Source organism: Brevibacterium moorei (assembly GCF_024580735.1).
Lineage (GTDB): Bacteria > Actinomycetota > Actinomycetes > Actinomycetales > Brevibacteriaceae > Brevibacterium > Brevibacterium moorei.
In genome coordinates, this window is sequence record NZ_JANIJX010000001.1 from 1 (window position 1) to 56,839 (window position 56,839).

General features: G+C 66.7%; 56 protein-coding genes (1 of these 56 cut by a window edge). 34 read left to right on the top strand and 22 right to left on the bottom strand.

Annotated elements, in window-relative coordinates; genetic code table 11:
- The first annotated feature begins 179 nt into the window (after window positions 1-179).
- The gene (locus NQ034_RS00005) at window positions 180-866 is read left to right on the top strand and encodes a hypothetical protein (RefSeq protein WP_257046341.1); all 687 of its coding nucleotides are present in this window, start codon (window positions 180-182) and stop codon (window positions 864-866) included.
- Window positions 867-959: 93 nt separating this feature from the next.
- Window positions 960-2,291 carry a M20/M25/M40 family metallo-hydrolase gene (locus NQ034_RS00010; RefSeq protein ID WP_257046342.1) on the top strand — a complete coding sequence of 444 codons (1,332 nt, stop codon included), beginning with the start codon at window positions 960-962 and terminating at the stop codon, window positions 2,289-2,291.
- Between the two features lie 21 nt (window positions 2,292-2,312).
- Here the strand turns inward: NQ034_RS00010 and NQ034_RS00015 are convergent, their stop codons facing one another.
- Window positions 2,313-3,305, bottom strand: coding sequence for a DMT family transporter (locus NQ034_RS00015; protein ID WP_257046343.1), 993 nt, complete (start codon window positions 3,303-3,305; stop codon window positions 2,313-2,315).
- Window positions 3,302-3,505 carry a DUF5703 family protein gene (locus NQ034_RS00020; RefSeq protein ID WP_257046344.1) on the bottom strand — a complete coding sequence of 68 codons (204 nt, stop codon included), beginning with the start codon at window positions 3,503-3,505 and terminating at the stop codon, window positions 3,302-3,304. Before NQ034_RS00020 ends, NQ034_RS00015 begins: the two co-directional genes overlap by 4 nt.
- Before the next feature lie 88 nt (window positions 3,506-3,593).
- On the opposite strand from NQ034_RS00020, the gene NQ034_RS00025 reads away from it, so the two are divergent.
- Window positions 3,594-4,226: a histidine phosphatase family protein gene (locus tag NQ034_RS00025; RefSeq protein WP_257046345.1), complete on the top strand. Its 633-nt coding sequence runs from the start codon at window positions 3,594-3,596 to the stop codon at window positions 4,224-4,226.
- A 19-nt stretch (window positions 4,227-4,245) separates the two neighbouring features.
- On the opposite strand, the gene NQ034_RS00030 is transcribed toward NQ034_RS00025, so the two are convergent.
- Window positions 4,246-5,070 carry an undecaprenyl-diphosphate phosphatase gene (locus NQ034_RS00030; RefSeq protein WP_257046639.1) on the bottom strand — a complete coding sequence of 275 codons (825 nt, stop codon included), beginning with the start codon at window positions 5,068-5,070 and terminating at the stop codon, window positions 4,246-4,248.
- 91 nt (window positions 5,071-5,161) lie between these two features.
- Here NQ034_RS00030 and NQ034_RS00035 point away from each other — a divergent pair, with 91 nt between their 5' ends.
- Complete coding sequence (locus tag NQ034_RS00035; protein WP_257046346.1) at window positions 5,162-6,094, top strand: aldo/keto reductase; 933 nt, start codon at window positions 5,162-5,164, stop codon at window positions 6,092-6,094.
- Here the strand turns inward: NQ034_RS00035 and NQ034_RS00040 are convergent.
- Window positions 6,064-6,366 (bottom strand): hypothetical protein, encoded by a 303-nt coding sequence (locus NQ034_RS00040; RefSeq protein ID WP_257046347.1) that lies wholly within the window; start codon window positions 6,364-6,366, stop codon window positions 6,064-6,066. The genes NQ034_RS00035 and NQ034_RS00040 overlap by 31 nt on opposite strands.
- A gap of 47 nt (window positions 6,367-6,413) precedes the next feature.
- Here NQ034_RS00040 and NQ034_RS00045 point away from each other — a divergent pair, with 47 nt between their 5' ends.
- From NQ034_RS00045 to mshC, 3 genes are all read left to right on the top strand, one after another.
- A complete protein-coding gene (locus tag NQ034_RS00045; RefSeq protein WP_257046348.1) occupies window positions 6,414-6,974 on the top strand; it encodes a DUF3090 family protein in 561 nt (186 codons plus the stop codon).
- Complete coding sequence (locus NQ034_RS00050) at window positions 6,974-7,759, top strand: SCO1664 family protein (RefSeq protein ID WP_257046349.1); 786 nt, start codon at window positions 6,974-6,976, stop codon at window positions 7,757-7,759. The genes NQ034_RS00045 and NQ034_RS00050 overlap by 1 nt, the downstream gene beginning before the upstream one ends.
- A gap of 65 nt (window positions 7,760-7,824) precedes the next feature.
- Window positions 7,825-9,069, top strand: coding sequence for a cysteine--1-D-myo-inosityl 2-amino-2-deoxy-alpha-D-glucopyranoside ligase (gene mshC, locus NQ034_RS00055; RefSeq protein ID WP_257046350.1), 1,245 nt, complete (start codon window positions 7,825-7,827; stop codon window positions 9,067-9,069).
- A 21-nt stretch (window positions 9,070-9,090) separates the two neighbouring features.
- Here mshC and NQ034_RS00060 read toward each other — a convergent pair whose 3' ends face one another.
- The gene (locus tag NQ034_RS00060) at window positions 9,091-9,906 is read right to left on the bottom strand and encodes a PAC2 family protein (RefSeq protein WP_257046351.1); all 816 of its coding nucleotides are present in this window, start codon (window positions 9,904-9,906) and stop codon (window positions 9,091-9,093) included.
- 34 nt (window positions 9,907-9,940) lie between these two features.
- On the opposite strand from NQ034_RS00060, the gene NQ034_RS00065 reads away from it, so the two are divergent.
- A complete protein-coding gene (locus NQ034_RS00065) occupies window positions 9,941-10,594 on the top strand; it encodes an HAD family hydrolase (RefSeq protein WP_257046352.1) in 654 nt (217 codons plus the stop codon).
- A 9-nt stretch (window positions 10,595-10,603) separates the two neighbouring features.
- Here the strand turns inward: NQ034_RS00065 and NQ034_RS00070 are convergent, their stop codons facing one another.
- On the bottom strand, window positions 10,604-11,413 hold the full coding sequence (locus NQ034_RS00070; RefSeq protein WP_257046353.1) for a RecB family exonuclease: 810 nt from the start codon (window positions 11,411-11,413) through the stop codon (window positions 10,604-10,606).
- Window positions 11,414-11,458: 45 nt separating this feature from the next.
- Between NQ034_RS00070 and NQ034_RS00075 the strand changes: the two genes are divergently transcribed.
- The 3 genes from NQ034_RS00075 (at window position 11,459) to arc (ending at window position 15,434) form a co-directional block, all read left to right on the top strand.
- Window positions 11,459-12,631: a site-2 protease family protein gene (locus tag NQ034_RS00075; RefSeq protein WP_257046354.1), complete on the top strand. Its 1,173-nt coding sequence runs from the start codon at window positions 11,459-11,461 to the stop codon at window positions 12,629-12,631.
- Between the two features lie 81 nt (window positions 12,632-12,712).
- The gene (locus NQ034_RS00080; protein ID WP_257046355.1) at window positions 12,713-13,750 is read left to right on the top strand and encodes a tRNA (adenine-N1)-methyltransferase; all 1,038 of its coding nucleotides are present in this window, start codon (window positions 12,713-12,715) and stop codon (window positions 13,748-13,750) included.
- A 1-nt stretch (window position 13,751) separates the two neighbouring features.
- Window positions 13,752-15,434, top strand: a complete 1,683-nt coding sequence (gene arc, locus NQ034_RS00085; protein WP_257046356.1) for a proteasome ATPase — start codon at window positions 13,752-13,754, stop codon at window positions 15,432-15,434.
- Window positions 15,435-15,455: 21 nt separating this feature from the next.
- On the opposite strand, the gene NQ034_RS00090 is transcribed toward arc, so the two are convergent.
- A complete protein-coding gene (locus NQ034_RS00090; protein ID WP_257046357.1) occupies window positions 15,456-15,827 on the bottom strand; it encodes a DUF3054 domain-containing protein in 372 nt (123 codons plus the stop codon).
- 29 nt (window positions 15,828-15,856) lie between these two features.
- Here NQ034_RS00090 and dop point away from each other — a divergent pair, with 29 nt between their 5' ends.
- The 12 genes from dop to NQ034_RS00150 are packed head-to-tail and all read left to right on the top strand — an operon-like array spanning window position 15,857 to window position 27,772.
- Entirely contained in the window at window positions 15,857-17,416 is a 1,560-nt protein-coding gene (gene dop, locus NQ034_RS00095; RefSeq protein ID WP_257046358.1) for a depupylase/deamidase Dop, read from the top strand.
- Window position 17,417: 1 nt separating this feature from the next.
- Window positions 17,418-17,606, top strand: a complete 189-nt coding sequence (locus NQ034_RS00100; RefSeq protein WP_257046359.1) for a ubiquitin-like protein Pup — start codon at window positions 17,418-17,420, stop codon at window positions 17,604-17,606.
- A complete protein-coding gene (gene prcB, locus NQ034_RS00105; RefSeq protein WP_257046360.1) occupies window positions 17,603-18,409 on the top strand; it encodes a proteasome subunit beta in 807 nt (268 codons plus the stop codon). The genes NQ034_RS00100 and prcB overlap by 4 nt, the downstream gene beginning before the upstream one ends.
- On the top strand, window positions 18,406-19,065 hold the full coding sequence (gene prcA / locus NQ034_RS00110; RefSeq protein WP_257046361.1) for a proteasome subunit alpha: 660 nt from the start codon (window positions 18,406-18,408) through the stop codon (window positions 19,063-19,065). Before prcB ends, prcA begins: the two co-directional genes overlap by 4 nt.
- Window position 19,066: 1 nt before the next feature.
- Complete coding sequence (gene pafA / locus NQ034_RS00115) at window positions 19,067-20,521, top strand: Pup--protein ligase (protein WP_257046362.1); 1,455 nt, start codon at window positions 19,067-19,069, stop codon at window positions 20,519-20,521.
- Window positions 20,522-20,550: 29 nt separating this feature from the next.
- Entirely contained in the window at window positions 20,551-21,552 is a 1,002-nt protein-coding gene (locus tag NQ034_RS00120) for an FKBP-type peptidyl-prolyl cis-trans isomerase (RefSeq protein ID WP_257046364.1), read from the top strand.
- 44 nt (window positions 21,553-21,596) lie between these two features.
- Window positions 21,597-21,971, top strand: a complete 375-nt coding sequence (locus tag NQ034_RS00125; protein WP_257046365.1) for an FKBP-type peptidyl-prolyl cis-trans isomerase — start codon at window positions 21,597-21,599, stop codon at window positions 21,969-21,971.
- An 8-nt stretch (window positions 21,972-21,979) separates the two neighbouring features.
- Entirely contained in the window at window positions 21,980-22,996 is a 1,017-nt protein-coding gene (locus tag NQ034_RS00130; protein WP_257046366.1) for a helix-turn-helix transcriptional regulator, read from the top strand.
- Window positions 22,983-23,951, top strand: a complete 969-nt coding sequence (locus NQ034_RS00135) for a WYL domain-containing transcriptional regulator (protein WP_257046367.1) — start codon at window positions 22,983-22,985, stop codon at window positions 23,949-23,951. Before NQ034_RS00130 ends, NQ034_RS00135 begins: the two co-directional genes overlap by 14 nt.
- Window positions 23,952-23,981: 30 nt before the next feature.
- Window positions 23,982-24,245 carry a Sec-independent protein translocase subunit TatA gene (tatA, locus tag NQ034_RS00140; protein WP_257046368.1) on the top strand — a complete coding sequence of 88 codons (264 nt, stop codon included), beginning with the start codon at window positions 23,982-23,984 and terminating at the stop codon, window positions 24,243-24,245.
- 54 nt (window positions 24,246-24,299) lie between these two features.
- On the top strand, window positions 24,300-25,061 hold the full coding sequence (gene tatC, locus NQ034_RS00145) for a twin-arginine translocase subunit TatC (RefSeq protein WP_257046369.1): 762 nt from the start codon (window positions 24,300-24,302) through the stop codon (window positions 25,059-25,061).
- A gap of 17 nt (window positions 25,062-25,078) precedes the next feature.
- Complete coding sequence (locus NQ034_RS00150; RefSeq protein WP_257046370.1) at window positions 25,079-27,772, top strand: DEAD/DEAH box helicase; 2,694 nt, start codon at window positions 25,079-25,081, stop codon at window positions 27,770-27,772.
- A 3-nt stretch (window positions 27,773-27,775) separates the two neighbouring features.
- Here the strand turns inward: NQ034_RS00150 and secA2 are convergent, their stop codons facing one another.
- Window positions 27,776-30,058: an accessory Sec system translocase SecA2 gene (gene secA2 / locus NQ034_RS00155; protein WP_257046371.1), complete on the bottom strand. Its 2,283-nt coding sequence runs from the start codon at window positions 30,056-30,058 to the stop codon at window positions 27,776-27,778.
- Window positions 30,059-30,129: 71 nt separating this feature from the next.
- The gene (locus tag NQ034_RS16325) at window positions 30,130-31,797 is read right to left on the bottom strand and encodes a 5'-3' exonuclease H3TH domain-containing protein (RefSeq protein WP_257046372.1); all 1,668 of its coding nucleotides are present in this window, start codon (window positions 31,795-31,797) and stop codon (window positions 30,130-30,132) included.
- A gap of 72 nt (window positions 31,798-31,869) precedes the next feature.
- Between NQ034_RS16325 and NQ034_RS00165 the strand changes: the two genes are divergently transcribed.
- Both NQ034_RS00165 and NQ034_RS00170 read left to right on the top strand, forming a co-directional pair.
- Window positions 31,870-32,841 carry a metal-dependent hydrolase gene (locus NQ034_RS00165; RefSeq protein WP_257046373.1) on the top strand — a complete coding sequence of 324 codons (972 nt, stop codon included), beginning with the start codon at window positions 31,870-31,872 and terminating at the stop codon, window positions 32,839-32,841.
- Between the two features lie 42 nt (window positions 32,842-32,883).
- Window positions 32,884-33,630, top strand: coding sequence for a polyprenol monophosphomannose synthase (locus NQ034_RS00170; RefSeq protein ID WP_257046374.1), 747 nt, complete (start codon window positions 32,884-32,886; stop codon window positions 33,628-33,630).
- Window positions 33,631-33,732: 102 nt separating this feature from the next.
- Here the strand turns inward: NQ034_RS00170 and NQ034_RS00175 are convergent, their stop codons facing one another.
- Window positions 33,733-34,074, bottom strand: coding sequence for an RNA polymerase-binding protein RbpA (locus tag NQ034_RS00175; protein WP_257046375.1), 342 nt, complete (start codon window positions 34,072-34,074; stop codon window positions 33,733-33,735).
- A 112-nt stretch (window positions 34,075-34,186) separates the two neighbouring features.
- Between NQ034_RS00175 and NQ034_RS00180 the strand changes: the two genes are divergently transcribed.
- The 4 genes from NQ034_RS00180 to NQ034_RS00195 all read left to right on the top strand — a co-directional run bounded on the left by NQ034_RS00180 (window position 34,187) and on the right by NQ034_RS00195 (window position 36,755).
- Window positions 34,187-34,465: a hypothetical protein gene (locus tag NQ034_RS00180; RefSeq protein ID WP_257046376.1), complete on the top strand. Its 279-nt coding sequence runs from the start codon at window positions 34,187-34,189 to the stop codon at window positions 34,463-34,465.
- Window positions 34,466-34,574: 109 nt separating this feature from the next.
- Window positions 34,575-35,291, top strand: coding sequence for a septal ring lytic transglycosylase RlpA family protein (locus NQ034_RS00185; protein ID WP_373456804.1), 717 nt, complete (start codon window positions 34,575-34,577; stop codon window positions 35,289-35,291).
- Between the two features lie 179 nt (window positions 35,292-35,470).
- Window positions 35,471-36,253, top strand: a complete 783-nt coding sequence (locus tag NQ034_RS16330; protein WP_373567192.1) for a septal ring lytic transglycosylase RlpA family protein — start codon at window positions 35,471-35,473, stop codon at window positions 36,251-36,253.
- A gap of 4 nt (window positions 36,254-36,257) precedes the next feature.
- A complete protein-coding gene (locus NQ034_RS00195; protein ID WP_257046377.1) occupies window positions 36,258-36,755 on the top strand; it encodes a septal ring lytic transglycosylase RlpA family protein in 498 nt (165 codons plus the stop codon).
- A gap of 125 nt (window positions 36,756-36,880) precedes the next feature.
- Here NQ034_RS00195 and NQ034_RS00200 read toward each other — a convergent pair whose 3' ends face one another.
- Together NQ034_RS00200 and NQ034_RS00205 are read right to left on the bottom strand one after the other, a co-directional pair.
- Window positions 36,881-37,654, bottom strand: coding sequence for a class I SAM-dependent methyltransferase (locus NQ034_RS00200; protein WP_257046378.1), 774 nt, complete (start codon window positions 37,652-37,654; stop codon window positions 36,881-36,883).
- A complete protein-coding gene (locus NQ034_RS00205; protein WP_257046379.1) occupies window positions 37,636-38,724 on the bottom strand; it encodes an endonuclease/exonuclease/phosphatase family protein in 1,089 nt (362 codons plus the stop codon). The genes NQ034_RS00200 and NQ034_RS00205 overlap by 19 nt, the downstream gene beginning before the upstream one ends.
- Window positions 38,725-38,785: 61 nt before the next feature.
- Here NQ034_RS00205 and NQ034_RS00210 point away from each other — a divergent pair, with 61 nt between their 5' ends.
- Window positions 38,786-40,051 carry an aspartate aminotransferase type Ic gene (locus tag NQ034_RS00210; protein ID WP_257046380.1) on the top strand — a complete coding sequence of 422 codons (1,266 nt, stop codon included), beginning with the start codon at window positions 38,786-38,788 and terminating at the stop codon, window positions 40,049-40,051.
- Window positions 40,052-40,143: 92 nt separating this feature from the next.
- Window positions 40,144-40,944 (top strand): L,D-transpeptidase family protein, encoded by an 801-nt coding sequence (locus tag NQ034_RS00215; RefSeq protein ID WP_257046381.1) that lies wholly within the window; start codon window positions 40,144-40,146, stop codon window positions 40,942-40,944.
- A 3-nt stretch (window positions 40,945-40,947) separates the two neighbouring features.
- On the opposite strand, the gene NQ034_RS00220 is transcribed toward NQ034_RS00215, so the two are convergent.
- Window positions 40,948-41,877, bottom strand: a complete 930-nt coding sequence (locus NQ034_RS00220) for a heme o synthase (RefSeq protein WP_257046642.1) — start codon at window positions 41,875-41,877, stop codon at window positions 40,948-40,950.
- A 260-nt stretch (window positions 41,878-42,137) separates the two neighbouring features.
- On the opposite strand from NQ034_RS00220, the gene tkt reads away from it, so the two are divergent.
- The 3 genes from tkt to NQ034_RS00235 are packed head-to-tail and all read left to right on the top strand — an operon-like array spanning window position 42,138 to window position 46,943.
- Window positions 42,138-44,219, top strand: coding sequence for a transketolase (gene tkt, locus NQ034_RS00225; protein WP_257046382.1), 2,082 nt, complete (start codon window positions 42,138-42,140; stop codon window positions 44,217-44,219).
- A complete protein-coding gene (gene tal / locus NQ034_RS00230; RefSeq protein ID WP_257046383.1) occupies window positions 44,216-45,313 on the top strand; it encodes a transaldolase in 1,098 nt (365 codons plus the stop codon). The genes tkt and tal overlap by 4 nt, the downstream gene beginning before the upstream one ends.
- Window positions 45,314-45,347: 34 nt before the next feature.
- Window positions 45,348-46,943 carry a phosphoglucose isomerase-related protein gene (locus NQ034_RS00235; protein WP_257046384.1) on the top strand — a complete coding sequence of 532 codons (1,596 nt, stop codon included), beginning with the start codon at window positions 45,348-45,350 and terminating at the stop codon, window positions 46,941-46,943.
- 106 nt (window positions 46,944-47,049) lie between these two features.
- On the opposite strand, the gene secG is transcribed toward NQ034_RS00235, so the two are convergent.
- From secG to uvrA, 9 genes are all read right to left on the bottom strand, one after another.
- Window positions 47,050-47,295: a preprotein translocase subunit SecG gene (gene secG, locus NQ034_RS00240; RefSeq protein ID WP_257046385.1), complete on the bottom strand. Its 246-nt coding sequence runs from the start codon at window positions 47,293-47,295 to the stop codon at window positions 47,050-47,052.
- Window positions 47,296-47,338: 43 nt separating this feature from the next.
- Complete coding sequence (tpiA, locus tag NQ034_RS00245) at window positions 47,339-48,139, bottom strand: triose-phosphate isomerase (protein WP_257046386.1); 801 nt, start codon at window positions 48,137-48,139, stop codon at window positions 47,339-47,341.
- Entirely contained in the window at window positions 48,139-49,359 is a 1,221-nt protein-coding gene (locus NQ034_RS00250) for a phosphoglycerate kinase (protein WP_257046387.1), read from the bottom strand. The genes tpiA and NQ034_RS00250 overlap by 1 nt, the downstream gene beginning before the upstream one ends.
- Window positions 49,360-49,382: 23 nt before the next feature.
- On the bottom strand, window positions 49,383-50,387 hold the full coding sequence (gene gap, locus NQ034_RS00255) for a type I glyceraldehyde-3-phosphate dehydrogenase (protein ID WP_257046388.1): 1,005 nt from the start codon (window positions 50,385-50,387) through the stop codon (window positions 49,383-49,385).
- Window positions 50,388-50,473: 86 nt separating this feature from the next.
- On the bottom strand, window positions 50,474-51,457 hold the full coding sequence (gene whiA, locus NQ034_RS00260; RefSeq protein WP_257046389.1) for a DNA-binding protein WhiA: 984 nt from the start codon (window positions 51,455-51,457) through the stop codon (window positions 50,474-50,476).
- Window positions 51,458-51,503: 46 nt separating this feature from the next.
- Entirely contained in the window at window positions 51,504-52,511 is a 1,008-nt protein-coding gene (locus NQ034_RS00265; protein WP_373456814.1) for a gluconeogenesis factor YvcK family protein, read from the bottom strand.
- A gap of 2 nt (window positions 52,512-52,513) precedes the next feature.
- Complete coding sequence (rapZ, locus tag NQ034_RS00270) at window positions 52,514-53,413, bottom strand: RNase adapter RapZ (RefSeq protein WP_257046390.1); 900 nt, start codon at window positions 53,411-53,413, stop codon at window positions 52,514-52,516.
- On the bottom strand, window positions 53,403-55,364 hold the full coding sequence (uvrC, locus tag NQ034_RS00275) for an excinuclease ABC subunit UvrC (RefSeq protein WP_257046391.1): 1,962 nt from the start codon (window positions 55,362-55,364) through the stop codon (window positions 53,403-53,405). The genes rapZ and uvrC overlap by 11 nt, the downstream gene beginning before the upstream one ends.
- Window positions 55,354-56,839, bottom strand: partial view of an excinuclease ABC subunit UvrA gene (gene uvrA / locus NQ034_RS00280; protein WP_257046392.1) — the 3' portion only. Its footprint extends 1,409 nt past the window's final position; the window shows 1,486 of its 2,895 coding nt (coding positions 1,410-2,895); its start codon lies off the right edge, out of view; the stop codon is at window positions 55,354-55,356. Before uvrA ends, uvrC begins: the two co-directional genes overlap by 11 nt.

Genomic DNA, 56,839 nt, shown 5'->3' on the forward strand with positions numbered 1-56,839 from the left:
GATGCCTATCGGAACCCGGTGACAACACCCCCCGGATCATCAATGACTGGGGGCATAAGTCATGCCGGGCCCGACGGGCCAGCAGTCCTGATCCTGTCACGAACCAGGGCTACTAAAAAGGTAACGGAGGGAGATAATCGAGACGAATGCCAATCCGTCTCCGCGATAGGCTCGAGCACATGGAAACCACGTCCTCCTCTGCCCAAGCGCCGCACAATGGCCATTCCCTCACTGAAATAGCGCTTCACTTCCTCTACGACCGGATTCGTCCGGACACTGCACCCAACGGAGCCGTCGCCGTTGACAGCGTCCGCCGGGCCCCGGCCAACACCGATTCCGCAGACGGCCCCACAGAGGAACTGGCCGCCAGGTTGGCTGCGCAGGAGATCACCGTCGACCCTGCCGGAATCCTCGCCCGCGCCGCAGCGGGCCGAGCCGCGGCCGCGGTACCCGGAGCCGCTGTGATGAGTGTGCAGGCCTACGACCGAGCCAGGACGCACTGGCTGGGGGAGGTCGGCGCACAGGCGGCGGCGGGGGAGCGGGCCTGGCCGCCCACCTCGCAGACGGTGATGAAGCACTTGGGCGCCGGGCGCTGGAATCCGGCACTGGCGGCGGCCGGACTGCCCACGGCCAGCACCGGCCGGCCCGCCGGCGCCACCCGCTTCTCCGCTGCGGACTACGACGGGCTGATGGTCCGGTACGCGCAAGAGGACCCCGCCGGTTCCTTCACCGCCTTCAGTACCTGGCTGTCGGCCCTGCGTAGCGGCGGTGGGAATCTGCCGTCGCCGGCGGCGGTGCGCCGCCATTATGGTTCATGGTCGGCCGCCAGGGCCGCTGGGGGCGGCGCCCCCGCGTCCGAACACTGACATCGGAGGCGCTCTGACGAGGAACGATGGATAGGATGTGAGGACCGACACGCAGGGAGGAGCTTCCGCCTGCACCCGATGAAAGGACCATCCATGACAGGATCCGCGGACGCCGCGCAGACCGACTTCACCCAGGCCGCCGCCGAGGTCACAGCGATTGCGCAGGACCTCATCCGCTTCGATACCCAGAACTGGGGCGATGGGAAGGCGAACCCGGACCTCCCCGCAGCCGAGTACATCAAGGGCAAGTTCGACGAAGTGGGCCTCGAATCGACCATCTACACCTCCGGTGAGGGTCGCGCGAACCTACTGGCCCGGATCCCCGGACGCAACCCCGAACGCGGCGCCCTCGTCGTCCACGGCCACACCGACGTCGTTCCAGCAGACGCCTCGGAATGGAGCGTCGACCCCTTCGGCGGGATCATCAAGGACGGTCTGCTGTGGGGCCGTGGTGCGGTCGATATGAAGGACATGGACGCGATGATCATCGCGTCCGTCCGCCACCTGGTGCGCCAGGGCGTCCAGCCCGACCGCGACCTCGTCATCGCGTTCTTCGCCGACGAGGAGGCCGGGTCCGCCTTCGGTGCGAAGTTCATGGTCGACAACCACGCCGGCCTGTTCACCGGCGCCACCGATGCGGTCTCGGAGGTGGGCGGCTACTCAGTGGACATCCGCGGGCAGCGGGCCTACCTCGTGCAGACGGCGGAGAAGGGCCTGCTGTGGCTCAAACTCACGGCCCGCGGTTCGGCCGGGCACGGCTCCCAGGTCAACCGCGACAACCCGATCACCAAACTGGCCCAGGCGGTCGCCCGGATCGGCGAACACGAATGGCCGCAGGAAATCCCGATCGCCACCCAGCAGCTGCTGCGCGGGGTGTCCGATATGACCGGCATCGAGTTCGCGGCGGAGAACTATGGGGCCCTGCTCGATGAGCTGGGCAGTGTGCAGAAGTTCGTCGGGGCGACCTTCAACAACATCTCCAACCCGACCCTGCTCAGCGGTGGCTACAAGCACAATGTCATCCCGGGTGAGGCGAGCGCCCTGATCGACTGCCGGCCGCTGCCCGGGCGCACCGAGGACATGATGCTCACCATCAAGGAACTGGCCGGCCCCGATGTCGAGGTCGACACCCTGATCGAGGGCGTGGCGCTGGAGACGCCGTTCACCGGCCGCACTGTCGACGCGATGGTCTCCTCCCTGCAGGCCGAGGACCCCGGTGCCACTGTGCTGCCCTATGCGCTCTCCGGGGGAACGGACAACAAGCAGCTCAGCCGTCTGGGCATCACCGGCTACGGCTTCGCGCCACTGCAGCTGACGCCCGATCTGGACTTCCCCGCCATGTTCCACGGAGTCGACGAGCGGGTCCCGGTCGCAGCACTCGAATTCGGCACTAGGGTGCTGGGCCGGTTCATGCTCGACTCCTGAACTCGTCGCGGGCGGACGAGGCTAGACCTCCACCCTGGTCCGCCCGCCCGGCTTCCGGCCGGGCAGGGCGGCGATCAGGGCGCCGATGACGACGATGAGCATGGCCAGTAGGTTCAACGGCGCCAGAGCATGCGCGGCATTGCCGGTGAAGACATCGATCAACAACGACCCGACAAGGTTGCCCAGCAGTGTCGACATGCTCAGCATCAGCACGCCCAGCCGGGTCACTGCGGCAGTGGACACGCCGATGAAGATCACGCCCAGCGCACCGCCGGTGAACATCCACCAATCGCCAGGCAGGGCAACCTCCCAGCGCAGCGGCGTGACCAGCCCGGCGACGACACCGGAGCACAGGAGCAGGAACAGCGTTCCGACGAGGAAGTTCGTCGTGGTCGCGGCGACCGCGGACCGTGTCGCGTTCTTGATCCGGCCGTTGAAGGCCTGTTGGAACCCGGTGAGGATGCCGGAGACCACGGGCAGCAGGGGCGCCCACCAGGCGATCCCTCCTGTCAGACTGCCCACGGAGGACACGATGACACCCGCGATGACGATGACGACGCCCAGGATCCGGGTCGTGGACAGGGGCTTGCGTCCACCCGGCGGCAGGTTCGTGTTGTCCACGATGAGAGCGCCCAACAGCTGACCGGACAGGAACGACAGGGTGAACACCGCGACCCCGAAGATCGGCACCGTCAACGATTGGGAGATGACGATCGTGGAACCGGCGATACCGCCGGTGAGCATCCACCAGGGGATCCGGCCCGACTTGATCAGGGAGATCTCGCGGACCGCCGCACGCCGTGACCCCGGAATCACGAGCACGATGACGATCATGATGATCAGTCCGGTCGCGAAGGAACTGGTGGCGGAGAAGATTCCATGACCGAGCACTCCGGCCAGAGCGCCATTGGCCTTGCCCTGGCCTGCCATGCCGATACCGGCGCCCACTGCCAGCAGAGCGGTCGAGGCGAAGGCCAGATTGCCCGCCGACTGGGCGGTGCGGGTCCCGGTCATGCGGTGCGCTGCATTCGAATGATCCTGCGCTTGAGCACTACGGTTCTGGCCCCGCCGAAGTGGATGAGGGTCCGAGCGAGTTCCCATTTGCCGTACTCGGTGGCCTCACTGACCTCGCGGTAGGCCACCGACTTGGGGGTGTGGGGTTGGAACCGCACAGTGCGGTACTCGTATTCGATATCGGCCCTGGTGCGCTGCATGCGCGCTCCTTTCGTCTGCCAAGGTGCTCAGTCGCGCCCTGTGCGTCACTGTATCAACGGGGCATCGGGTTGACGGTACGCTAGGGGAATGGCCCAGATCATATTCGTGCGCCACGGCGAGTCCAGCGCGAATGTCGACAAGGTACTCGCCGGCCGTACTCCCGGAGTCCACCTGAGCTCCCGCGGGGTCGAACAGGTCACCGCTCTGCGCGAGGCCATCTCCGCCATCGCGCCGCAGCGGATAGTCCGATCGAGCGTATTGCGCTGTCGTGAGACCGCCGAACTCCTGTTCCCGGATCGCCACCGGGCGATTGCGATCCATCGGGCCTTCGACGAGGTCGATTACGGCCAGTGGTCGGGCCGCCGGCTCGCCGACTTGGGACGGCTGTCGGCCTGGGCCGAACTGGTGGCGCATCCCGGCTCCGTCGAGTTCCCGGGAGGAGAGTCCCTGGCCGAGGCCTATGCCAGAGCCCGCAGGGGTGTGGCCGAACTGCTCGACGGAGCGGGCGAAAGCGAGCGCATCGTCGTCGTGACACACGGCGACATCGTCAAATTCGCCCTGCTGGACGCACTGGGCCTGGGCCTGGGCGGGCTGCACCGGCTGACGGTGGCGACCGGGACCTTCAGCCTCGTCGACTACACACGGCCGGACGCCCCGATGGTCTGTGCCGTCTCCGCCGCCGGTCCCGCACAGCGGGCCCGCGGCACCCTGGGCGGGTAGCGGGGCCCGCCGCGGTCGCTCAGGCGTGGAGCAGGCCCGTGCCCAACAGGATGTAGAGCACAATGCCCAGTGCGATCCGGTACCACACGAAGGGCGCGAACGACTTCGTGGAGACGAACTTGAGGAAGCCCACGATCACGGCGTAGCCGACGCCGAAGGCGATTACGGTGGCCAGGGCGGTGGGGCCCCAGCCCAGGGTCATCGGCTCGTCCACGGCCTTGGCCGCGGAATAGAGCCCCGAGAGGAAGACCGCGGGCATCGCCAGCAGGAACGAATACCTGGCCGCGGCTTCACGGGTGAAGCCCATCAGGCGCCCGGCCATGATCGTTCCGCCAGAGCGCGAGACCCCGGGGATCAGCGCCAGCGCCTGTGCCAGACCGTATCCCACGCCCTGCTTCCACGTCATCTGATCCAGGGTGAGGTCCCGCCGTCCCAGCCGGTCGGCTATACCCAGGATGATGCCGAAGACGATGAGCATGGTCGCGGTGATCCACAGGCTGCGCAGGGTCGAGGTGATCGCATCTTCGAACAGCAGTCCCAAGACGCCGATGGGAATGGAGCCGATGATGACCCACCAGCCCAAACGGACCTCGGGGTCCTTTCTGTCCCACTTGCCCACCAGTGCCATACACCACTTCGAGATGATGCCGACGATGTCGTTCCAGAAGTAGACGAGCACGGCCGCCTCTGTGCCCAACTGGATGATGGCGGTGAAGAAGGATCCCGGTTCGCGGCCCGGCATGAGGAATTCCCCGACGATCGACAGATGGGCCGAGGAGGAGATCGGCAGGAACTCGGTGAGTCCCTGCACAATGCCCATGATCGCGGCGATGAGCCAGTCCAGCATGCAAAACCTTTCAGAGTGGTCGGCCGCCGGGCCCGTGCCGACGGTCGATTGAATACCCTAGACAGGTTATCCGGTAGTCTCATGGGATATGGAGCGAAATCGCGTTGGCAACTCGGGTTTAGAGGTATCTTCCGTCACTCTGGGTGCCTTCGAATTCGGCCGCCGGGTCGACGGGGAAACCGCTTCCCGACTACTCGAGGACTATGCCGAGGCCGGGGGGACTCTGGTGGAACTGCCGTCCTTCGCCGGTCCCGCCGCAGATGTCCTTGGTACCGCTGGGATCCCCGATTCGGTATCGGTCGCCGCACGGGTGGGGATCGTCGGGTCGGGGGAGAACGCGCATGTCAATGCGGGCAGAGCCACTCTGCTCGCCCAGACCAGGTCCCTGCTCCAACGGTTGGGCCGTGACCGGATCGATTTGCTGGTCCTCGACGGCTTCGACTACGACACTCCATTGGACGAGACCGCAGCCGCGGTCGACCAGCTATTGAGAAGCGGCCAGGTCGTCCACGTGGCTGCCGCCTACCTCACCGGTTGGCAGCTGGCCACGCTGCGCGGAGCCGGCATCGACGTGGTGGCGGCCTGCAATGAACACTCTCTGTTGGCCCGCGAGGTCGAACAGACGGTCTTCCCCGCAGCGGATTATCTGGGAGTCGGCATTCTGGCCGGTGCGGGGCTGGGCCGAGGGCTGCTCACCGGCCGCTACCAGGGTCAGTCCACCGCCGGCACCCGCAAGGAGACGAGCGCCGCGGACTACGTCGACGAACTCGACACCGAGGCATCGCGGGCGGTGATCAGTGGAGTACTCAAAGCCGCCAGCGCCCTGGGGACATCCGCGGTGGACGTGGTGATGGCCTGGAACCGGCTGCAGCCGCAGGCCAGCACGATCGTAGCGCCCCGAACTCCGGAGCAGTTGGCCGAGGTCATCGACTCGCAGTTGGTCCTGGCTCCGGAGATTCTGGAGGCACTCGATCAGATCTCCGACCCCGTCTACCGATCCTCTTCCTCGACGTCTGCATAGTCATCGTCGTCCAACTCATCGTCGAAGTCATCTGAGTCCGAGTCCTCGGCATCCTCTTTGGCATCCTCGATGTCGTCGTAGAGCTCGAAGGGCGTGACTTCGTCGAACGCGGTGAAGATCGCATCGTCGTAGTCGTCGAAGGCGTCTGCCAAGGCGGTGTAGGCGGCGCGCACGTTCTCGTCGGTCGAGCCGCTGCGGTGCGCCGCAGCCTGGAAATGGGCTCGGACGGCGGAAAGGAATTCTTCGAGGGCGACCTCAGGCTCTACGCTCATGGCGTCATTCTAACCGTGCACGCAGTGACAGGCGATAGGCTTGGACCATGGCTTCTCAGGTTTTCGAGCATTCCAACCCCGACCGCTTCATCGTGGGTACCGTCGGACTTCCTGGGGACCGTACCTTTTACCTCCAGGCCAAGTCCGAGTCGCGCGTGACGACGGTGAAACTGGAGAAGGAACAGGTCGAAATGCTCTCGGAGCGGATGGCCGAACTGCTCGACATGGTCCGGGCCAAGACCTTGGCCGTAGACGAGATCCCCGCGACGGCGCTGCCCCGCCATTACGACAATGCCGGACTCTCGATGCCCGTCGACCCGGAATTCAGGGTGGGGACGATGAGTCTGGGTTGGGACACGGGACTCTCCCGACTCCTGGTCGAATGCTATGAACTCTCTCAGGCCGATGCCGAATCCGGTATCACCGCGGATCCCGATGACGATGAACGGGCCGTCTTCAAAGTCGTCCTGTCCGGCGCCCAGGCCCGCGAATTCTCCCGGAGGGCGGATCAGGTGGTGGGCGCCGGTCGGGAGGACTGCCCCTTCTGTTCGTTGCCGCTGGACCCCGGCGGACATCTGTGCCCACGGGCCAATGGAGTGGCACGCTGATGACGCCGGCCGAACTCCTGGACCACGGCCGGGTCGAGGTGTTCGGAGAGATTCCGGGAGCCAGCAATGCTACCTACATGGTCAGTGTCGAGGCCGACGGGTCGATCGCCCGTGCCGTCCTCAAGCCCCGTGCCGGAGCCCGGCCCCTGCACGACTTCGATGTGGAGACCCTGCCCGCCAGGGAAGTCGCGGCCTTCGAACTCTCACGGTTCCTCGGCCTGGACTGTGTGCCGCCCACCGTGCTGCGTGAGGATTTGGGGGAACTCTCAGGTTCACTCCAGGCCTATGTCAGCGCCTCCGGCGGGCAGGAGGTCGATGTGTATGAAGCGGGTAGGGTCCCGGCCGATGTGCTGCCGGTCTTCCGCGCCCAGGGCGATGACGGCTCCGAACTCGTCATCGCCCACACTCCCGCGGTCAGGCGGATCGCGTTGCTCGACCTGCTCATGGGAAACGCCGATCGCAAGGGCGGCCACGTGCTCACCGGCAGCTGGGACCCACAGCACCGTGCGCCCGGAGTCTACGGGATCGACAATGGGCTGAGCCTGGCCACCGGCGACCGGTTGCGGACCCTGCTCTGGGGCTTCGCAGGGGAGCCGCTGACCGTCGATGAGGTCGAGGTGCTGCGGGCTGCCGCCGATGTCGGTGCCGTCGCCCACGTCCTCGGTCCGCTGCTCACCGCGGACGAGGTCTCGCAGGTCGCCGTGCGCGCCACCGCACTGCTGCGCGCGGGGGAGTATCCCGATCCGCCGACTGACCGCTATCCGCTGCCCTGGCCTCCGTTCTAGCGGCCGGGGGCCGGGATTGGCGCCGGTGGCTTCAAAAAGCCATGACGATATGTATGCTTGGTCGGGTGAGATCATGGTCGAAACCTAGTATTCCCGTCCTGCCCACCCGGGGCCCGGCCCCCACCGCGTACAGCACCTCGGCCCGCGGTCCCGTCACCATCACCGGTGACGGCGCGCCCCGCCTGTACGTCTGCGGGATCACCCCCTACGATGCGACACACATGGGGCACGCTGCGACCTACGTCGCCTTCGACACCCTGGTCCGCGTCTGGCGCGACGCAGGGTTCGATGTGACCTATGTGCAGAACACCACGGATATCGACGACCCCCTGTTGGAACGTGCCGACGACACCGGCGTCGACTGGCGTGCGCTGGCCGATGAACAGATCGAGCTCTTCCGCACCGATATGGAGGCACTGCGGGTGATCCCGCCGGCGCACTACATCGGCGCCGTCGAATCGATCCCCGATGTCGTGGCCGCGGTGGAAGACCTCGTGGCCAAGGGCGCCGCCTACAGCCTGGACAACGGCGATGTGTACTACCGGGTCGACACCGAGGTGCGCCCGCCGTTCGGCTCCGAGAGCCACCTGGACCACGCGCAGATGATGCGGTTCTTCGCAGAACGCGGCGGCGATCCCGAAACTCCGGGCAAGGAGAACCCCCTGGACGCTCTGCTGTGGCGCTCCGCTCGGCCCGGAGAACCCAGCTGGCCGGGTGCCTCGTTGGGCGAGGGCCGACCGGGCTGGCACATCGAATGCGCTGTGATCGCCGGCAAGTACGCGGGATTCCCCCTGACCGTGCAGGGCGGGGGATCCGATCTGATCTTCCCCCACCACGAAATGTGTGCGGCCCATGCCACGGCCCTGACGGGCACACCCTTCGCCGAGGCCTATATGCACACGGGAATGGTCGGACTCGACGGGGAGAAGATGTCGAAGTCCAAGGGCAACCTGGTCCTCGTCTCCTGCCTGCGGGCCCAGGGCGTCGACCCCGCCGCGATCCGTCTGGCCATCCTCGCCCACCACTACCGGTGCGATTGGTTCTGGGACGAGCCCCTGCTGGCCAGCGCCCAGGACAGGTTGGATCAGTGGCGCGCGGCCGCGCGCTCGAATGTTCCGGTCGCCGCGGGCGAGGTGCTGGCCGATCTGCGCGCCGCCCTGGCCGATGATCTGGACACCCCGAGCGCGCTGGGCGTCATCGACGAGTGGGCTGCGGCCCGCGGCGATGGATCGTCGCCGGCTGCGGCCGACCAGCTGGAGATCGTCCAGGCCGTGGACGCCCTGCTGGGCATCGACCTGCTCGCGGACTGAGCAGGAGGGGCCCTGGCCCCGCTATTCGCGGCGGCGCAGGTATCGTTCGATCTCGCGGGCGATCGCCTCGCCGGTGGCCTCCGGTAGATCTGCGGCGTCCACCTGTGACTCCAATTCCTCGACCAGGCCCGACAGATCCGCGTCATCGGCGACCAGCGCATCGACCCCGGCCAGCCAGGCCTCGGCCTCTACGTGGATCTCACGATGGTCGACCAGCAGCCCGGTCAAGTCCTCGAACACTCCCAGCAGTGCCAACAGCGCCTTGGGATTCGGGGCCGCCAGTGCATAGTCGGGCGCCAGCACCCAGGCGTTGACCGGTTCGCACCCGGAGGCGGCCAGCAGTGGCTGGACGAAGCCCATGAAACCGGTGGGGCCCTCGTACTCCTCCGCGACGACCGCCTCCCCGTGTGCGGCGGGATCCTCGCTGGTCAGGGTCACCGGCAGCGGCCGGGTATGGGGAACCTCGGCGGCCAGTGCGCCCAGGGACACCACCCGATCACCGGTGGAGACTAAGTCGAGGAATTCCGTGGCGAACCTGGACCAGTGCAACTGCGGTTCAGGACCGAGTACGACCCTGATCGGATTGCCGCCGCCGGGCACTGTGCCGTCGAAGCACTGCAGGGACGGCATCCGGATGACGGGACCGGCGGGGGTGCGCTCGATCAGCGGACGGGCGCAGGTCAGATCGTAGAATTCCTCCCCGGCGAGTTCGGGCCCCGGGGACAGGTTCCACTGTTCGATGAGGTGGCGGGCCAGATCGGAGGCCGCATTGGCGGCGTCCGTCCAACCCTCGAGGGCGATGACGACCAGGCGCTGCCCGGCTGACAGATACGACATGCCTCCAGGCTACCCGCGCACTAGGGTGGAGGGTGTGAAACTCAAAGCAGTCCTGTGGGACATGGATGGCACCCTGGTCGACACCGAACCGTACTGGATCACAGCCGAGACCGCGCTGATGGCGCAATACGGCCTGCAGTGGACCGCGGCAGACGGCCGGCAGCTGATCGGCAATGCACTGAACGTCTCGGCCGATGCGCTGCGCGCCGCCGGCCTGCCGCTTGGCACGGCGGAGACCGTCGAACGGCTGCTGGACCGAGTGGGGGAGCAGGTCGTCGAACACACCCCGTTCCGTCCCGGTGCGCTCGAACTGTTGCGCGATCTGGTCGCAAGCGGTGTGCCGACCGCCATGGTGACCATGTCGTACCGTCGGCTCGCCGAGGTGGTCGCCCGGCAGACGCCCACCGGCGCCCTGGACACACTCATCACCGGCGACGAGGTCAGCGCCGGCAAGCCCGATCCGGCGCCCTATCTACAGGCGGCCGCCACCCTCGGATTGGAGCCGGCCGAATGCATCGCCCTGGAGGATTCGGTGACCGGTCTGACATCCGCGGCGGCGGCGGGCACCCGGGCCATCGGCGTGCGCAATCTGGAAGACCTGAGCGGTGTGCCGGGGGCCACCCTCATCGACACCCTGCAGGGCATCGATGCCGCGCAGTTGGCGGGACTGGTCGGCCTGGACCTGTGAGCCGCGGGCTCAGCGCCCGGCGATCGCGGTGATTTCCGGGGCGGCGGGCGCCTCATTGCCCCAGGCCGGGCACAGGGGTTTGAAATGGCACCATCCGCACAACGGCGAGGTGCGGGTGCGCCACACCCCGGTTTCGGCCGACCGGGAAATGTCCTCCCACAGGCCCAGGATCTGGTGTTCAGTGCGTTCGACGTCGGCCAGGACCGGTCGCATCGCCTTGATGGACCGCGATCCCAAGTACATCAGCTGCAGGGTATGGACCAGCACACCGTCCGTACGGTAGCGCAACAGGGCGTAGAAGCGCATCTGGAATTCCGCCTCCCTGCTGTACTGCGGCTTGGGCTGCTTGCCGGTCTTGTAGTCGACCAGCCGGATCTGCCCACCGGGGGCCACATCGATCCGGTCGATGAAGCCGCGCAGCTTCAGCCCGTTGTCCAGAGTCACGGAGACGAACTTCTCCCGTTCCGCCGGCTCCAGCCTGTCCGGCAGCTCCAGTGCGAAGTAACTGCGCAGCAGCTGTGCCGATTCGTCGAACAGCCGGTCGCGGGCGACCTCATCGGGGAAGAGTTCGGCAACGTCCTCCTTGTCCCGGGCAAGGTCGTCGAACCGGGGCACGATGAGACCGCGCGCTGCGTCGAGGGTGCGCTCCGGCGCCGGTAGATCGTAGAGGTGCTCGAGCACCGCGTGTACCAGGGTGCCCTTGAACGCGGCGGCCGACGGCGGTTCCGGCAGCCGATCGACGGTGCGGAAGCGGAACTTCAGAGGGCACTGCAGGAAATCGTTCGCACGCGAGGGGGAAAGAGCATTGAGTTCGGCCATGGCACCCATCTTAGGAGCGAGCACGGACACGGTAGGATTGGGGCGATGTCGTCTCAATCCAAGCGCAAGCCCTTCATCGGCTCCTCTACCGGCCTGACCCTGGGCAGGGTGTTGGGCGCCCCGGTGATCCTGTCCTGGTCGTGGTTCATCGCGGCCGCGGTCATCACCATCCTCTTCACCCCCTTCGTGCGCACCATGAGCGGTGGCGACCTGCGGATGAGCGCCTGGGTCATCGCATTCTGCTATGCGGTCCTGCTGTTCTTCTCCGTCTTCCTGCACGAACTTGCCCACGGTGTGGCCGGTCGGCTCTACGGGCAGCGCGTCGCCGCATTCGAACTGAACATCTGGGGCGGCTTCACGAAGTTCGAACCCAAGGTGGAGGAGGACCAGCGGAAATCCGCGACCACGAACTTCGTGGTCTCCATCGTCGGGCCCATCGTCAACATCGTGCTGGCCCTCGTCGGTTGGCTGCTGCTGCGGATCGTCCCGGACGGATCGATCGCCTGGCTGCTGTTGGTCGCCCTGGTGTTCGCGAACCTGGCTCTGGGCGTGATGAACCTGTTCCCCGGCATCCCCTTAGACGGTGGTTGGGCCCTGCAGGCCCTGATCTGGCGGGCCACGAACAGCCAGTACAAGGGCACGATCGTCGCCAGCTGGATCGGCAGGGGGATCGCGGTGGCCCTCATTGTCGTCTCCGTCGTCGTGCCGATGGCCGCCGGTCAGCGGCCCGACTACGTCACGATCATCTCCACCACGGCGATCGCACTCATGCTGTGGTTCTCCGCGGGCGACGCCGCGACTCACGCGAAGCGGGCGCGCAAGATGGAGAACTACGACCTCGACCAGGTGATCCAGCCGGCGATCGCCGCCACCTGGGACTCCGAGGTGGCGCACGCCCTGGCAGTCGCGAACAGCATGGGCGCTGCAGGGGACCAGACGCTCATCATCGTGCTCAACGAACGCGGCCTGCCGTATGGGATCGTCGACCGCCATGCGGTCGCCGGGCTCAACGAGGAAGTCGCGCAAACCAGCCTCATCCACGAGTTCGCCCGCCCCCTGGGCGGCTGGGTCGGGGTGCCGCATGAAATCACGGCACCCCACCTTCTGGAGTCCCTGACCCATCGGCCCAAGGCGGAGTTCTGCCTGGTGATGGAGGGTTCGACGCTGACCGGACTGATCGATCTGCAGGAATTCTTCGATGAACTGATGGCCGTGTGACCCGCGCCGGGTGATCGCATCGCGGACATTCCGCCCACCGATGGGGAGGGCGGGCCCTATTCGTAATAGGCTTGAAGCACAATGACTGCGATGACGACGACCGGTGCGAACGACCGGCGAGGCCCATTCCGCCCCGGCGACAAGGTACAGCTGACCGATCCCAAGGGCCGGATGCACACCCTGGTGCTGGCACCGGGACACATCTTCCACACCGCCAAGGGACAGTTGGCCCACGATCTGCTGATCGGGGCCGAGCAGGGCACCGTGGTGGAGAATTCGGCCGGAGTGTCCTATCAGGCACTGCGGCCCACGCTCGAGGACTTCATCCTCTCGATGCCCCGCGGCGCGGCTGTCATCTACCCCAAGGACGCCGCCCTCATCGTGACGCTGGGCGATATCTTCCCCGGTGCCACCGTGGTCGAGGCGGGTCTGGGCTCCGGCGCCCTGACCCTGAGCCTGCTGCGGGCGGTGGGCGACACCGGCCGGGTGCACTCCTTCGAACGCCGCGAGGAATTCGCCGCCATCGCCGCGGGCAATATCCGCGATTTCTTCGGAGGCGACCATCCCGCATGGTCCTACACCCTGGGTGATCTGTCCGAGGAGCTACCGGGGCAGTTCGCCCCCGGCACGGTCGACCGCGTGGTCCTGGACATGCTGACCCCGTGGGAGTGCCTGCCGGAAGTCGCCACTGCCCTGGCACCCGGCGGCGTCTTCATCGGCTACGTCGCGACCGTCCCCCAGCTGTCCCGACTGCGCGAGGCGATCGCGGCCTCCGGACAGTTCACCGAATCCCGCGCCCTGGAGTCCATGGTCCGCGATTGGCACCTCGAGGGCCTGGCGGTGCGTCCGGAGCACCGGATGATCGGCCACTCCGGCTTCCTCCTGTTCGCCCGCCGCCTGGCTCCAGGCGGCAGCCCCCTGGAACGGGTGAAGCGGCCGCAGGCCGCGACCCCGAAGGAAGCCGATCGGGCCGCCTGGCAGGATCCGGAAGTCACGCCAGAGGCAGTGGGTGAACGCATCGCCACGCCCAAGAAACTGCGCAGGGTCGCGCGGGAAGTCGATCGGCGCGCGCAGTTCCTGGATACGGACACAGCTCAGAGTACATCCGAGGAGGAATGAGATGAGCACGGAAGAAGAGCTCGGCCGCCTGCGCAAGGATTCCGCATCCCTGCGCCAGCAGCTGTTCAATGCCGGCAAGCGCAATGAGGCCCTGACGAAGACCCTGCGCACGGCCAGGGAGGAACTCACCCGGATCAAGTCCGAGGCCGAGCGTCTGACGGAGCCGCCGAACTCGTTCGCCACAGTGGTGGGCGTGGTGACCGGCGAGGACGCGATCCCCACCGTCGACATCCTCTATGCGGGCCGGCAGATGCGTGTGGCCATTTCCCCCGAACTCGACTCCTCCCGGCTGGTCCCCGGTATCACCGTTCGTCTGTCGGAGGGCCTGGTGGCCCTGGACGTCGCCGATTACAACCGGGTCGGCACCGTCGTCACGGTGCGCGAGCTGGTGGGCGAGGACAGGATCCTGGTCGGGGCCCCGGGGGATGATGAGCAGATCTACACGCTGGCACAGCCGCTGTTGGACTCCGGCCTGCGCGCCGGTACCGCGGTGTTGGTGGACACCAGAACCCATTACGCCTATGAACTGGTGGAGAAGCCGGAGGTCCAGTCGCTCCTGCTCGAACACGTCCCCGACATCTCGTATACGGACATCGGCGGGCTGCATGCGCAGATCGGCGAGATCCAGGACGCGGTGGAACTGCCCTTCGAGCACCCGGAGCTGTACCGCGAACACGGGCTCAAGCCGCCCAAGGGCATTCTGCTCTACGGCCCTCCCGGCTGTGGCAAGACCCTCATCGCGAAGGCCGTCGCGAACTCCCTGGCCGCCCGGCGGCAGGCCGACCCGGAAGCCGCAGGCCGCCGTCCGCGCTCCTACTTCCTCAACATCAAGGGCCCGGAGCTGCTGGACAAATACGTTGGCGAAACCGAACGCCAGCTACGGCTGATCTTCGCCCGCGCCAGGGAGAAGGCCACCGCCGGGTCCCCGGTCGTGGTGTTCTTCGACGAGATGGAGTCGCTGTTCCGCACCCGCGGCACCGGCAAGTCCTCGGACGTGGAGACCACGATCGTCCCGCAGCTGCTGGCCGAGATCGACGGTGTCGAACGGCTCGACAACGTCATCGTGATCGGTGCGTCCAACCGTGAGGATCTGATCGATCCCGCGATCCTGCGCCCCGGTCGGCTGGATGTCAAGATCCGCATCGAGCGTCCGGACCGCGCGGCGGCCAAGGAGATCTTCGGGATCTACCTCAACGCCGAACTGCCACTGCACCCGTCGGTGCTCGAGGGCACCACGGACAGGCAGCAGGCGGTCGATCGGCTGATCGATCACTGCACCGAGCGGATGTACGAGCGCACGCCGGAGAACGAATTCGTCCGCGTGACATACGCGACCGGACGCTCGGAGACCATGTACTTCGCAGACTTCACCTCCGGGGCGATGATCGCCAATATCATCGACCGGGCCAAGAAGTATGCGATCAAGGACGCTCTGACCACAGGCGTCAAGGGTCTGTCCGCCGCTCACTTCGATGCGGCCATCGCCGAGGAGTTCTCCGAGCACGAGGACCTGCCCAATGAGACCAACCCCGATGAGTGGGCGCGGATCTCCGGTAAGAAGGGCGAACGGATCACGAACCTGACGATGCTGGCACGAGACCGCCGGGAGATCGCCGCGGCCTCGGCTGCTGCTGCGACGGTTCCCCCGGCGGTGACGGCCAGGCCGGACGACAGCCTGCTCTGATCGCCGGCCGGCCATGACCGGTCAGCCGCGGCGGGCGATCAGCGTGGCGATCGCCCGCCACCCGACCAGGGTCACGAAATTCATGCTCGCGGCTACAACCATGAAGGATCCCGCGTTCGTCTCACCGATGAAGAAACGGATGAGCAGACCGCCCAGTACGGTCACCGCCCAGACGCCGGTGCCCACGGCCAGAGGCGCGGTGGGTTGGCGCCAGGCCGCGGTCAGCAGCCAGGCGGCGGCCAGCGCCGCGGCGAAGGGCCACGCGGTGTGCACGACCTCGAGGGGGACCAGGGAATGATGGTGGGTGTAGTGCCCGATCACCGTGAACAGGACGACGAGCACAAGGTCGGCGATGAGAGCCGGGGCGACATGGGAATTCTTCTTAGGCGACACCGTTACAGTTTAGACAGGGGAGGCAGACGATGATCTCAGCGAAACGCATCATGGGTGCGGAGACCGAATTCGGCATCTGGCAGCAGAACAACCCACACGCCAATCCGATGCGCGATTCAGCGCGCGTCGTCGACGCATACGCAGGGCCGCGGGGGCTCAAATCCAGCCAGAATTTCTGGGACTTCTTCTCGGAGACCCCCTTGGCCGATGCCAGGGGCTTCCTGATGAACATCCAGGATGCCGACCCCAGCCAGTTGACGAACATCCCTCAGGCCCAGCCCGAGGCCCAGTACCTGGCCAATGTGGTGCTGGAGAACGGAGCCCGGCTCTACGTCGACCACGCACACCCGGAGTACTCCTCACCGGAGGTCACGAACCCCCGTGATCTGCTGGTGTGGGACAGGGCCGGAGATCTGGTCGCGCTGGGTGCTGTGCGCAACCTGGCCAACACGACCGAGCCGGTCAACCTGTACAAGAACAACACCGACTCCAAGGGCGCCTCGTACGGTGCACACGAGAACTACCTGGTCGACCGCTCGGTGCCCTTCGATGCGATCGTCGCCGGTCTCACCCCGTTCTTCATTACCCGGCAGATCCTGTGCGGAGCCGGCAGGGTGGGCATTGGCACGGCGGGTCAGTACCCCGGTTATCAGATCTCCTCGCGGGCGGACTTCTTCGAAGCCGAGGTAGGGCTGGAGACGACCCTGCGCCGGCCGATCATCAACACCCGCGACGAGCCCCATGCCGATCCCGAGCTCTACCGCCGGCTGCACGTCATCATCGGCGATGCCACCCTGGCCGAGCCCGCAACCCTGGTGCGCTTCGGGTCGACTGCCCTGGTGCTGGGCCTGATCGAATCCGGCCTGGCCCCGGCCTTCGACATCGCCGAGCCCGTAGCCGAACTCCAGAACGTCTCCCACGATCTGACCTTGAGCCACCGCATCGGCCTGTCCGATGGGACGACCACGAGCGCGCTGGAGATCCAGCGCGCCTATCTGTCGGCGGCACAGGCCGCGGCGGGCCCCGAGCCGGATACCGCGACCGCAGAGGTGTTGGATCTGTGGGAAGACTTCCTGGACAAACTGGCCAGGGACCCGATGGAGTTGGCCGACTCGATCGACTGGGTCGCCAAATGGCGCTTGCTGGAGCAATATCGCAAGCGCGACGACCTGCCGTGGAACAGTCCCAAGCTGGCGCTGATCGACGTGCAGTACCACGACGTGCGCCCGGAGAAGGGCCTGTTCTACAAGCTCGAGGCCGCCGGCGCCATCCGCCGGCTGAGCGATCCCGCGGCGGTCGAACGAGCGGTCGTCGTGCCGCCGCCGGATACCAGGGCCTGGCTGCGCGGCACCGTCGTCGAGCGCTTCGCCGAGGATCTGCGCTCGGCCAGTTGGGACTCGCTCGTGTTCTCCCGCGGGCAGTCCCTGGTCAGGGTGCCCATGAAGTATCCGCTCAAGGGCACTCGGGAGCTGTTGGCGGAGCGTCTGGCGGATGCCCGGACCACCGAGGATCTGCTGACGGCACTGGGAATAACTAGACTGGATACGCCGGGCGCAGACGCGCCGGTCCGCGATACAAGCGAGGTATGAGATGACACAGGAACAGTTCCACAAGTCCGATTCCACTCCGGTCGATGCCCCGGACGATGCGCCCGTGGTTGCGGCCCAGGCGCAGATCAACACATCGAACGTCGACTCGATCCTCGACGACATCGACTCCGTGCTCGAAAGCAATGCCGAGGAGTTCGTGCGCAACTTCGTGCAGAAGGGCGGGCAGTGAGCGCACTGCCACCCGAACTCCTGACCGTCTGCACGGATTCCTTCACGGAACTCGGCCGGCGGCTCATCCCCGACGCTCTGCCGGGCCCAGTCCCGGCGGGTGAGGGCGCACCCCAAGTGCCCACCGGAACCACGATCCTTGCACTGACCACAGCCGATGGCGTGCTGATGGCCGGTGATAGGCGGGCCACGATGGGCAACGTCATCGCCTCGCACACCATCGAGAAAGTGCACCCGGCCGATGACGCCTCGGTGATCGGGATCGCCGGGACGGCGGGCCTGGCACTGGACCTGATCCACCTGTTCCAGGTCGAACTCGAACACTACGAGAAGATCTCCGGGACGCCCCTGTCCCTGCTGGGCAAGGCGAACCGCCTGGCGACGATGCTGCGGGGCCGCCTCGACCTGGCGCTGCGGGGCCTGGCCGTGGTGCCGTTGTTCGCCGGGGTCGACCCGTCCGACACGGCGAACCCCGGTCGGATCTACTCCTTCGACGTCACCGGCGGCAGCTATCCGGAGGGCCCGTTCCACTCGATCGGCTCCGGTGCCGCCTGGGCCAGGGGGACCCTGGACCGACTGTGGAGACCCGCCCTCGACCTCGACGCCGGGGTCGACCTCGCACTCGAGGCGCTGATCGATGCAGCAGGTCAGGATTCCGCCACGGGAGGTCCCGATCCTCTCGGCCGGATCGCACCGACCGTCCTGCACGCCACCGTGACCGGTGTCCAACGGGTCCCGCCCGCGCGGGTACTCGAGCGGGCCCAGACCATCATGGAGTCCCGCGGTAGGAGGAATGGCCGATGAGCATGCCGATGTACGTCTCACCCGAACAGCTGATGAAGGACCGCGCGGACTATGCCAGGGCCGGTGTCACCAGGGGTCGCAGCGTGTTGGTGCTCAGCTACGCCGACGGCATCCTGCTGTTGGCACAGAATCCCTCGGCCGGGCTGCACAAGATTTCCGAGATCTACGACCGGATCGGCTTCGCCGCGGTCGGACGCTACAACGAGTTCGAAACCCTGCGCCAGGCGGGAGTGCGCTTCGCCGATCTGCGCGGGTACAGCTATGCCAGGGCCGACGTCACGGCCCACGGCCTGGTCGCAGCCTACGCGCAGACCCTGGCGGGGGTGTTCACCACGGAGGCCAAACCCTATGAGGTGGAACTGGTCGTCGCCGAACTGGGGGACACCGCGGATACCGACGGACTCTTCCGCATCTCCTTCGACGGATCCGTGTTCGAGGCCGGACACCATGTGGCACTCGGCGGACAGGCGGCCGCGCTGGATGCCCGGCTGGCCGATGTCGACACCAGGAGCATGGACTTGCAGGCGGCCAAGGCCACTGCGATCGACGCCTTGACCGGCGGCGATACGACGAACCTGGAAGCGGCGGTCCTTGACCGCACCACCACCCGCCGGCGGACCTTCACCCGGCTCGACCTATCTGCAAAGGAGGCCTGAGATGCGGCGCATCTTCGGCATCGAAACGGAATACGGCATCGCCTTCACCGCCACCGACGGCAGGCGCCTGGGGCCCGAGGAGGTGGCCCGCTACCTGTTCCGCCCCATTGTGGCCTGGGGCAGGTCCTCGAACGTATTCCTACCCAACGGCTCCCGCTTCTACCTGGACGTGGGATCGCATCCCGAGTACGCCTCGGCCGAATGCGATTCGGTCCACGACCTGGTGGTCCAGGACAAGGCGGGGGAGTCCCTGATGGCGGGCCTGCTGGATACCGCGGTCGAGGCCATGGCCGCCGATGGCGTGCACGGGCGCCCGCACTTGGTGAAGAACAACCAGGATTCGGCCGGCAATTCCTATGGCAGCCACGAGAACTATCTGATCCGTCGCTCGATGGACTTCACCCATCTGACGACCACCCTGCTGCCCTTCCTGGTTGTCAGACAGCTGCTCGTCGGTTCGGGCGCGGTACTGCCCAAGACCGCACTGCTGCAGGCTCCGCCGGCGGAGACGAACCGTGTCAACCCGCATGCCCCGGGACAGACGCCGACACTGGCCGCCGATGAACTGGTCTACGGACTGTCCAGCCGCGCCGATGTCATGTGGGAGGGCGTGTCCTCGGCGACGACGCGGTCGCGCCCCATCATCAACGCCCGCGATGAACCGCACGCGGATGCGGAGAAATACCGCCGGCTCCACGTCATCGTCGGCGATTCATCGATCGCAGAACCCACCACGGAACTCAAGGTCGGGTCGGCGGCTCTCATCCTCGACCTGATCGAAACCGGTGCCACGCTGGGGGATCTGAGTCTGCGCAATCCGATCAGGGACATCCGCACCGTGGCCCGCGACCTGACCGGATCGACCCGGCTGGAACTGGCATCGGGCAAGGTCATGACCACCCGGGAACTGCTGGGCGTCTACCTCGAACACGCCACCCGGCTGGTGGCATCGGGCAACCATTCGATCGGCGACGATGCCACGGCAGCACGGGTGCTCGACCTGTGGACCAGGATGCTCACCGCAGTGGAATCAGGAGACTTCTCACAGGTGGACACGGAGATCGACTGGGTGATCAAGAAGAAGCTGTTCGACCGATACCTGGAGCGTTCGGATGCGGGCCTCGACGATGCCCGGATCGCCCGGCTGGACTTCGCCTATCACGACATCTCCGCGGACACCGGGATGTACCACAAGCTGGTGGCCGCGGGGCTGATCGCCCGGCGCACCACCGATGCGGAGGTCACCGCCGCCACCACCACCCCGCCGCAGACCACCAGGGCCAAGCTGCGCGGTGCCTTTGTGGGAGCGGCCCATGCCGCCCGGCGCGACTTCACCGTCGACTGGGTCCACCTGCGGGTCAACGACCAGTCCCAGCGCGCCGTCATGCTCAAGGACCCCTTCAAAGCCGCCGACGAACAGGCTGAGGGCCTGATCGCGGGTCTTTCGCTAGGATGATCCCGGTACGTCATCGGAAGGAAGATCTTTTGCGAGTCAAGCTCATCAGCACCCTGGCCGTCCTCGGCCTCGTCCTGTCCGGTTGCGGGGGAGGCGATAAGGAGGACAATGCAAGCGCCTCCCAGGCCCCGGCCGGCAGTGCACCGGCCCAGGCCCCTGCCAAGGCCAAATCGACCTCTTTGGATCAGGTGAAGGTCACGGGGGCCTTCGGAAAGGAACCGAAGGTCGACTTCGCAGCCCCTCTGGCAATCGGGAAGTCCGGGCACAAGACGCTGAGCAAGGGCAAGGGCGAGGCCGTCAAGGACGGTCAGCAGCTGACCGTGCAGATGAGCACCTTCTCGGGCAATACCGGCAAGAAGGCGGAGTCCACGCTGGACCAGGGCAAGCCCGCGGGCTTCCCGATGGACACCAAACAGATCAATGGTGACCTCTACAAGGCGCTGAGCGGGGTACCGGTGGGTTCGCGTGTGCTGTTCAACATGCAGAGCCAGATCGCCAATGACGATCCAGCAGACGATAAGCCCGCTACGACCTCGTCCCAGACCGTGCTCTACGTCATCGACGTGCTCAAGGCCGAAAAGCAGCCCGAGGTGCTCAAGCGCGCCACCGGCTCCAAGGTGGCGCCCAAGGCCGGTCTGCCGAAGGTCACCCTGGGCAAGGACGGCAAGCCGTCGATTTCCAAGCCCAGTGGAACGAAGCCGTCCAAGCTGATCGTCCAACCCACCATCAAGGGCAAGGGTGCGAAGGTCACCGCCGGCCAGAACGTGACCTTCCACTACTCAGGTTGGTTGTGGGACGACAATACGAAGACCTTCGATTCGAGCTGGGACAAGGGCCAGCCCGCTACCTTCCAGATCGGGGTGAAGCAGCTCATCGCCGGCTGGGACGAGGGCATCGTCGGCCAGCGGGTCGGTTCGCAGCTGCTTCTGGTTGTGCCACCGGACAAGGGCTATGGTCCCTCCGGCAGCAGCTCGATCCCGGGCAACTCCACCCTGGTCTTCGTCATCGACATCCTCGCAGCGGTCGGCTGAATCACCCGCTGTCACCCACAGAACCACAACAGAAAGGCCATCCGATGGCACGCACCAAACCCGAAGTCGACTTCCCCGGTGAGGTCCCCCCGGTCGACCTGGAGATTCACGATGACATCGCAGGCGACGGTGCCGAGGCCAAACCCGGCGATACCGTGGCCGTGCACTATGTGGGCGTGTCCTTCTCCACCGGGGAGGAGTTCGACTCCAGCTGGGGCCGCGGGGAACCCCTGCGCTTCCGCCTGGGCGTTGGCATGGTCATCCCCGGCTGGGACCAGGGCGTGGTCGGCATGCGGGTCGGCGGGCGCCGGACCCTGCGGATCCCCGCCCACCTGGCATACGGGCCGGCAGGCGTGCCGGGCACGATCGCCCCGAACGAATCGCTCATCTTCGTCTGCGACCTCGCAGGCGTGGCCTAACCGCCGTCATGTCCGGCTCACTCGGTTCTCCTCAGGTCAGGCGGCAGACCGAACGTCTGCTGAACCTGCTCATCGCGCTGCGCTCGGCCGCCGGCTGGATCGATGCGGCGAGCCTGCGGGAGAAGATCGAGGATTACCGCGAGCTGGACTATGAGGCATTCGACCGGAAGTTCAGCCGGGACAAGGAGCTGTTGCGGGGCCTGGGCATCGAGATCTCCGTGAAATCCTGGGAGGACGTGGAGTCCGGCGCGCCGGCCTACGGCTATCGGATCGACGATGACGACTACGCGCTGCGCGACATCGTGCTCGACCGGGATGAGGCCCTGGCCCTGACGGTGGCCTCCGACGTCCTACGCGGCACCGAACTGGGTCCCGATGCGGCCCGGGCACTGGATAAGCTGCGCGGTCTGGGCCTGGATCTGGAACCCGGTCATGCGGAGTTCCCAGCGGGCTCCGGGCTGCGCGAGGCCGCCTTCGCGCCGCTGATGCGCGCGTTGGGGCGTAGGGAACCCGTCGGATTCGACTACCGCAAACCCGGCGGTGAACCCCAGCGGCGGCGCCTGGAGCCCTATGCGCTGCTCAATCGGGGCGACTCGACCTATGTGGTCGGTCAGGACATCGACAGATCGGCGATCAGGACCTTCCGCCTCTCGCGGATCATCGGGACGATCTCGGCAGTGCCGGGGCGGGCCGCAGGCGACTACGCGATCCCCACCGAGTTCCGGGCCGCCGACTGGTTCGATCCGGGCGGCCCTGCCCAGGAGACGGCTCGCCTGGCGGTGGCCCCCGGTGCCGCCGATCCGCTGCGCCGCAGGGCAAGCGCGCACTGGACCGGACCCGAGGGGTGGGACCACATCGAGGTCCCCGTCGATTCCGGTGGCGACTTCATCGACTACCTGCTGGGCTTCGGACCGGCGGTGCGGGTCCTGGCCCCTGAGACGCTGCGCCGGGACTATCTGGCCGCGCTGGAACTGACGGCGCAGACACTGACCCGCCTGGCAGGGGGCGACCATGGCCAGGGGTAGCGCCGCAGCGGGACGGCTGACCCGCCTGTTGGGACTGGTGCCCTATCTGGTGCGCAATCAAGGGGTCGGAGTGGCCACAGCGGCCGAGGCCTTCGGCATCACCCAGGCCCAGCTGATCGACGATCTGCAGCTCCTGTTCGTCTCCGGCAGGCCCGGCCACATGCCCGATGACCTGATCGAGGCCAGCTGGGAGGGCGACCGAATCTACGTGTCCAATGCCGAAGAGGTATCCGTGCCCGTGCGGTTGAGTCCCGACGAGGCGCGCAGCCTGCTGGTGGCAGTCGACTACCTGCGTGCCCTGCCTGCGACCACCGACGGGCAGGACGCCATCCTGGCCCGGTTGCGACAGAAGATCGAAGCGGTGGGCCGGGCCAGGGTCGCGCATATCGAGCACGATCTGCCCGCCATCCCAGCTCAATTGCGCTCCACGCTGCTCGCCGCCATCGACGCGGGTTCCGGGCTGCGCATCGACTACTACGTCTCCAGCCGCGATGAGCTCACCGTCCGACTCATCACGCCGGAGCGACTGCGCCTGGACGGCCGCTGGTACATCGACGCGTGGTGCCATGATTCCCATGCGCCGCGCACTTTCGCGGTGGACAATGTGCGATCGGCCACCGAAGCGCCCGCACCCGGCGTGCCGGAGGAGGCCTCGGCTGAACGGGTAGCGCGCCCGGCCGAGGAGGCGTTCACGGTCCACCTGACCCTGGCCCCGCGTGCGGCCTGGCTGGCCGATGAGCTCGGTGCCTACGAGACCGAATACGATGTGGCGGGTCCGGGCAGCGTGAGGGTCGGATTGAGAGTATTCTCACGTGCGTGGCTCGACCGCTTCCTGCTGTGCCACGGCCGCCACCTGCTGGCGGTTGAACCCGCGGAGCTGGCCCGGGGTGCGGCGGCCTGTGCCCGTGCCACAGGGGAGGGCGCACGGGGAGAAACCCACCCCAAAAGCGCGTAGACTTGTCGGGACTACTTTGAAGGAGAAACCATGGGTGGATTTTCCCCGATGCACATTCTGATCGTAGTGCTGGTGATCGTGCTGATCTTCGGCGCTGCGAAGCTGCCCTCCGTTGCGAAGAACCTGGGCAAGTCAATGAAGATCTTCCGCGACGAGGTCAAGGATCTGGGTAAGGACGGTCAGAAGAAGGCCGACACGGACGATCAGGCATTGACGGGCCAGGGGACGGATGGCGCCGGGGCCCAGACCGCGGCGAACGAGCAGACCGACAATAAGCCGCAGTCGTCCAAGTAAAAGGTGGTCACACGGAGTAAACGACGTTCGAACCCCGAACGTCGGATGCCCTTGATGGGGCATCTCAAAGAGATGCGCAACCGCGCGATCATCATCGGCGTATTCCTGCTGATCGGCGTGGTCGTCGGGTGGTTCCTGTATCAGCCGGTGATCGGTCTTCTGCAATCGCCCCTACACGAACTGGCGGAGCAGGACGGAAAAGAGGCCCAGGTCAATTTCGCCTCCGTGGCCTCGCCCTTCGACATCAGACTCAAGGTAGCGGCGTTCATCGGAGTGATAGCGTCTTCGCCGATCTGGCTCTACCAGATCTTCGCGTTCATCATGCCCGGCCTCAAGCGGAAGGAGAAGCTCTACACTCTGGGCTTCGTCCTCACCGCACTGCCGATGTTCCTGCTGGGCGGCACCATGGCCTTCTTCGCTTTGCCCAATGCGGTCAAGGCGCTGGGTTCGTTCATTCCAGAAGGCGGCTCGTACATCATTCCGGCGGGCGACTACCTGTCCTTCGTGATGCTGGTGATCCTCGCCTTCGGAGTGGCCTTCATCCTGCCCGTGCTCATGGTCGGGCTCAATATGCTGACGATTCTCAGTGCGCATACCATCCGCAAGTCCTGGCGCTGGCTGGTCGTCCTGGTCTTCGTCTTCGCGGCGATCGCCACACCCAGCCCCGATGCGGTCTCCATGTTCTACCTCGTGGTGCCGATGCTCGTCATGTTCTTCCTCGCCTGGTTGATCTGCGCCCTGCACGACAAGCGGCGCAGAAGGCGGATGATCGCCGAGGGCACCTGGGTGGAGCCGGTGACCGTCGATGAGGACTGACGCTTAGACTGGCAGGTATGCAAGAAAACAGCTCTCCCGCCCAGGCCTATGCCGCGTTCCGTGCCCGCCAGGCGGAGGGATCGACGGTTCTCCACCGTTTCCGCGACGATTTGCCCTACCCCCTGGACGACTTCCAGATCCGCGCCTGCCGGGCGCTGGAGGAGGGACGGTCCGTCCTCGTCGCAGCTCCGACGGGTGCAGGGAAGACGACCGTGGCGCAGTTCGGAGTCGAACTGGCGGTGGCCCGCGATGTCAGGGTCTTCTACACCACCCCCATCAAGGCGCTGAGCAATCAGAAGTACCAGGAGTTGGTCGATGCCCACGGGGCGGACCGGGTGGGTCTGCTGACCGGCGATGCGAGCATCAACCGGGATGCACAGATCGTTGTGATGACCACCGAGGTCCTGCGCAATATGATCTATTCCGGCACCGGACTGGACGACCTGGGCTACGTTGTGCTCGACGAGGTCCACTATCTGGGCGATAGATTCCGTGGCCCGGTGTGGGAGGAGGTCATCATCCACCTGCCGTCGCACGTGCTGCTGGTCAGCCTGTCGGCCACCGTGTCCAATGCCGAGGAGTTCGGCGCCTGGCTAGCCGAGGTCCGCGGCCATACCGACGTCATCGTCTCCGAACACCGCCCGGTGCCCCTGTACAACCACGTGGCCGTCGGCACAGACATCCTGCCGCTATTCACGCCGACCGGCCACGACGTCAACCGGGACCTGCAGGCCGCGGTGCGCCGCTACCGCGGGTCGGGCTCCCGCCGCGATAAGCGCCGCCATTCGGCCCCGCGCTTCACCCGGCCGGCCCGCTCGGCGACGATCCGCTCGCTGGCCCGCTCCGAGTTGCTGCCGGCGATCTACTTCATCTTCTCCCGCAACGCCTGCGATGATGCGGTGGAACACTGCCTGGCCGCCGGCCTGGACCTCACCGATGAGGCCAGCAAACGGGTGATCAGGGAAGAACTCGATGATTTGCACGATGAACTGCCGGATGCCGACCTGAGCATCCTGGGATTCCACAACTTCGCCGCGGGACTGCTCGGCGGATTCGGGGCGCACCATGCGGGGTTGATCCCACAATTCAAGGAACTGGTCGAACGACTCTACGCGGCCGGCCACATCAAGGTCGTGTTCGCCACCGAGACCCTGGCGTTGGGCATCAACATGCCCGCCCGCTCCGTCGTGCTCGAAAAGCTCTCGAAGTTCAACGGCGAGACGCATGTGCAGATCACCCCGGGGGAGTACACCCAGCTCACCGGTCGGGCCGGTCGCCGTGGGATCGACGTGGAGGGCCACGCGGTGACCATCTGGCACCCCTCGATCGACCCCTCCGATATCGCGGCGCTGGCCTCCAAGCGGACCTATGCGCTCAAGAGCCAGTTCACCCCGACCTACAATATGGCGGCCAATCTCCTGGCGCGCCTCACCACCGACGATGCCCGCAAGGTACTGGAGACCTCGTTCGCCCAGTATCAGGCCGACGCCTCGGTCGTCGGTCTGGCGAAGAAGGCGCGCCGTGCCGACGCCGCCCTGGAGAAGTATCATGCGGCCATGCAGTGCGACCACGGGGACTTCGCCGAGTACTTCGGGCTGCGCCGCACCATCGCGGCGATGGAGAAGTCCGCGGGCAAGTCCAGGGCCAGGCTCAAACAACGGGAGCTGCTCGAGGCCATGTCGAAGCTGCGCTTCGGCGACGTCGTACTGCTGCCCAGCCGCCGTAGTTTCGGCGCCTGTACCGTCATCGCACCGCTGCGCACCGAAGAGGGGGGCGATACCCGCCTGCCCAGCGTGCTGACGTCGACCGGCAAGGTCTGGCATCTGCGCCCGCATGAGGTCACCGAACCACCGGTGCATCTGGGCCACATCAAACCGGGCAAGAAATTCAACCATCGCGTCGTTGCCGAGCGCCGCCGGGTCGTCGAAACCGTCGCGGCCGGCATCGAGTCCGGGGCGATCAACGACCCGGCCGATGTCGGCCATGCCGTCAAGGTCCGTGCGGACACTCTCGGTAGGGAACAGATCGAGGCGGTGCGCGCACAGCTGCGGGCCCATCCCTGCCATGCCTGCCCCGACCGGGAAACGCACGCCCGCTGGGCCGAACGCGCCGTCAAGCTCGAACGCGAGCAGCAGTCGGTGATGGCGCAGATCACCGGGCGCACCGAGTCGATCGCGCATGTTTTCGACCGTGTCTGCAATGTGCTCACGACCCTGAAGTTCCTCCCCGATGATTCGCACATTCTGCGCCGGATCTACGGTGAGCGCGATCTGCTCACGGCACTGAGCGTCCGCGCGGGCCTGTGGGACGAACTCGACGAACCGGAATGCGCAGCGCTGGCCTCGATGCTGGTCTATCAGGCGCGCCGGGAGACGATCGGGGCGCCGCGCCTGCCGTCTGCCAAACTGTCGCGGTGCTTCGACGAATTGCGCTCGACCTGGCGCATGCTCTCGCAGATGGAGACGGACGCCCGCCTGCCGGTGACCCCGGAGCCGGAAGCCGGGATAGCCCGCGCCATGTACAACTGGGCCAATGGGAAGGACCTGGCGCATTCGATCGGACGCTCGGAGGTCGCCGCAGGGGACTTCGTCCGCTGGGCCAGGCAAACCCTGGATCTGCTGGGCCAGGTCGAACAGGTGGCAATCGGCCGCACCGCGGCGGTGATCCGGCGGGCTGCCGAATCACTGCGCCGCGGTGTGGTGCTCGATTGAGTCCTACTTGACCTTCGAACGGATCCGGTTGACGACTGTTTCGATATCGGATCCGAAGGCCGAATCAGCCGCAATATAGGTCCAGGTCGACGACGGACGCTTGAGCCCGTGCGCGGCCAGGTCGATTCCCTCTGCGGTGATCGTCGCATCGTCGAGCACCTGAGACGAAGTTTCGAGCACGTCCGGCCAGAAACCGGCGAAGGCCGCGATCGACTCCTTGTTGAAGGCCTCGTGTGGACGCTCATGGGCCAGGGTGCGAAGGTGGATGCCCTCGCGCAGATCGTTCAGATACGCCAGGTGCTCCACCCAGCGTTCGTCGAGTTCGAACAACAGGACGTCGCGCAGAGCAGCCTCGACGACTTCCTCACCATGGTCCCGGCGGGCCCCGTCGATCTTCTCCCTGGTTTCCGGTTTCAGGCTTTCGAGCAGTTCGTCCTGTCCCGCGCCGGACTTCCGGATGCCTTCGCGGCGCGCCAATACGAGCTGGCGCTGCTTGGCCATGAGTTCGTTGAACTTCCAAGTGTCGCGGTGGTTCGCGGTGTTCTCGCCCTCGGCCATCCGCTGTGCGTGTTCGACCAGCTGCGCGGCCCTGCGGTTGGCGATGAACCCGGTCTCATCGCCCTCCTCCTTGAACCTGGCGGCCTCCGGGACGCGGGTGAGCAGCTCGTCCTCCAGACTGGTGAAGAACACGGATTCGCCCGGATCGCCCTGGCGTCCGGCGCGACCGCGCAGCTGATCGTCCAGGCGGGAGGACGTATAGCGGCCGGCGCCGATGACCAGGAGACCCTGAGAGCGCACGGCGTCGTCCTCGTCGAGCAGGATATCGGTACCGCGGCCGGCCATCTGGGTGGAGACGGTCACCGCCCCCCGCCGACCCGCCGCCGCGATGACCTGTGCCTCGTGCGAATCGTCTTTGGCGTTGAGCACCGCGGCGTCTATGCCGCGATCGCGCAGACGCCCGGCCAGGGATTCGCTTTCTGCGACCGAGCGGGTGCCGACCAGAACGGGCCGTCCACCCGCGTGCTGTTCGACGACCTCTTCGACGATCGCGCGCTCCTTGGACTCCTGATAGGTGTAGAGCCGGTCGGCCAGATCCTGCCGGATCATCGGCTCGTGTGGTTCCACGACCAGGATCTCGAGTTCGTAGAATTCCCTGAGGTCGTCGCCGACGGCCACTGCGGTGCCGGTCATCCCGCAAACGGTCCGATAGCCGTGGATCAGTTCCTCGACCGTCATCTGGTCCATGATCTCGCCGCTGGCCGAGGTCTCCAGGTGTTCCTTCGCCTCGACGGCCGCCTGCAGCCCGTCGGGCCAGCGCTGTAGTGCGGCGACGCGCCCGCGTGAGTCGGAGATCAGTTTGATCCGCCCGTCGACCACTAGGTAGTCGACGTCGCGGGTGACCAGGGCCTTGGCGTAGAGGGCCAGGTTGATCGCCGCGAGCGTAGCGGTATCGGCGCCGAACAGATCGACGTCCATCAGGGATTCGACCCGATCGGCACCGGCATCGGTCAGTGAGACCGCCTTGCGGTCGGGGCTGATCTCATAGTCCTGTCCCTCGTCCAGACCCTCGACCAGAGCCGCGATCTGCTCATCGGCTGCCTCAACGGTGGTCGAACCGGCCAGCACCAGGGGGACACGGGCCTCGTCGATGAGCACCGAGTCCGCCTCATCGACGATGACCACGTCGCGTTCTCCCACCCGCAGCGCGGAGTCCTCGAGGACGAACCTGTCGCGCAGCACATCGAAGCCGATCTCCTGAACGGAGCCGTAGACGACCTCGTTATCGTAGGACGTCCGGCGTTCGGCATCCGGCAGGGCCTCGGTGATGGCGGCAGATGCGACGCCCAGGAGCTCGAACAGTGGGCGCATCCAGGACTCATCGCGTTCGGCCAGGTAGTCATTGACGCTGACCACGTGGACCCGGCGGCCCTGGAGTGCGTAGCCGGCGGCGGCCATCGCGCCCACCAGGGTCTTCCCCTCACCGGTCAGCATCTGCACGATCTGGCCCTCGAGCAGGCCGATCAGACCGGTGATCTGGGTGGTGAAGGGGCGTTCGCCCAGGGTGCGCTCGGCTGCGACGGTGACGAGCGCGGCGTAGTGGACCAGCTGTTCGCGCCGTGAGTCACGTTCGAAGGCGGCGGATGCCGCGGCGGGGAATTCGGCGTCAGTGGTCGAGTCGTACTCCCGACTCAGCGCTTCGATGTGCGCGCGTTCTTTCTCCAACCAGGCGAACTTCTTGTCCGCCTGGGCGCCGGGGCGGCCCAGCAGACGGGAAAACAGACCCATGTCACGTCCTTCTTCTAAATCGACCGGAATCAGTCTATAAGGGGGATCGGCCGGTGGTCTTCAGCACACGATCAGTCTTCGAAGGGCCAGCGGCCGTCGATGTGGGCATCGCGGCCCTTGGAGCGCAGGAACGATTCGAAGTCCTTCGCCTGTGCGGCCTTCCACTCGATCTGGGCGGCGTGCAGGGCCTCGGCGGACATGCGGAAGTCCGGGTACTCGGCTGCGATCGCGAAGGCGATGCCGGCACTGGCCCGCGCGTCGGCTCCCGCATCATGGGCATCGGTCAGATCGACTCCCCAGCGCTGGGCCGTCGCGGTCAGGGTCCTCTTGCCCCTGCGGTAGCGTTCGGCCTGCTTGTCGATGACCAGGGTGTCGATGACCCAGGGGCACACGGCGTGGGCATCCGGGTGCAATCCGTACCGGCTCGCCTCGCGCTGGAGGACGGTCAGGTCGTAGACGAGGTTGTGGCCGACGACCGCGCCGCCTGCGGCGCGCACCTGCTCCAGTGCCTCCAGGATCTGCGTCAGGGCCGCGGGGGCCGGTTGGCCGTTGGCGCGGGCGGTCTCGGTCGAGATCCCGTGGATCGCCTGGGCGTCTGCCGGGATCTCGACTCCCGGATCGACCAGCCAGGTGGTCTGGGCTCCGGCCTCGCCCCCGGTGCAGTCGATGAGGGCTGCGGTGACCACCCGGGCGGTATCGGGGTCGACTCCCGTGGTCTCCAGGTCGAAGGCGAACACGGGGCCGGCGGTCCAGGGCAGGGGCTGCGGGTCGGAGGGCCGAGCCGGAGTGGACGGCCGAGCCGGTACGAAGCCACCCGTCGTCGTGGGAATATCGGCGCGCAGCGCGGTCAGGAGCCGCTGCGCGCTGCGGCCCAGGCCCAGCTCATCGGCCATTTCGGTCAGTTCGGCCACGTCGGGGGAGTGGGTGCCGGGGGCTCTGAGGGCCTCTGCCACGTCGAGGTCCTGACGGATCGTCATCACCTCGATGTTCTTCCAGATCCGGTCCGCGGCCTCCAGCAGAGCTGCCGCCCGCCGGGCACTGAGCCCGTGGGAGCGCTGGCCCGCGGCTGCGGCTGCGAGTACCTCGCGCAGATCGCCGTAGCCCGAGAGCAGTTTCGCAGCGGTCTTCTCACCGATCCCCGGTACCCCTGCGATCCCGTCCGAGGGGTCACCGCGCAGTGCTGCGAGTTCCCGGTAGGCGGTTCCGGAGTCGACTCCGTAGAGCTCAGGCAGATCGGCCGCCGTGATCGTCTCCCACACGCCCTTCGGCTTGGGCCGGTAGAGCACTGTGTCATGGCCGGGCTCGAGCAGGCTGAGCAGATCGCGATCGGTCGAGACGATCGTCACGGGCTCCGCCGCCTGGCCGACCATCGAGCCGATGACGTCATCGGCCTCGGTGCCCGGGACTTCTGCCGAGGTGATGCCCGCGGCATTCAACAGGGCCTGCAACATGGGGATCTGCGGGGCGAGTTCCGGGGGAATCTCGGAGCCGGTCTCACCGGCGCGCTCCGCCTTGTACTCAGGCAGAATCGCTGTGCGCCAGGCCGGGCGCCAGTCGGCGTCGAAGACGGCGGCCAGCCGCCGGGTGCCCAGATCCTGGGCCAGCGTGGCCAGAGCGTCGAGGGTGCCCCTGATCGCATTGACCGGGGTTCCGTCGGGTGCCGTCATGGTCGTGGGCAGCGCATGGAAAGCCCGGTAGTACAGGGTGGGCAGGTCGATGGTGATGAGCGGCTCGTTCACTCCTCCAGCCTAGCGGCACCTCCTCCCATGGCCGGTCTCCGGTCCGCAGCGAGCCGGTGGGATACTTGGGAGATGAGTCAAACAGTCCTGTACAACGCCGATGTCTATTCGAGCGTGGATCCCTTCGCCAATGCGATCGCCTTCGCCGGCCCCGAAGTCCTGTGGGTCGGCGGCGATGAAGCCGCCACCGTCATGGATGGGCGGTTAATCGACTGCCAGGAGGATTTCATCACCCCCGGTTTGACCACTGCGGCCCTCGATCTGGGCCATACCGCGGTGACCGGGACTCAGCTGTTGGCCGCCGGAATCGTCAGTGCACATGTGCTGGGCACGTCCGAACAACTCACAGCCTTCGCCTCTTCGGCCGGTGTGCTGCGGGTGACGGCCTATGAGTTCACATCCGACGGTTCGGCCGCTCCGGGACACCGCCCGGCGCTGCGGGCGAGCGTCGCCCTGGAACTATCGCCGCAGACGGCGCCGGAGGCGTTCGTGGTCATCGACACGCTGGACGAACTGCGCGCGATGGAGGCTCGGCTGAGCGACTCCACGATCCTGGTGGCCGCCCAGCGCGCGGCATGGCGCCTGTTCGTCACAGCGCCGATCACCGAGGCCGATATCGCCGCCCTGGGCTCCTGGGGGTTGGGCATCACGATCGCTCCCAGCACCCATGACTATCCCATCGCACAGCTGTTGGCCGCGGGCGCCCAGCTGAGTTTCTCCCTCGATCCCGAGTCGCCCTGGGCCACCCTGCGCGCTGCCGTCTTCGGACCGGACGGGACCTCGGGCCGGGCGGCGTTCAACGCCGTCACCCGGTTCGCCCACCGGGCGATCGATGATGTCTCCGGTGGGGTGCTGGCCCCTGGCGCCAGCGCCGACCTGGTCCGCTGGCGGATCGGGAATCTGGTCGTCCAAGCAGCGGACGAACGGGTTGCGGCGTGGAGCACCGATCCGCGCTCCGGCACCGCCGGACTGCCCGATCTCAGCCCGGATCAGCCACTGCCGCTACCGGTGACCGTCTACGTCAATGGCTCGCCCATCGACTGAGGGTACGCTCAACAGACAGAATCTACGGATAGGGTGGACCCCGTGAGCCAGCAGACCCTGATTGCGATCCCAACGTACAACGAACGCGAATCCCTGCCCGTGACGATCGAGGCGATCCATCGCTACAGCCCCGAGGTCGACGTCCTCGTCGTCGATGATGGTTCCCCCGATGGGACGGGGGACTGGGCCGATGAGCGGGCCCGGTCCGATGAGCGGATCCATGTGCTCCACCGCACCGCGAAGAACGGGCTGGGTGCCGCCTACCTGGCCGCATTCGATTGGGCCCTGGAACGCGACTACAGCATCATCTGTGAAATGGACGCCGACGGTTCGCATCGGGGCCGTGATCTGCCGTTGCTGCTGCGGGCGATCGATGCGGGCGCAGATCTGGCGATCGGCGCCAGGTGGGTCCCCGGCGGGGCGACAGTGAACTGGCCGTGGAATCGCAATCTGCTCTCCCGCGGCGCGAACGTCTACGTCAACGTGGCGATCGGGTTGGGCGTCCACGATGCCACTGCCGGCTTCCGAGCCTACCGGCGTGAGCTGCTCGAGGCCATGGATCTGGGAGCCGTGGAATCCCAGGGGTACTGTTTCCAGATCGACATGACGGTGCGGGCGAAGAACGCCGGGGCCGTGATCACCGAGGTGCCCATCGTCTTCGTCGAACGGGAACTGGGCGTATCCAAGATGAGTGGCAACATCATCGAGGAGGCCGTGGGCCGGGTCGCCGTCTGGGGCGTGCGGGCCCGTGCGCGGCAGCTTGCTCGCCTGGTGGGCAGGCGGCGCTGACCAGCCGATGCATGACACGGGAGCCGTCCGATCACATCGATCGGACGGCCCCCGTGTCATTCGTTCCGTCCACGGCCCGAGGGCGGGATCGGAACCGGTGGATCACAGCTCCGGTTTGCGCAGACCGCGCCGGATCTCCAGTCGTTCGTCCAACAGCTCCTGGAGCTCTTCGAACGAGCGGCGCTCCAGCAGCATGTCCCAATGCGAACGGACGTGCTTGGCCTCCTCTGCATCATCATCGGTGGCTCCCACCCGGGTGCCGATCCCGTGGGTTTTGGAGTCCCAGGTGTTCGGAACATCCGCTTCGACTGAGAACGGAACGGAGAAGGTGAAGCCGTCCTCGCAGACGTATTCGACATCCTGCCTGGGTGCGGGTTCGACGCCGACTTCGGATTCCAGGCTGCGGGAGCCCAGCTGGGTACCGCGGAGACTACGTTCGCTCATTCTTGCCGTCCTTCACGACTCGGGTACGTCATTCACAAACTTCAACATTATAGCCGGTCGGATCATTCCCCCGTCTGCACTCGAGCAGGGTAACGGGTCCTAGGATGGGTGCATGAGCCCGATACCACCCGAGCCGCTCGAACCGGATGCGGTCTACGACCCACCCGCGGTGGCCGGGTCCGCGCGCTCGGCCCGCGCCGACGACCGCAGGGCGCGGTCGAAGGAGCGGGTGGAGCGCACGGTGGAGGGGCTCGACGAGATCGCCGAAGCCGCCGCCGACCTGGCTGCGGAGGCACGCCGACTGCATCGGCCCGAGGACACCCGTCTGCAATATGCGGCCCGGCTGACGGGGCGGGGGATTCGCGCGGCGAGGAAGCTGTTCAAACCCTGAGAGCACTCGTGATGTATGTCCCGATATCGGCCCGAGGCTGGCCAAATAACGTTTTGTTATCTAACCTGGTTGTTGGTAACGAACCGGTCACGCTCGTGGAGGAGTCCTCGTGGGTAAGCATTCCACACCCGAACAGTCGAAGGCTGGCATCAAGCAGATGCTCGGCGCCTTTGCCACCCGCTCGAACGCGGGCCGGCACTCGGCACCCAAGCAGAAGACCGCGGCGGGGGTGTTGGGCGCCACCAGCGCCAAACCGGTGATGGCCGCGATTGCGATCCCAACGGCCGCGATCGGTGCGGTCACGGTGGCCGGGGTCTCCAGCCAGCAGGGTGAGGGACAGGTCCAGGTCGCGCAGAACGTCGTCCCCGCGGATGTTTCTCCGCTGGCACAGGAGAAGGCCCAGGCTGCACCCAAGGCCGCCAAGGCGGACCCTGCTGCGGTCTCACTCCACACTCCGGCTCCCAAACCGGCGAAATCATCGTCGTCCTCTTCGTCATCCGACGATGCGAGCACCAAGGGTAAGAATGGCAAGGCCTCGGGCCAGGGCGGTAGCTGCACCGCATCGACCTACGGCGAGGGCGACGGCACGGCCGGCGGTCCAACGGCATCGGGGGAGACCTTCAACCCCAGCGCAATGACCGCCGCACACAAGAGCCTGCCGCTGGGCAGCGTCGTCAAGGTCACCGCCTCCAACGGCAAGTCCGTGACGGTGCGGATCAACGATCGCGGCCCTTATATCGCCGGCCGCTGCCTCGACCTTTCGACCGCCGCGATGAACAAGATCGGCGGCGACGGCGTCATCAAGGTCAGCTACAAGGTCCTCTAAGGCACATGCGTCCACTGCGGGCCCCGAACCGATATCGGTTCGGGGCCCGCAGTGCGTGCGGAACAACCAGGAGTTTCTGCGAGCTTGCCCACTGATTCCCCCTGCGGCTAGAAAAATAACGAAATGTTATCTATGGTGGTCTTTTGTAACGGAATGATCACACGATGAGGGGAAGCACCGTGGGAAAGCACTCTGGAGCGACGTCAGGCTCCGGTTTCAAACAGTTCATGGGCGCTCTACGGCCGGGCAAGACCAAGTCCGGACGCCACGCCACGGCCGCCGGCGTGCTCCGCGCGACCAACCGCAAGCCGGTGATGGCCGCCATCGCGATCCCGACCGCTGCGATCGCGGCGGTCACCGTGGCGGGTGTCTCCAGCCAGCAGGGTGACGGCACCGTACACGTCGACCAGGACGTGGTGGCCTCCGATATCGCGCCACTGCAGCAGACGGGGAACACCCAGAGCAAGCAGACCAGGGTTCCGCAGATGACCGGGGGAGTCCGCCTGGAGACGCCGGCGCCCGAACCCACTCACACACAGGCGCCGGCGAAGCAGGGGAAGGATTCCCCCTCGCCCTCGAAGTCGAAGAAGTCGTCCTCGCAGGACAAGTCGTCCAAGCAGAAGACACCGAAGAAGAAGTCATCCGGGGATTCGAAGCACCCCACCAGCACCAAGGCCTCCGGCAAGGGTGGTAGCTGCAAGGCCTCGTTCTACTCAGAGGGACAGCAGACCGCCACCGGGGAGCGCTTCAATCCCAATGCCCTGACCGCCGCGCACAAGACCCTGCCCTTCAATTCGCGCGTGAAGGTGACGAACAAGAAGAACGGCAAGTCCGTGACCGTGCGCATCAACGACCGCGGGCCCTATGTCTCCGGCCGCTGCCTGGACCTGTCAAAGGCCGCTATGAAGAAGGTCGGCGGGATATCGGCCGGCCACATCAACGTCACCTGGAAGGTGCTCTGACTCAGTGAAGAGACGCTTTATCCTGTCCACGACCGCCGCTGTGGCCACTGTGGCCGTTGGCCTGAGTGGCTGCGTTGCAGCCCCCGGTACCCAGCAGGCGGCGCCGCAGTATTCGCAGACGACTGCGGATTCGGATCTGAGCCGACAGGCCGCCGGCCTGGTGCACATCGACCAGACCTCCAAGAAGAAAAAGAAGAAGGCCAAGAAGTCCGGCAGTTGCAAGGCCAGTTACTATTCGTACGGTTCGCGCACCGCCAACGGTGAGCGCTTCAAGCCGAACAAGCTGACCGCAGCGCACAAGTCCTTCAAGTTCGGCACCAAGGTGAAGGTGACGAACAAGAAGAACGGCAAGTCCGTGACCGTGCGCATCAACGACCGCGGACCGTTCGTCAAGAGCCGGTGTCTGGATTTGTCCAAGGGTGCGATGAAGAAGCTCAAGGGCACCAAGGCCGGAGTCATCAAGGTCAAGTACAAGGTCGTCAAGGCCAAGAAGAAGAAATAGCCCCGCAAGCCGTCGAGGCTGTTTCGGAGCAGGTTCGGCGCACCGGTCATAGAGCGCCGATAATATACATTATGTTAAGTAGATTTCCGTGGGGAGGGCCGAGGCCCTCCCCACGATTTCGTCTCTCAACACCTGGGTGCGATATAGACCAGGCACATGTACGGCAGCTCGAACCGCCCATTTTCCGTGCGCGCGGCCAGGAACTCGGGATCCTCGCATGCTTCCCCCATCAGGTACTGGCGGATATTGTCCTCCACCCGGGCGCGCGTCGCCTCGTTCGAGCGCAGCCAGTAAGTCCTGGTCCGTGCCAGCCCGATCACCTCCGCAACACCCACGGGGGTCGTAAAGGAAACCGTATGCGCCCGTACCGGTCCGAACTCACCCGGCAGCTCCGGGCGCCACGCCGGCCGATAGACATCGCCGGCATGCATGATCCGGCTCAACCGGTGGACCCAGGACACCCGCACGTCGAGTTGATTGTTCACAATGGCCAGATGCCCGCCCATCCCGGTGATCCGGGCTATCTCGACTCCTGCCGCCGGCTGGGCGAACCAGTGCCAGGACTGGGCTGCAATGGTGAGTGATATTGTAGCATCTTCGACTGGGACGGCCTCGGCGGTGCCGACGCGCGTACGGCACGGATTGCGCTCCAACAGCTGCTCGTCGGGATCCACTGCGAGCACCGACCAGGGAGTATCCGCCAGGGCCACATCGAGTGCCGCACCGAGCTTCCCGGTGCCTGCGCCCAGGTCGCAGACGGGCCCTGCGGCCAGGCCGCACAGCGCAGTGACCACTTCATGCGGATACCCCGGACGCACCCGGTCGTAGAGCTCGGCCTGTCCCCCGAACGTGGTTCCATAGTCCGACCGTTGTCCGTTCCTCAGTTTCGGCCCGTGCATGTGGCCACCTCCTGTGTGCCGCCGACTCGGCGCGACACCGCGTAGTCGAAATCCGTTCCCCTATGATCACTGCCCGGTATGTCGAACAGCTCGCCTGCACGCGGACACAGTCGGGCCGGATCGTAGATCTGATGGTCGATGCGCGCGCCCAGGAATCGTGGTGCAAAGCTCGGCCAGCTGCCCGGGCCTCCCGCGCCCAGAGTCCCAGCGGCGTCGTGGCACATGGTGCGCGGCCCCAGCTGGCGCCAGACGGCATTGAAGTCCCCCGCCACCAGGCTGTCGGCACGGCACTGCTCGGCAGCCGTAGACACGGTGTTCTCCCAGGCTCGTTGATACGGCGATCTGGCCATGGGAGATGCCGTGTGCACCCCGATCAGCCGCAGCGGGCTCTCCTGCAGCGTCACCGTCGCTCCGACCGCAGCATAGGGCAGGCTCTCGTGCACTGGCCGCGGGGACAGGTCGGAGCGGATCACGAGAACCGTATCGGCGCCCATTTCGGGCGCGGTGACGAAAACCCGGTAATCCTCCGCCAGGCCGCGCCGGGCCAGTTCGCCGCGCACCGTTTCGGCCGAGGCCTCGGCCAGGAACACCGCGTCCGCCTCGGGCAGCCGGGAGAACACCGCATCGGTCCAAGCGGAGTTGTCGATGAGCACATTGGCCTGCACGATGCGCAGTGAACCGGAAAAGCCGGCCTTCCCCTGATCCAGGCGCCCCACGGCACCGGGTCCCGTCCCGGGCACGGGCACTGCGGCCAGCACCGCCGGCAGGACGAGGCCCAGGGCGCTCAGCGCGCACACGGAGCGCCAGGGCCCGCCGCGGCCTCGGCGATACAGGACGACCCAGGTCGCGCCGGCCAGCCCGGCGCCGGCCAAGCAGAGCGAGATACCCACCCACGGCAGGGCCGTGAGGTAGACCAGACCTGTGAAGCCGCGGATTGCGGCGATCCGCCCGCCGAACAGGCTCAGGCAGCCAAGCGCCACGACACAGACGACGGCGAGCACGGGAAGGCACCGCTGCACTCCCCCGCGACCGGAGACGGAAGACGAACCGGTCGAGCGCGAGGAAGTCATGCAGATTAGGATATCCAGTGGTGGCTATCAGCCCCACCTCGGTCACAACAGAAGGATCAGAATGTCCACTCAGGCGGAACAGGAAACCCGGCTCGCACAGGCCCGTGAAGCTTATGAGGAGTTCGCCGCCCGCGGCCTGAACCTCGACATCACCCGCGGCAAGCCCGCCCCCGCCCAGCTCGACCTGTCAGCGGATATGCTCGTCAACGTTACGAGTGCGGACTTCCACACGGCCGACGGCACGGATGCCCGCAACTACGGCGGCTTCGACGGCCTGCCCGAACTCCGTTCCATCTTCGCCGAACTGCTGCAGGTTCCGGCACCCCAGTTGCTCACCCAGGGGAACTCCTCGCTGACCCTCATGCAACAGGCGCTGCAGTTCGCACTGTTGTTCGGACTGCCGGACTCCCCCGCGCCGTGGGCCGGGGCCAAGCGCTCCTTCCTGTGCCCCGTGCCCGGCTACGACAGGCACTTCGGGCTCACCGAGTCCCTGGGCTTCGACCTCATTCCGATCCCCTGCGACGACGAGGGCCCCGACCTGGCGGCCGTGCGCGAGCACGTCGCCGATCCCTCGGTCAAGGGAATCTGGCTGGTCCCCCTGTACGCGAACCCCTCAGGAGTGTCCATCAGCACCGAACGCACGCGGGACCTCATGTCACTGGCGACCGCCGCGCCGGACTTCACGGTCATGTGGGACAACGCCTACGGGATCCACCATCTGGGGACCGAACACGATGAGCCACTGGACGTGCTCGACATCGCGGCCCGCGCAGGGCATCCGAACCGGGTGCTGACATTCGCCTCCACCTCCAAGGTCACCTTCGCGGGAGCGGGAGTCGCCTTCTTCGGAGCCTCTCCCGCAATCGTCGACTGGTTCAAATCCCATGCGGAACCCGGGTCCATCGGCCCCGACAAGATCAACCAGCTGCGCCACGCGCGGTTCTTCAAAACAGCCGACGGAGTACGCGCCCATATGGCACGCCACGCCGCCATCGCAGGGCCCAAGTTCGCCGCGGTGGACAGAGCACTGCGCGAGGGCCTGGGCGAGTCGAGCGCCGCGCAGTGGTCGGTCCCGCGCGGCGGCTACTTCATCACGTTGACGGTCTATCCCGGAACCGCCTCACAGGTGGTCAAACTCGCCGCCGAGGCCGGGGTGAAGCTGACTCCCGCGGGCTCGACCCATCCGCACGGCTTCGATCCCGAGGACCGCTACATCCGCATCGCGCCGACCATGCCGACGTTGGCCGAGGTCGAGTTGGCCGCCCAGGGCCTGGCCGCGTGCATCGAGGTCGCCGAGCTCGAGGCCAGGATCGCACAGGGGGCCTGAGTCCGGCCCGGTCGGGGGATGCGAGATAACGGTGTGGTGCTGTCGTGTGTCGCAGCACCCCCGACTGGGAAACCTCTGCTAGAAATATCCGTGTGAGCACAAAGAACAGAGCCCTGGCGATGGGCCTGGCACTGCTGGTCGGTTTGAGCACCGTTCCGGTCAGTGCATTCGCCTCCCCCATCCGACCCGCTGCGGCGGAGTCGGCCGCCCGGCCTGCGGCGGCCGGGACCCTGAGTTCGGTCCCGACGACGGCCGAGAAAAGCACGCAGGTCAAAGCGGGCGAAGAGCAGTCCGCTGCGCAGAAGACAACGAAGCAGGCGAAGCGCCCCAACCTGGCCTACGGCTCGAAGGGCAAACACGTCAAGGCGGCGGGTCTACGCCTGCGCTCCCTCGGATATTTCCTACCCAAGGTGAGCTCTCGCTACGACCAGAACATGCGTCAGGCCGTCTGGGCCCTGCAGAAGGCCGCGGGAATCAAGCGCACGGGCAAGCTGAACCAGAAGACCTGGAAGAAGCTGGACCAGGGTGTGCGGCCCACGGCCAAATCGAAGAAGGGCCGCTATATCGAGGTATCGCTGAAGCGGCAGCTGCTCTACGTCGTCAAGGACGGCAAAGTGGTGCGGACCATCAACGCCTCCACCGGCCGGTCCGGTTGGCGCACACCCAAGGGCAAGTACAAGGTGTACAGGCAGATCAATGGGGTACGCCACGCGCGACTGGGCAAACTGTATCGGCCTAAGTACTTCAACGGCGGGATCGCGGTCCACGGCGAATGGTGGTCGGTGCCGGCCCAGCCGGCATCACACGGCTGTGTGCGCGTGAGCAACCCTGCAATGGACTGGATCTGGAAGTCCGGATCCACGCCGAAGAAGACGAAGGTCTGGGTGTACTGACCGCTAGGCGAAGGGATTGAGCAGCGGATCGATTGCGACTGCCAGGAACAGCAGCGACAGGTACGTGATCGATCCGTGGAACAACCGCATGGCCTTCAGACCGGTTCCGGTCGCGCCGTGCTTGGCCCTGTTCACCAGGCCATAGGCCTCCCACAGGAACCAGGCGCCGGCACCCAGGGACGCGACGATGTAGACCGGGCCCATGTGCCCGACGGGGATCAGCGCCAGCGAGGCCGCAATCATGGCCCAGCTGTACCAGACGATCTGCCGACCGACATTTGCCGGCGGCACCTTGCTGGGCAGCATGGGGACGCCGGCTGCATCGTAGTCGGCCTTGTACTTCATGGCCAGGGGCCAATAGTGCGGCGGCGTCCAGAAGAAGACGACCAGGAACAACAGGACCGGTTCCCACGCCAGTTGTTCGGTCACCGCAGCCCAGCCGATGAGCACCGGCATGCATCCGGCGGCCCCACCCCACACGATGTTCTGCGTGGTATGGCGCTTGAGCAGGATCGTGTAGAAGACCACATAGAGCAGAATCGCGGCGGCGGTCAGACCGGCGGCGAGCCAGTTGGTGAAACCGCCCATCCAGAAGATCGACCCGATGCCCAGCACGAAGGCGAACACGAAGGCCCCCGTCAGGGACACCTCACCGGTGACCAGCGGGCGGTTCTCCGTCCGGTGCATCTTCGCATCGATATCGCGGTCGATGATGCAGTTGAACACACTGGCCGAAGCGGCGGCAGCGGCGCCGCCGATCATCGTCGTGAGCACCAGCCACAGATTGGGCAGACCCCGTTCTGCCAAGAACATCACCGGGGCGGTGGTGACTAGCAGCAACTCGATCACGCGTGGCTTGGTCAGGGCGATATAGGCGCCCACCTTGCCCCGCGGGCGTCCCGCCCGCTTGCGTTCGTCGATGGTGCGCTGCAGTGGCGCTTCGTCCGTTCCCCTGCGCTGATCAGCAGTCACGTGTGCGGGTCACTTCCTTAGGCGTTGTGAACATGAGAGATGCCTTCACGGTCCATGGGCACTATCCGAGCAATTCTACTCCGCGTAGACGTCACCTCCACTTAGCCGAGCCTATCGGCGGCGTCGCACCCGATCAGACCGCCCGCGGCGGCCCGCGCCGCGGCACCGTCGGATAAACTTGGTCCGGAACGAAAGCCGAATCTAAGGGGATCCGAAACCACATGAGCGCTCTTGATTGGTCCGCACTGGACCGGCAGGCAGTCGACACCGCACGTCTACTGGCCGCAGACGCCGTCCAGAAGGCGGGCAATGGCCACCCGGGCACGGCGATGAGCCTGGCGCCCGTCGCCTATTACCTCTACCAGAAGGCCATGAACGTCGACCCCGCCGATCCGAACTGGATCGGCCGCGACCGTTTCGTGCTCTCGGCAGGACACTCGTCGCTGACCCAGTACGTGCAGCTCTACCTGGCGGGTTTCGGCGTTGAGCTCGACGATCTCAAGGCCCTGCGCACCTGGGGCTCTCTGACCCCTGGCCACCCGGAGGTCGGGCACACCCCCGGCGTTGAGATCACCACCGGGCCGTTGGGCTCCGGCATCGCCTCGGCCGTGGGCATGGCGATGGCGGCCCGCCGCGAACGCGGTCTGTTCGACCCCGCCGCACCGGCCGGCCAGTCCCCCTTCGACCACGATATCTACGTGCTCGCCGGTGATGGCTGCCTACAGGAGGGCGTTTCCGGTGAGGCCTCGAGCCTCGCCGGCACCCAGCGTCTGGGCAACCTCATCCTGATCTGGGACGACAACCGGATCTCGATCGAGGACGATACCTCGATCGCCTTCACCGAGGACGTGGAGGCCCGCTACGCGGCCTACGGCTGGCACGTCCAGCATGTCGACTTCGTGAACAACGGCCACTACTCCGAGGACATCGAGGCCTTCGACGCGGCCATCCGGGCCGCCCGCGCCGACGACCGTCCCTCCTTCATCCGGCTCTCGACGATTATCGCGTGGCCGGCGCCCACGAAGCAGAACTCCGGGGCCGCCCACGGTGCGGCGCTGGGTGACGAGGAGATCCGTGCGACGAAGGAGATTCTGGGCTTCGACCCGGAGCAGACCTTCGAGGTCGCCCCCGCAGTGCTCGAACACTCCCGGCAGGTCCTCGACCGCGGGGCCGCGGCCCACGCCGCTTGGAACGAGCGCTTCGACGCATGGCGCGAGGAGAACCCGGACCGCGCGGAGCTCTTCGACCGCCTGCTGGCGGGACGCCTGCCCGCGGGGATCGACGGGGCGCTTCCCGTGTTCGACTCCGCAGACAAGCCGATGGCGACCCGCGCCGCGTCGGGCAAGGTCCTCAACGCGCTGGCACCGCTGATGCCGGAGTTGTGGGGCGGTTCGGCCGACCTGGCCGGTTCGAACAACACCTTCATCAACGGTGAGGCGTCCTTCCTGCCCGAGGACCGCGGTTCCAAGGCGTTCCCCGGCAATGTCTACGGTCGCAATCTGCACTTCGGCGTGCGCGAATTCGCCGCCGGCCTGATCTGCAACGGCATCGCCCTGCACGGACCGACCCGGCCCTACAACGCGACTTTCCTGGTGTTCTCGGACTACCAGCGCGCAGCCGTGCGCTTGGCCGCGCTCCAGCAGGTGCCCAATGTGTTCGTCTGGACCCATGACTCGATCGGGGTGGGCGAGGATGGGCCCACCCACCAGCCGATCGAGCACCTGAGCTCGCTGCGTGCGATTCCGAACGTCGACGTGGTCCGTCCCGCCGACGCCAACGAAACCGCCGTCGCCTGGCGCACGGTGCTCGATCGCACGGATGGCCCGACCGGGATGGTCCTCTCGCGCCAGGCCCTGCCGATCCTCGACCGCGCCACCCTGGCACCGGCCGAATTGACCTCCAAGGGCGCCTATATCCTCAAGGACACCGACGGTACCCCCGACGTCATCCTGCTGGCCTCCGGCTCGGAGGTGGAGATCGCCCTGACCGCAGCGGAGACGCTGACCGGCAGCGGGGTCGCCGCCCGCGTCGTCTCCGTGCCGTGCATGGAGTGGTTCGACCGGCAGGACGCCGACTACCGCGCTTCGGTGCTGCCGTCCGCGGTCCGCGCCAGGGTCAGCATCGAGGCCGGCGGTGCCATGAGCTGGTACCGCTACCTGGGCACCGAGGGCCGGGCCGTGTCGCTCGAACACTTCGGAGCATCGGCCGATGCCAAGACGCTCTACCGCGAGTTCGGGCTGACGGCCCAGGCCGTTGTGGCCGCAGCGGAGGAATCCATGGCCGCAGTCAAGGAGCTGGTATGAGCGCACTGCAGGAACTGTCCACCGCCGGGGTCTCCATCTGGCTCGACGACCTCTCGCGCAGCCGTCTCTCCAGCGGGGAGCTGGCCCGGGCCGTGGACGAACAGTCGATTGTCGGGGTGACGACGAATCCCACCATCTTCGCAGGTGCTCTGGCGGATTCGGACGCCTACGCCGAACAGGTGGGCCGGCTGGCCGCCTCAGACGCTTCCCTCGAGGATGCGATCGATGCGCTCACGTGCGCCGACGTCGCAGCAGCCTGTGATGTGCTGCGGCCTGTCTACGATGCCACAGCCGGCCAGGACGGCCGTGTGTCGATCGAGGTCCCGCCCGGCCTGGCCCGGGACACCGAGGGCACCATCGCCTACGCCAAGAAGCTGTGGAAGATCATCGACCGGCCCAATGCGATGATCAAGATCCCCGCGACGCAGGAGGGCCTGACGGCCATCACCCAGGTCGTCGCGGCGGGCATCAGCGTCAATGTCACGCTGATCTTCGCACTCGGCCGCTACCGGCGCGTCGTCGAGGCCTACATCAATGGTCTGGAACGGGCCAAAGAGGCCGGTTTCGACATTTCGCAGATCCATTCCGTCGCCTCGATCTTCGTATCCCGCGTGGATACGGAGGTCGACGGCCGGCTGGAGGCCATCGGCACGCCCGAGGCACTCGAACTGCGGGGCCGGGCCGGCCTGGCCAACTGCCGGCTGGCCCACCGCATCGCCGTCGAGCAGTTCTCCTCCGAGCGGTTCCACGTCCTGGCCGCCGCCGGTGCGAACCAGCAGCGGCCCCTGTGGGCATCGACAGGGGTGAAGAACCCCGCCTATCCCGACACCATGTACGTCAGTGAGCTCGTCGCCGCCGGAACGGTGAATACGATGCCGGAGAAGACTCTGCTGGCCTTCGCGGATCACGGCGAGGTCCACGGCGACACGGTCTCTGGCGGATACGCCCAGGCCGATGCGGACCTCGATGCCCTGGCCGGAGTCGGTGTCGACTATGCGGAGGTGATGGACAAACTCGAGGCCGAGGGTCTGGAGAAGTTCGACGCGAGCTGGGACGAACTCGTCGCAGGTGTCTCGCAGCAGCTGGGACGTTGAACCGACCGGCGCACGATTCCGCTACGACACGTCCATGAAAGGTGAGACCATGGTCATCCATGCAGCACAGGGCTATACCTTCTCCCAGCCGGAGCACGACGCGGTCGGACCGCATCTGCGGCGGCTCATCGCGGCGCACGCGGCTTCGCGCCTGAGAGCACAGGACGCCGGCCTGTGGGGTCCGGACGCCAGCGCCGAGGCCGCGCAGCGCCTGGGCTGGGTCGACCTGGCCGTCCGGGCCCAGTCCGTGGTGGCCAGGGCCCGGACGGTCCGTGCGGAACTGCACGAGTCCGGGGTCCAGCGCATCGTGTTGTGCGGAATGGGCGGTTCCTCCCTGGCCCCGGAGCTCATCTGCGCCACAGCGGGAGTGGAGTTGACAGTGCTCGACTCCACCGCTCCCGACCAGGTCCTCACCGCACTCGGCGACCGGGTCGCATCGACTGCGTACGTCATCGCATCGAAGTCCGGCGGAACCGTGGAGACCGACACCCACCGGCGCATCGCGGTGTCCCTGTTGGAGGCGGCGGGGGTCGACCCTGCCGGCCGCATCATCGCGATCACCGATCCGGACTCGCCACTGCACCGGTTGGCCCTCGACCAGGGCTACCGGGTGTTCCTGGCCGATCCGCGGGTCGGTGGTCGGTTCTCGGCTCTCAGTGCCTTCGGCCTGGTGCCGAGTGTCCTGGCCGGCGCCGAGGTGCGCGGGTTGCTCGCAGCGGCGAACGATGTGGCAGCGCAGCTGGGCGAGGACTCGGTGGAGAACCCCGCACTGTGGATCGCCGCGACCCTGGCCGCCTCCCATGCGGCGGGCGCTGAGAAGCTACTCGTCCTCGACGATCCGGGAACTCCCGGTTTCGGCGCCTGGCTCGAGCAACTCATCGCGGAGTCCACCGGAAAACTCGGCCGCGGCGTGCTACCGCTGTCGACGACCGCAGAACAGGCGGTCAGACTGCGTACAGCGGGGCCGGACTTCGCCACGCCCTATGCCGTGTACGATGCCGCCACGGAGGGCTCCACCCCGCGCAGCGCCCTCTACGCCATCGCCGGGTCCGGGGAGCTGGGAGCCCAGTTCCTCATCTGGGAGTACGCCACAGCCCTTCTGGGAATCTGTTTGGACCTCGACCCCTTCGATCAGCCGGATGTCGAATCGGCCAAGGCCGCCACCCGTGCGCTGCTGGGCGAGGGCGTGGCGGCGCTGCCCACTCCCCCATCCGCCACACGGGAGTCGCTCGCGGCCTTCACCGCGGAACTCGGTGCCCATGACTATGTGGCCATCCAGGCCTTCGTCGATCGGTTGGCCGACCCCGCCGGCTTCGAGGAGTTGCGGACCCGGCTGGAGCGCGCCACCGGGGTCCCCGTGACTCTGGGGTTCGGTCCCCGCTACCTGCACTCGACCGGCCAGTACCACAAGGGCGGTCACCCCAACGGGCACTTCCTGTCCATCACTGCCGGTTCCACAGCAGATCTGGCGGTGCCGGGACGGGATTTCACCCTGTCCCAGTTGATCGCCGCGCAGGCCGCCGGCGATGCCCAGGTGTTGCAAGGTCTGGGCCGGTCCGTGCTGCGGATCCACTTGACCGAATTGTCCACCGGGCTGGCAGAGCTGGTCGACCTGGTGGGGGCTCTGTAGAACCCGGCCACGGGACCTGCGCCGACCGCCTGGCCGCGGTCGGCAGACAAAAGCGGGGCCGGACCTCTCCTCGGAGAGGTCCGGCCCCGCTTTCGCTCTGATCGGCTCAGTTGCCGAAGCGCATGATCAGGCCCAGCAGCACGATCGCCGCGACCCATACGATGGCGACGAAGGTCGTAATGCGGTTCAGATTGCGTTCGGCCACGCCGGACGAACCCAGATTCGAGCTCATACCGCCGCCGAACATGTCGGACATGCCGCCGCCACGGCCCTTGTGCAGGAGCACGAAGAGTCCCAGCAGCAGACTGGTGAGCACGAGGATGCACGTGAGGACGATGCTTAGAATTTCCACGCAGACAAGCCTAACATTTCGATGTCGGATTGGTGTAATACGATCAGCCGCGCTGGGCTGCCACGGCCAGGGCGCTGAAGTCCGCGGCGCTCAGGCTTGCCCCGCCCACCAGGGCGCCGTCGACATCGGCCGAGGCCATGATTGCTGCGACGTTCTCGGCCTTGACCGAACCACCGTAGAGGATCCTGACGCCGGCGGCGAAGGAGGGATCATAGAGTTCCTCCAGCCTGCCCCTGATCGCGGTGGCCATGGTGGCGGCGTCCTCGGCGGTGGCAGTGCGTCCTGTGCCAATCGCCCAGACCGGTTCATAGGCGACGACGAGTCCTGCAAGAGCCTCTGCTGTGAGCCCCTCGAGAGCGGCACTGAGCTGGGCCAGGGTATGAGCCTCGTGTTCGCCGGCCTCCCTGACCTCCAGAGGTTCTCCCACGCACAGGATGGGCAGCAACTCGTGGCGCAGACAAGCAGCCACCTTCTCCTGCACGACGGAGTCCGTCTCCTGGTGGTAGGCCCTGCGTTCACTGTGCCCGACGATCGCATAGCGGCAGCCGAGCCGTTTGAGGAACCGGCCCGACACCTCTCCGGTGAAGGCACCGGAATCGTGCACCGACAGGTCCTGCGCGCCATAGCTCAAAGACAGCTTGTCGCCTGCGATGAGGGTCTGGACCGACCGGATGTCGGTGAACGGTGGGAGCACCGCGATTTCGCCGGCCTCGTAGTCGAATTTCGCATCGTCGAGCGCCCAGGCCAGTTTCTGCACGGTGGCGATGGCCTCGAAGTGGTCCAGGTTGAGCTTCCAGTTGCCCGCCAGCAGCGGTAGGCGCTCGGGCTTGGTCTTCTTGGCCATCAGTCGAGCACCTCCAGCCCCGGCAGAGTCTTGCCCTCGAGGAATTCGAGGCTGGCTCCCCCACCCGTGGAGATGTGGCCGAAGTCGGCCTCTGTGTAGCCCAGGGAGCGCACGGCTGCAGCGGAGTCGCCGCCGCCGACGACGGTCAGCCGGCCGGTCTCCGGTCCCCCATTGGCATTGCTCAGCGCCTTTGCCACCGCACTGGTGCCGGCGGCGAAGGCGGGGAATTCGAAGACGCCCATGGGACCGTTCCAGAACACCGTCTGTGCCTCGGCGACCAGCTGGGCGTAGTGGGCGGCCGTCTCCGGTCCGATGTCCAGGCCCATCGCCTTGGCACCGGCGGGGGTGGACTCGAGCGCGTCGATGCCGGCAACCGCATGCGCGGCATCAGCGGCGAAGGACTCCGCCATGACGATATCGGTGGGCAGCACCAGGTCGACGCCCACCTCCTGTGCCTTGTCCAGATAGCCGCGGACCCGCTCGAGTTGATCGGCTTCGAGCAGGCTGGCGCCCACCGCATAGCCCTGCGCGGCGAGGAAGGTGAAGAGCATGCCGCCGCCGATCACCAGGGTGTCGGCCCGTTCGAGCAGGGAGTCGATGACGCCCAGCTTGTCCGATACCTTGGAACCGCCCAGCACCACCACATAGGGTCGTGCCGGGTCGTGGAGCAGCCGGCTGCACACCTCGACCTCCGCGGCCACCAGTCCCCCGGCGTAGTGCGGCAGCAGGGTGGCGATGTCGTAGACGCTCGCCTGCTTGCGGTGGACCACGCCGAAGCCGTCGGAGACATAGGCCTCTGCCAGCTCCGCCAGCTGGCCGGCGAACTCGCGCCTGACGGCCTCGTCCTTGCTCGTCTCACCGGGGTTGAACCGCAGGTTCTCCAGCAGCAGGATCTCCCCGTCGCCCAGTTCGGCGGCCATCCGCCGGGCCTGCGGGCCCACGGTGTCGCCGGCGAAGGCGACCGGCCGGCCAACGGCCTCGGCCAGTGCAGGGGCGACGGGAGCCAGAGAGTACTGCGGGTCGACGGCGCCCTTGGGCCGGCCCAGATGGGCCATCACGATCACCTTCGCCCCGGCCTCGGCCAGGGACCTCAGAGTGGGAGCCGAGGCGATGATGCGTCCGGGGTCGGTGATCGCGCCGTCTCGCATGGGGACGTTGAGATCACTGCGCACGATGACACGGCGCCCCGCGAACTGGGCGGGGTCGGTCAGTTTCTGCAATGGAGGGCCTTTCCTAGGGGATATCAGAGTTTTCCAGCCACCAGGTCGGCCAGGTCGTACAGACGACGGGAGTAACCCCATTCGTTGTCGTACCAGGACACGACCTTGATCTGGTCGCCAACCTGTCTGGTCAGCCCCGCGTCGAAGATCGACGAGTGGCTGTCCATGACGATATCGGATGACACGATCGGGTCCTCGGTGTAGTCGAGGACACCCGCGAGTTCGCCGGTCGCCGCTGCGGCGACCGCGGCATTGACTTCGGCGACGGTGGTGGGGCGTTCCGGCAGGAACGTCAGGTCCACCAGGGAACCGGTGATGACGGGTACGCGGGTGGCGAAGCCGTCGAGGCGGCCGGCCAGCTCCGGGATCACCCTAGCGACCGCAGCCGCAGCGCCCGTGGTGGTCGGCACGATGTTGACGGCCGCGGCGCGGGCCCGGCGGAAGTCCTTGTGGGGCCCGTCGACCAGCCGCTGATCGCCGGTGTAGGCGTGGATGGTGTTCATAATGCCCGAGGCGATGCCGAACTCGCGGTGCAGCACCTTGGCCAAAGGAGCCAGGCAGTTGGTGGTGCACGAGGCATTGGAGACGATGTCGTGCTGGGCCGGATCGTAATCGCCCTCGTTGACCCCGAGCACGAGCATCGCATCGGCGTCCTTCGAGGGCCCCGAGATCAGGACCTTCTTGGCGCCGGCGGCCAGGTGGGCCGCCGCGGCCTGCCGTTTGGTGAACTTGCCCGTGCATTCGATGACGATGTCGACGCCCATGTCGCCCCAGGGGATCTCCGCGGGATCCCGGTGGGCGGTGGCGTGGATCCGGTGCCCGTCGACGGTCAAGGATTCCTCATCGCTTTCGACTTTGGCGGGCAGTCGGCGCCACACCGAGTCGTAGGTGAGGAGGTGTGCCAGATGGGCGTTGTCGGTCAGGTCGTTGATCGCGACGATTTCGATGTCGTGATCGCCGGCGAGCCAGTGCCGGGTGAATGCCCGGCCGATGCGCCCGAAACCATTGATTCCTACGCGAGTGACCATAGTCTCCCTCAGTCTGCCGATGGGTGCTGCTCTCGAGTGCCGATCGGCACTGCTACCAGCATAAACGTCCGAACCGCCGTCCGTCTTCAGACTTCGTCGAGCATGTCGGCGGTGAGATTGGCCTCTGTCCCCGGAATACCGAGTTCTGCCGCTTTCTTGTCCGCTGTCGACAGGAGCCGGCGGATCCGGCCGGCGACCGCGTCCTTGGTCATCGGCGGGTCCGCCAGCTGGCCGAGTTCCTCCAATGAGGCCTGTTTGTGCTCCAAGCGCAGTTCGCCGGCGTACTTGAGATGATCCGGTACGTCTGCGCCCAGGATCTCGAGCGCGCGTTCCACCCTGGCCCCTGCCGCGACAGCCGCACGGGCCGAACGGCGCAGATTGGCGTCGTCGAAGTTGGCCAGGCGGTTGGCGGTGGCGCGCACCTCGCGGCGCAGGCGCCGCTCCTCCCATTCCAGACGGGTGGACTCCGCCCCCATCGAGGTCAACAGATCGCCGATCGCCTCGCCGTCGCGGATCACGACCCGGTCGACGCCGCGGACCTCCCTGGCCTTGGCTGCGATGTCGAAACGCCGCGCCGCGCCCACCAGGGCCAGTGCGGCCTCGGGGCCGGGGCAGGTGATCTCGAGCGCGCCGGAGCGGCCGGGCTCGGTCAGCGATCCATGGGCCAGGAAGGCACCGCGCCAGGCGGCGCGGGCGTCGGCGATCGTGCCGTTGACGATCGCGGACGGCAACCCACGAACGGGCCTGCCCCGACCGTCGATGAGACCCGTCTGCCGGGCCAGCGCCGGCCCGTCCGTGACGACGCGCAGCACATAGCGGGTGGACTTCTTCAGCCCGCTGCCGCCGACCACGACGACCTCGGCGACATGGCCGAACAGGTCCTTGATCTCCGAGCGCAGGCGGCGGGCGCCCGCACCCGTGTCGACCTCCGCCTCGATCACGATGGCCCCTGCCACCAGGTGCAGGGCCGAGGAGAAGCGCAGAGTCGCCGCGACCTCTGCCTTGCGCGCCTGTGGCCGGGTCTCCCGGTAGTGGGCAAGTTCGTCCTTGACCTTCGCCGTCAACGCCATGGTCGTTCCTTTCCGCGCGTCGCTGCGCGACGCGATTCGTTCGTCCCTACCACTGTTCGACCACCGCGATGCCGGCATCGCCGAGCACGTCACGGTAGCAGGCCGCCAGCTTCAGGCTGTCGTGCACGCCGGAGTGGGTGGCCCGCACGGGGCGCCGCCACAGCTGCGCGGAGAAAAGAGACCCTGCCAGGCCCGCCAGGCGGGGTTCGGTCGCCGCTGCGCGATCGTCGACGATGATCGAGTCGAAGCGCAGACGGGGTGCGTGCTCGTGCAGGCTGTGCAGATGGTCTCCCAGGCTCATCCCGGCGGTCTCCGCCTTGGCGCCCGGCAGGTTCAACGTCAACAGTTTGAGTGCCTGCGAGGAGTAGATCGCCTCAGCGAGTTCGGGCACCAGCAGATGCGGCATCACCGAGGTATACCAGGAGCCCGGTCCCAGGTTGATCACATCGGCGCCGGCTATCGCCTCGAGCGTTTCGATGCGCGCCGGTGGATCCTGCGGCAGCAGTCTGACCTGGCCGACATCGCCACGGGTGGCGGCGAGTTCCGCCTGCCCCCGCACCACCGTGGTGGAGCCTGCCTCGCTGACGTCTGCCTCGATGGTCAGCGGCACCGAGGACATGGGCAGTACTCGACCATGGGCCCGCAGCAGCCGGGCCATCCAGTCCAGGCCCTCGACGTGGTCGCCGAACTTCTGCCAGAGGGCGGCTATGAGCAGATTGCCCACGGCGTGGTCGTTCAGCGGCCCGGCGGAGGAGAACCTGAACTGGATGATGTCGCGCCAGGTCCGTCCCCACTCCCCGTCATCGCACAGAGCGGCCAGCGCCATCCGCAGATCGCCCGGTGGCAGGCCCCCGAACTCCTCGCGCAGACGACCAGAGGATCCCCCATCGTCGGCAACTGTGACGATGGCGGTGAGATTGTCCGTCAGCAGGCGGAATGCGCGCAGGGAGGCGTAGAGGCCGTGGCCGCCGCCGAACGAGGCGATGCTCACACCCTGTCCGCCGGAGCCACGGCGCAGATACATGGGAAGTTCCTCGGTGGGAATATCGGCCATCGTCACTCCCTCCCCAGATCACGGTGTTTGAGGAAGACCGCAGCCTGTGTGCGAGTCGCGAGCTCATCGCACAGGGCCCTGGCGATCGCCACAGAGCGGTGTTTGCCCCCGGTGCAGCCGATCGCGACGGTGGCATATCCCCGCTGTTCGCGCAGATAGCCGGCGATCACGGTCTCGAGTACCCCGGCGTAGCCGCGGACGAATTCCCCGGCTCCGGTCTGCGCGAGCACGAAGTCGGAGACCTCCGGATCCTGCCCCGTGTGTTCGCGCAGCGCCGGAATCCAGTAGGGATTGGGCAGGAAGCGCACATCCGCCACGTGGTCCGCGTCCTTGGGCAGTCCGTACTTGAAGCCGAAGCTCATAACGGTCAGACGCAGCGCGGGCTGTTCCGGATCGCCGAACCGGCTGCGGATCTCGGCGGTCAGCTGATGGACGTTGAGATCCGTGGTGTCGATCCGGTAGTCGGCCCCGTCTGCCACGGTGGCCAGCTGAGCGCGTTCGGCCTCGATGCCATCGGACAGGGTCTCCTCGCCCTGCAGGGGGTGGGGGCGGCGGACGGATTCGAACCGGCGGACCAGCGTCTCATCGCTGGCGTCGAGGAACAGCACCTCGACGTGGAGGCCACGGGCACGGTAGTCGGCCAGCACCTCGTCGAGCCGCTGGAAGTTCGTCCGGCCACGCACATCGGTGACCACGGCGACCCGCGGCAGCCTGGCATCGGCCCGGGCGACGAGTTCGATCAGCGGGGCGATCAGCTGCGGTGGCAGGTTGTCGACCACATACCAGTTCTGATCCTCGAGGGCCTTGGCCGCAGTGGACCGACCCGCCCCGGACATACCGGTGACGATGAGGACCCGGCTGGCGCCGGGTTCGGCCGTCTGCTGGCTGGGCTCACTGTTCATCGTCGGCTCCTGGGTTCGGGTGGTTCTGTGGCGTCGGTTCCGGTGGGGCCCCGTCGTTGCCTACGGTAGCCGAACCGGGGTCCGGACTGTCTGAGTCTTCTCCCAGGACGGTCTGGATGCGCTGTGCCAGGGCCGGACCGACGCCCTTGACCTCGGTGAGTTCGTCCACCGTGGCCGTACGCATCCGCTTGACGGACCCGAAGTGGGTCAGCAGAGCCTTGCGCTTGGCCGACCCCAGGCCGTCCACTCCGTCGAGCACGGAGGTGCGCATCGCCTGGCCCCGGCGCTGGCGGTGGTAGGTGATGGCGAACCGGTGGGCCTCGTCGCGCACACGCTGGAGCATGAAGAGGCCCTCGGAGTTCCGCGGCAGGATGACCGGGAACTCGTCCCACGGCACCCAGACCTCCTCCAGGCGCTTGGCCAGGCCGACCACGGAGATGTCGGTGATGCCGAGGTCGGACAGAGCCGCCTCGGCGGCGTGGACCTGGGGCAGAGCGCCGTCGACGACCAGCAGTGAGGGCCGATAGCCGAAACGCTGGTCGGGGGTATCGTCATTGAGGCTCTCGAGGTAGCGGGAGAAACGACGCGAGACCACATCGTACATCGAGGAGGTGTCGTCGCGGGCCGCCTCACCTGTCACCGAGAACCGCCGGTAGTCCTTCTTCTTGGGCAGGCCGTCTTCGAAGACGATGAGTGAGCCGACCACGTTCTGGCCCATCATGTGCGAGTTGTCGATGCACTCGATGCGCAGCGGGGGCTCCGGGAGGTCGAGGGCCGTCTGGATCTCGGTCAGTGCCTGGGACCTGGTCGTCAGATCCGAGGCCCTGCGGCGCTTGTGCAGGTCGAGGGCCTCTCGGGCGTTCTTGAGCACCGTCTGCAACACGGCGAGCTTCTCCCCGCGCTGGGGCACCCGGATGGTCACCGCCGCCCCGCGCAGCCCGCTCAGCCAGGCCTGCAACGCGTCCTGATCGGTCGGCAGGGTGTCGACCAGGATCTCCTTGGGGACGGCCTCGGGGTCGACTCCGGTGTAGGCCTGGCGCAGATAGTCCGCGGTGAGTTCGGCGGGACCCAGTTCGTCGAGGCGCTCGATGATCCAGCCGCGCTGTCCCCTGATCCGCCCGGAGCGCACGTGGAAGACTTGGACACTGGCCTCGAGTTCCTCTGCGACCAGGCCGAAGACGTCGACGTCGGCACTGACCCGCAGGACCACCGCCGACTTGTCGATGACCTTCTTCAATGCGGTGATCTCATCGCGCAGTTTGGCCGCGCGTTCGAACTCGAGGGCCGCAGAGGCCTCCCGCATCTCCTTCTCACGGGTGGAGATGAATCGGCCGGTGTGGCCATTCATGAAGTCGACGATGTTCTGGGCCAGGACCCGGTGTTCCTCCGGACCGATCCGGCCGATGCACGGCGCGCTGCAGCGGTCGATGTAGCCCAGCAGGCAGGGCCGCCCGGATCGTTCGGCACGGTCGAACACCCCCTTGGCACAGCTGCGCATGGGGAACGCCTTGAGCAGCTGGTCGAGGGTCTCGCGGATCGCCCAGACCGCGGTGAAGGGCCCGAAGTACTTGACCCCCGGCTTGCGTTTGCCGCGGGTGACGAAGACCCGGGGGTAGGTGTCCTTCATCGTGATGGCCAGATACGGGTAGGACTTGTCGTCGCGGAACATGACGTTGAACCGCGGATTGAACTCGTTGATCCACGTCCACTCGAGCTGGAGCGCCTCGACCTCGTTGTTGACCACCGTCCATTCGAGGCTGGCGGCGGTATGCACCATGGTGAAGGTGCGCGGGTGTAGCTCCGCGGGGTTGGCGAAGTACGAATTGAGCCTGTTGCGCAGGTTCTTCGCCTTGCCGACGTAGATCACCCGCCGGTTCTCATCGCGGAACTTGTACACCCCGGCCGAGGTCGGGATCTCCCCTGTGGCCGGGCGGTACAGACTAGGATCCACTGATCCGCCCCGCGATCTCGCTCAGTGCCGCCAGGTACCGGCCCGTATGCGATTCGGCCACCTGTGCGACCTGCTCCGGTGTCCCGGTGGCCACGACGGTGCCGCCCCCGCGGCCGCCCTCGGGCCCCATGTCGATGATGTGGTCCGCGGCGGCGATGACATCGAGGTTGTGTTCGATCACGATCACCGTATTGCCCTTGTCGACCAGCCCCTGCAGGACCAGGAGCAGCTTCCTGATGTCCTCGAAGTGTAGACCCGTGGTCGGCTCGTCGAGGACGTAGACCGTCCGCCCGCGAGTGCGCTTCTGCAGTTCGCTGGCCAGTTTGACGCGCTGGGCCTCGCCGCCGGACAGGGTGGTGGCCGGCTGTCCCAGGCGCACATAGCCCAGGCCCACCTCCACCAGGGTGTTCAGGTGCCTGGCGATGGCAGGTACTGCGGCGAAGAACTCCGCGGCCTGTTCGATCGGCATATCGAGGACCTCGGCGATCGACTTGTCCTTGAACTTCGCCTCCAGAGTCTCCCTGTTGTACCGGGCGCCGTGGCAGACCTCGCAGGGGACGTAGACGTCGGGCAGGAAGTTCATCTCGATCTTGATCGTGCCGTCGCCGTGGCAGTTCTCGCACCGGCCGCCCTTGACGTTGAAGGAGAACCGGCCGGGTTGGTAACCGCGCACGCGGGCCACCTCGGTTTCGGCGAACAGCCGGCGGATGTGGTCGAACACTCCGGTGTACGTCGCCGGATTCGACCGCGGGGTGCGTCCGATGGGTGACTGGTCGACGTGGATCACTTTGTCCAGCTGGTCCACCCCGGTGATCCGCTTGTGCCGGCCGGGGACCTTCTTGGCCCCGTTGAGCCGGTTGGCCAGTTCCGTGTACAGGATGTTGTTGACCAGCGTCGATTTGCCCGAACCGGACACTCCGGTGACGGCGGTGAATACGCCCAGTGGGAAGGACACTGTGACGTCCTTGAGGTTGTTCTCCCTGGCCCGCTCCACCGTCACCGTACGCGAGCGGTCGATCGGTCGACGCCGGGCGGGCACGCCGATGGCGCGGCGACCGGCCAGGTAGTCCCCCGTGATCGACCGGGGCGCGGAGGTCAGGCCGGCGACCGGGCCGGAGTAGATGACCTCGCCGCCGTGTTCGCCGGCGCCGGGGCCGATGTCGACGATCCAGTCGGCCGCCTCGATCGTCTCCTCGTCGTGTTCGACGACGATGAGCGTATTGCCCAGATCGCGCAGCTTCAACAGTGTTTCGATGAGCCTGCGGTTGTCCCGCTGGTGCAGGCCGATCGAGGGTTCGTCGAGCACGTAGAGCACGCCGACGAGGCCCGAGCCGATCTGGGTGGCCAGCCGGATCCGCTGGGCCTCGCCGCCGGACAGGGTGCCTGCGGTGCGCGCCAGGGTCAGATAGTCCAGTCCCACATCGAGCAGGAACCCCATCCTGGCGTTGATCTCCTTCATCACCTGGGCTGCGATC

Coding starts and splice junctions, on each gene's coding strand:
- arc (WP_257046356.1), top strand. CDS start 13,752: ATGAGCACGGAAGAAGAGCTCGGCCGCCTGCGCAAGGATTCCGCATCC.
- NQ034_RS00045 (WP_257046348.1), top strand. CDS start 6,414: ATGGCTTCTCAGGTTTTCGAGCATTCCAACCCCGACCGCTTCATCGTG.
- pafA (WP_257046362.1), top strand. CDS start 19,067: ATGCGGCGCATCTTCGGCATCGAAACGGAATACGGCATCGCCTTCACC.
- NQ034_RS00070 (WP_257046353.1), bottom strand. CDS start 11,413: ATGGCCGAACTCAATGCTCTTTCCCCCTCGCGTGCGAACGATTTCCTG.
- secA2 (WP_257046371.1), bottom strand. CDS start 30,058: ATGGGTCTGTTTTCCCGTCTGCTGGGCCGCCCCGGCGCCCAGGCGGAC.
- NQ034_RS00235 (WP_257046384.1), top strand. CDS start 45,348: ATGAAAGGTGAGACCATGGTCATCCATGCAGCACAGGGCTATACCTTC.
- NQ034_RS00175 (WP_257046375.1), bottom strand. CDS start 34,074: ATGAGCGAACGTAGTCTCCGCGGTACCCAGCTGGGCTCCCGCAGCCTG.
- NQ034_RS00050 (WP_257046349.1), top strand. CDS start 6,974: ATGACGCCGGCCGAACTCCTGGACCACGGCCGGGTCGAGGTGTTCGGA.
- tpiA (WP_257046386.1), bottom strand. CDS start 48,139: ATGGCCAAGAAGACCAAGCCCGAGCGCCTACCGCTGCTGGCGGGCAAC.
- NQ034_RS00080 (WP_257046355.1), top strand. CDS start 12,713: ATGACTGCGATGACGACGACCGGTGCGAACGACCGGCGAGGCCCATTC.
- prcA (WP_257046361.1), top strand. CDS start 18,406: ATGAGCATGCCGATGTACGTCTCACCCGAACAGCTGATGAAGGACCGC.
- NQ034_RS00130 (WP_257046366.1), top strand. CDS start 21,980: ATGTCCGGCTCACTCGGTTCTCCTCAGGTCAGGCGGCAGACCGAACGT.
- NQ034_RS00060 (WP_257046351.1), bottom strand. CDS start 9,906: ATGTCGTATCTGTCAGCCGGGCAGCGCCTGGTCGTCATCGCCCTCGAG.
- NQ034_RS00180 (WP_257046376.1), top strand. CDS start 34,187: ATGAGCCCGATACCACCCGAGCCGCTCGAACCGGATGCGGTCTACGAC.
- whiA (WP_257046389.1), bottom strand. CDS start 51,457: ATGGCGTTGACGGCGAAGGTCAAGGACGAACTTGCCCACTACCGGGAG.
- NQ034_RS00125 (WP_257046365.1), top strand. CDS start 21,597: ATGGCACGCACCAAACCCGAAGTCGACTTCCCCGGTGAGGTCCCCCCG.
- NQ034_RS00005 (WP_257046341.1), top strand. CDS start 180: ATGGAAACCACGTCCTCCTCTGCCCAAGCGCCGCACAATGGCCATTCC.
- tal (WP_257046383.1), top strand. CDS start 44,216: ATGAGCGCACTGCAGGAACTGTCCACCGCCGGGGTCTCCATCTGGCTC.
- NQ034_RS00265 (WP_373456814.1), bottom strand. CDS start 52,511: ATGGCCGATATTCCCACCGAGGAACTTCCCATGTATCTGCGCCGTGGC.
- NQ034_RS00150 (WP_257046370.1), top strand. CDS start 25,079: ATGCAAGAAAACAGCTCTCCCGCCCAGGCCTATGCCGCGTTCCGTGCC.
- NQ034_RS00165 (WP_257046373.1), top strand. CDS start 31,870: ATGAGTCAAACAGTCCTGTACAACGCCGATGTCTATTCGAGCGTGGAT.
- NQ034_RS00205 (WP_257046379.1), bottom strand. CDS start 38,724: ATGACTTCCTCGCGCTCGACCGGTTCGTCTTCCGTCTCCGGTCGCGGG.
- NQ034_RS00025 (WP_257046345.1), top strand. CDS start 3,594: ATGGCCCAGATCATATTCGTGCGCCACGGCGAGTCCAGCGCGAATGTC.
- NQ034_RS00010 (WP_257046342.1), top strand. CDS start 960: ATGACAGGATCCGCGGACGCCGCGCAGACCGACTTCACCCAGGCCGCC.
- NQ034_RS00200 (WP_257046378.1), bottom strand. CDS start 37,654: ATGCACGGGCCGAAACTGAGGAACGGACAACGGTCGGACTATGGAACC.
- tkt (WP_257046382.1), top strand. CDS start 42,138: ATGAGCGCTCTTGATTGGTCCGCACTGGACCGGCAGGCAGTCGACACC.
- tatC (WP_257046369.1), top strand. CDS start 24,300: ATGGGGCATCTCAAAGAGATGCGCAACCGCGCGATCATCATCGGCGTA.
- NQ034_RS00035 (WP_257046346.1), top strand. CDS start 5,162: ATGGAGCGAAATCGCGTTGGCAACTCGGGTTTAGAGGTATCTTCCGTC.
- NQ034_RS00040 (WP_257046347.1), bottom strand. CDS start 6,366: ATGAGCGTAGAGCCTGAGGTCGCCCTCGAAGAATTCCTTTCCGCCGTC.
- NQ034_RS00100 (WP_257046359.1), top strand. CDS start 17,418: ATGACACAGGAACAGTTCCACAAGTCCGATTCCACTCCGGTCGATGCC.
- gap (WP_257046388.1), bottom strand. CDS start 50,387: ATGGTCACTCGCGTAGGAATCAATGGTTTCGGGCGCATCGGCCGGGCA.
- dop (WP_257046358.1), top strand. CDS start 15,857: ATGATCTCAGCGAAACGCATCATGGGTGCGGAGACCGAATTCGGCATC.
- NQ034_RS00135 (WP_257046367.1), top strand. CDS start 22,983: ATGGCCAGGGGTAGCGCCGCAGCGGGACGGCTGACCCGCCTGTTGGGA.
- NQ034_RS00210 (WP_257046380.1), top strand. CDS start 38,786: ATGTCCACTCAGGCGGAACAGGAAACCCGGCTCGCACAGGCCCGTGAA.
- NQ034_RS00015 (WP_257046343.1), bottom strand. CDS start 3,305: ATGACCGGGACCCGCACCGCCCAGTCGGCGGGCAATCTGGCCTTCGCC.
- NQ034_RS00075 (WP_257046354.1), top strand. CDS start 11,459: ATGTCGTCTCAATCCAAGCGCAAGCCCTTCATCGGCTCCTCTACCGGC.
- tatA (WP_257046368.1), top strand. CDS start 23,982: ATGGGTGGATTTTCCCCGATGCACATTCTGATCGTAGTGCTGGTGATC.
- NQ034_RS00020 (WP_257046344.1), bottom strand. CDS start 3,505: ATGCAGCGCACCAGGGCCGATATCGAATACGAGTACCGCACTGTGCGG.
- rapZ (WP_257046390.1), bottom strand. CDS start 53,413: ATGAACAGTGAGCCCAGCCAGCAGACGGCCGAACCCGGCGCCAGCCGG.